At 66.8% G+C, this 56,357-nt stretch carries 53 protein-coding genes (1 of these 53 only partly in view); 16 read left to right on the forward strand and 37 right to left on the reverse strand.

The genetic code is table 11. From position 1 onward, the window contains the following. A partial coding sequence (locus tag LY44_RS17790) for a calcium-binding protein (RefSeq protein WP_282957848.1) occupies positions 1–1,096 on the forward strand: 1,096 nt, incomplete at its 5' end. 192 nt (positions 1,097–1,288) lie between these two features. Then, positions 1,289–1,651 (forward strand): hypothetical protein, encoded by a 363-nt coding sequence (locus LY44_RS01895; RefSeq protein WP_055213309.1) that lies wholly within the window; start codon positions 1,289–1,291, stop codon positions 1,649–1,651. 72 nt (positions 1,652–1,723) lie between these two features. Here the strand turns inward: LY44_RS01895 and LY44_RS01900 are convergent, their stop codons facing one another. The 3 genes from LY44_RS01900 to dgcN all read right to left on the reverse strand — a co-directional run bounded on the left by LY44_RS01900 (position 1,724) and on the right by dgcN (position 4,630). Beyond that, positions 1,724–2,584 (reverse strand): D-amino-acid transaminase, encoded by an 861-nt coding sequence (locus LY44_RS01900; RefSeq protein ID WP_055213307.1) that lies wholly within the window; start codon positions 2,582–2,584, stop codon positions 1,724–1,726. Positions 2,585–2,596: 12 nt separating this feature from the next. Continuing rightward, the gene (gene dgcA, locus LY44_RS01905; protein ID WP_055213346.1) at positions 2,597–3,559 is read right to left on the reverse strand and encodes an N-acetyl-D-Glu racemase DgcA; all 963 of its coding nucleotides are present in this window, start codon (positions 3,557–3,559) and stop codon (positions 2,597–2,599) included. Positions 3,560–3,628: 69 nt separating this feature from the next. Next, on the reverse strand, positions 3,629–4,630 hold the full coding sequence (dgcN, locus tag LY44_RS01910; RefSeq protein ID WP_055213345.1) for an N-acetyltransferase DgcN: 1,002 nt from the start codon (positions 4,628–4,630) through the stop codon (positions 3,629–3,631). Positions 4,631–4,905: 275 nt separating this feature from the next. Here dgcN and LY44_RS01915 point away from each other — a divergent pair, with 275 nt between their 5' ends. Continuing rightward, positions 4,906–5,862: an L-malyl-CoA/beta-methylmalyl-CoA lyase gene (locus LY44_RS01915; protein WP_055213306.1), complete on the forward strand. Its 957-nt coding sequence runs from the start codon at positions 4,906–4,908 to the stop codon at positions 5,860–5,862. Between the two features lie 261 nt (positions 5,863–6,123). Next, positions 6,124–7,086, forward strand: a complete 963-nt coding sequence (locus tag LY44_RS01920) for an acetyl-CoA carboxylase carboxyltransferase subunit alpha (protein ID WP_055213305.1) — start codon at positions 6,124–6,126, stop codon at positions 7,084–7,086. A 69-nt stretch (positions 7,087–7,155) separates the two neighbouring features. Here the strand turns inward: LY44_RS01920 and LY44_RS01925 are convergent, their stop codons facing one another. The 3 genes from LY44_RS01925 to LY44_RS01935 are packed head-to-tail and all read right to left on the reverse strand — an operon-like array spanning position 7,156 to position 9,448. After that, positions 7,156–7,887, reverse strand: coding sequence for a lysophospholipid acyltransferase family protein (locus tag LY44_RS01925; RefSeq protein WP_055213303.1), 732 nt, complete (start codon positions 7,885–7,887; stop codon positions 7,156–7,158). Next, positions 7,887–8,777: a cell division protein FtsX gene (locus LY44_RS01930; RefSeq protein WP_055213302.1), complete on the reverse strand. Its 891-nt coding sequence runs from the start codon at positions 8,775–8,777 to the stop codon at positions 7,887–7,889. The genes LY44_RS01925 and LY44_RS01930 overlap by 1 nt, the downstream gene beginning before the upstream one ends. Further along, a complete protein-coding gene (locus LY44_RS01935) occupies positions 8,777–9,448 on the reverse strand; it encodes a cell division ATP-binding protein FtsE (RefSeq protein ID WP_013068865.1) in 672 nt (223 codons plus the stop codon). The genes LY44_RS01930 and LY44_RS01935 overlap by 1 nt, the downstream gene beginning before the upstream one ends. 140 nt (positions 9,449–9,588) lie before the next feature. On the opposite strand from LY44_RS01935, the gene LY44_RS18405 reads away from it, so the two are divergent. Then, entirely contained in the window at positions 9,589–10,965 is a 1,377-nt protein-coding gene (locus tag LY44_RS18405) for a zinc-ribbon domain-containing protein (RefSeq protein WP_055213300.1), read from the forward strand. Between the two features lie 9 nt (positions 10,966–10,974). On the opposite strand, the gene LY44_RS01945 is transcribed toward LY44_RS18405, so the two are convergent. From LY44_RS01945 to argH, 5 genes are read right to left on the reverse strand one after another with little or no spacing between them, the layout of a single operon-like run. Next, positions 10,975–13,566 carry a DUF4175 domain-containing protein gene (locus LY44_RS01945; protein WP_055213299.1) on the reverse strand — a complete coding sequence of 864 codons (2,592 nt, stop codon included), beginning with the start codon at positions 13,564–13,566 and terminating at the stop codon, positions 10,975–10,977. A 27-nt stretch (positions 13,567–13,593) separates the two neighbouring features. Beyond that, complete coding sequence (gene lysA / locus LY44_RS01950; RefSeq protein WP_055213297.1) at positions 13,594–14,862, reverse strand: diaminopimelate decarboxylase; 1,269 nt, start codon at positions 14,860–14,862, stop codon at positions 13,594–13,596. 58 nt (positions 14,863–14,920) lie between these two features. Beyond that, entirely contained in the window at positions 14,921–15,121 is a 201-nt protein-coding gene (locus tag LY44_RS01955) for a hypothetical protein (protein ID WP_055213296.1), read from the reverse strand. Then, complete coding sequence (locus tag LY44_RS17795) at positions 15,118–15,258, reverse strand: hypothetical protein (RefSeq protein WP_162838703.1); 141 nt, start codon at positions 15,256–15,258, stop codon at positions 15,118–15,120. Before LY44_RS17795 ends, LY44_RS01955 begins: the two co-directional genes overlap by 4 nt. Before the next feature lie 13 nt (positions 15,259–15,271). Then, entirely contained in the window at positions 15,272–16,669 is a 1,398-nt protein-coding gene (gene argH / locus LY44_RS01960; protein ID WP_055213294.1) for an argininosuccinate lyase, read from the reverse strand. Positions 16,670–16,694: 25 nt separating this feature from the next. Here argH and LY44_RS01965 point away from each other — a divergent pair, with 25 nt between their 5' ends. Continuing rightward, on the forward strand, positions 16,695–17,240 hold the full coding sequence (locus LY44_RS01965) for a TlpA family protein disulfide reductase (protein ID WP_055213293.1): 546 nt from the start codon (positions 16,695–16,697) through the stop codon (positions 17,238–17,240). Here LY44_RS01965 and LY44_RS01970 read toward each other — a convergent pair whose 3' ends face one another. Next, on the reverse strand, positions 17,241–18,476 hold the full coding sequence (locus LY44_RS01970; RefSeq protein WP_055213291.1) for a PAS domain-containing protein: 1,236 nt from the start codon (positions 18,474–18,476) through the stop codon (positions 17,241–17,243). A gap of 176 nt (positions 18,477–18,652) precedes the next feature. On the opposite strand from LY44_RS01970, the gene LY44_RS01975 reads away from it, so the two are divergent. The 4 genes from LY44_RS01975 (at position 18,653) to yddG (ending at position 22,582) form a co-directional block, all read left to right on the forward strand. Beyond that, positions 18,653–19,495 (forward strand): EAL domain-containing protein, encoded by an 843-nt coding sequence (locus LY44_RS01975; protein WP_055213343.1) that lies wholly within the window; start codon positions 18,653–18,655, stop codon positions 19,493–19,495. 153 nt (positions 19,496–19,648) lie between these two features. After that, entirely contained in the window at positions 19,649–20,824 is a 1,176-nt protein-coding gene (locus LY44_RS01980; protein ID WP_055213289.1) for an acetyl-CoA C-acetyltransferase, read from the forward strand. Positions 20,825–20,929: 105 nt separating this feature from the next. Further along, complete coding sequence (gene phbB / locus LY44_RS01985; RefSeq protein ID WP_055213287.1) at positions 20,930–21,652, forward strand: acetoacetyl-CoA reductase; 723 nt, start codon at positions 20,930–20,932, stop codon at positions 21,650–21,652. A gap of 66 nt (positions 21,653–21,718) precedes the next feature. Then, the gene (gene yddG / locus LY44_RS01990) at positions 21,719–22,582 is read left to right on the forward strand and encodes an aromatic amino acid exporter YddG (protein WP_055213342.1); all 864 of its coding nucleotides are present in this window, start codon (positions 21,719–21,721) and stop codon (positions 22,580–22,582) included. A gap of 27 nt (positions 22,583–22,609) precedes the next feature. Here the strand turns inward: yddG and LY44_RS01995 are convergent, their stop codons facing one another. The 3 genes from LY44_RS01995 to LY44_RS02005 all read right to left on the reverse strand — a co-directional run bounded on the left by LY44_RS01995 (position 22,610) and on the right by LY44_RS02005 (position 23,898). Further along, positions 22,610–22,783 (reverse strand): YdcH family protein, encoded by a 174-nt coding sequence (locus LY44_RS01995; protein WP_013068878.1) that lies wholly within the window; start codon positions 22,781–22,783, stop codon positions 22,610–22,612. 123 nt (positions 22,784–22,906) lie between these two features. Continuing rightward, on the reverse strand, positions 22,907–23,668 hold the full coding sequence (locus LY44_RS02000) for a tRNA1(Val) (adenine(37)-N6)-methyltransferase (RefSeq protein ID WP_055213286.1): 762 nt from the start codon (positions 23,666–23,668) through the stop codon (positions 22,907–22,909). Between the two features lie 17 nt (positions 23,669–23,685). After that, on the reverse strand, positions 23,686–23,898 hold the full coding sequence (locus tag LY44_RS02005; RefSeq protein WP_055213285.1) for a putative signal transducing protein: 213 nt from the start codon (positions 23,896–23,898) through the stop codon (positions 23,686–23,688). 72 nt (positions 23,899–23,970) lie between these two features. On the opposite strand from LY44_RS02005, the gene LY44_RS02010 reads away from it, so the two are divergent. Next, positions 23,971–24,972 (forward strand): polyprenyl synthetase family protein, encoded by a 1,002-nt coding sequence (locus tag LY44_RS02010; protein WP_055213283.1) that lies wholly within the window; start codon positions 23,971–23,973, stop codon positions 24,970–24,972. 32 nt (positions 24,973–25,004) lie between these two features. Here LY44_RS02010 and LY44_RS02015 read toward each other — a convergent pair whose 3' ends face one another. Then, positions 25,005–26,654 carry a hypothetical protein gene (locus tag LY44_RS02015; RefSeq protein WP_055213282.1) on the reverse strand — a complete coding sequence of 550 codons (1,650 nt, stop codon included), beginning with the start codon at positions 26,652–26,654 and terminating at the stop codon, positions 25,005–25,007. Between the two features lie 104 nt (positions 26,655–26,758). Here LY44_RS02015 and LY44_RS02020 point away from each other — a divergent pair, with 104 nt between their 5' ends. Then, a complete protein-coding gene (locus tag LY44_RS02020; protein WP_055213280.1) occupies positions 26,759–28,069 on the forward strand; it encodes a hypothetical protein in 1,311 nt (436 codons plus the stop codon). A 23-nt stretch (positions 28,070–28,092) separates the two neighbouring features. On the opposite strand, the gene LY44_RS02025 is transcribed toward LY44_RS02020, so the two are convergent. The 4 genes from LY44_RS02025 to LY44_RS02040 form a co-directional block, all read right to left on the reverse strand. Beyond that, entirely contained in the window at positions 28,093–28,992 is a 900-nt protein-coding gene (locus LY44_RS02025) for a LytTR family DNA-binding domain-containing protein (RefSeq protein ID WP_055213279.1), read from the reverse strand. A 131-nt stretch (positions 28,993–29,123) separates the two neighbouring features. Beyond that, positions 29,124–30,014 carry a bifunctional methylenetetrahydrofolate dehydrogenase/methenyltetrahydrofolate cyclohydrolase FolD gene (folD, locus tag LY44_RS02030; RefSeq protein ID WP_055213277.1) on the reverse strand — a complete coding sequence of 297 codons (891 nt, stop codon included), beginning with the start codon at positions 30,012–30,014 and terminating at the stop codon, positions 29,124–29,126. Next, the gene (locus tag LY44_RS02035; protein ID WP_055213276.1) at positions 30,011–30,316 is read right to left on the reverse strand and encodes a chorismate mutase; all 306 of its coding nucleotides are present in this window, start codon (positions 30,314–30,316) and stop codon (positions 30,011–30,013) included. The genes folD and LY44_RS02035 overlap by 4 nt, the downstream gene beginning before the upstream one ends. A 63-nt stretch (positions 30,317–30,379) precedes the next feature. Then, on the reverse strand, positions 30,380–32,053 hold the full coding sequence (locus tag LY44_RS02040; RefSeq protein WP_055213275.1) for a formate--tetrahydrofolate ligase: 1,674 nt from the start codon (positions 32,051–32,053) through the stop codon (positions 30,380–30,382). Between the two features lie 237 nt (positions 32,054–32,290). On the opposite strand from LY44_RS02040, the gene LY44_RS02045 reads away from it, so the two are divergent. Beyond that, entirely contained in the window at positions 32,291–33,634 is a 1,344-nt protein-coding gene (locus LY44_RS02045) for a calcium-binding protein (RefSeq protein WP_055213273.1), read from the forward strand. Between the two features lie 67 nt (positions 33,635–33,701). On the opposite strand, the gene ftsH is transcribed toward LY44_RS02045, so the two are convergent. The 12 genes from ftsH to glpD all read right to left on the reverse strand — a co-directional run bounded on the left by ftsH (position 33,702) and on the right by glpD (position 46,591). Beyond that, entirely contained in the window at positions 33,702–35,597 is a 1,896-nt protein-coding gene (ftsH, locus tag LY44_RS02050) for an ATP-dependent zinc metalloprotease FtsH (RefSeq protein ID WP_055213271.1), read from the reverse strand. A gap of 79 nt (positions 35,598–35,676) precedes the next feature. Next, positions 35,677–36,966 (reverse strand): tRNA lysidine(34) synthetase TilS, encoded by a 1,290-nt coding sequence (gene tilS, locus LY44_RS02055; protein ID WP_055213270.1) that lies wholly within the window; start codon positions 36,964–36,966, stop codon positions 35,677–35,679. Further along, positions 36,963–37,790: a tol-pal system protein YbgF gene (gene ybgF / locus LY44_RS02060; RefSeq protein ID WP_394341875.1), complete on the reverse strand. Its 828-nt coding sequence runs from the start codon at positions 37,788–37,790 to the stop codon at positions 36,963–36,965. Before ybgF ends, tilS begins: the two co-directional genes overlap by 4 nt. A 17-nt stretch (positions 37,791–37,807) precedes the next feature. Then, on the reverse strand, positions 37,808–38,329 hold the full coding sequence (gene pal, locus LY44_RS02065; protein ID WP_055213267.1) for a peptidoglycan-associated lipoprotein Pal: 522 nt from the start codon (positions 38,327–38,329) through the stop codon (positions 37,808–37,810). A 66-nt stretch (positions 38,330–38,395) separates the two neighbouring features. Then, entirely contained in the window at positions 38,396–39,709 is a 1,314-nt protein-coding gene (gene tolB / locus LY44_RS02070) for a Tol-Pal system beta propeller repeat protein TolB (RefSeq protein ID WP_055213266.1), read from the reverse strand. Positions 39,710–39,799: 90 nt separating this feature from the next. Beyond that, complete coding sequence (locus LY44_RS02075; RefSeq protein WP_223230704.1) at positions 39,800–41,107, reverse strand: cell envelope biogenesis protein TolA; 1,308 nt, start codon at positions 41,105–41,107, stop codon at positions 39,800–39,802. Between the two features lie 8 nt (positions 41,108–41,115). Next, on the reverse strand, positions 41,116–41,622 hold the full coding sequence (locus tag LY44_RS02080) for an ExbD/TolR family protein (RefSeq protein WP_055213263.1): 507 nt from the start codon (positions 41,620–41,622) through the stop codon (positions 41,116–41,118). A gap of 3 nt (positions 41,623–41,625) precedes the next feature. Further along, a complete protein-coding gene (gene tolQ, locus LY44_RS02085; protein WP_055213262.1) occupies positions 41,626–42,330 on the reverse strand; it encodes a protein TolQ in 705 nt (234 codons plus the stop codon). A gap of 124 nt (positions 42,331–42,454) precedes the next feature. Further along, positions 42,455–42,856 (reverse strand): tol-pal system-associated acyl-CoA thioesterase, encoded by a 402-nt coding sequence (gene ybgC, locus LY44_RS02090; RefSeq protein ID WP_055213261.1) that lies wholly within the window; start codon positions 42,854–42,856, stop codon positions 42,455–42,457. After that, a complete protein-coding gene (locus LY44_RS02095) occupies positions 42,853–43,500 on the reverse strand; it encodes a hypothetical protein (RefSeq protein WP_394325865.1) in 648 nt (215 codons plus the stop codon). Before LY44_RS02095 ends, ybgC begins: the two co-directional genes overlap by 4 nt. 56 nt (positions 43,501–43,556) lie before the next feature. Beyond that, on the reverse strand, positions 43,557–45,029 hold the full coding sequence (glpK, locus tag LY44_RS02100; protein ID WP_055213259.1) for a glycerol kinase GlpK: 1,473 nt from the start codon (positions 45,027–45,029) through the stop codon (positions 43,557–43,559). After that, on the reverse strand, positions 45,026–46,591 hold the full coding sequence (gene glpD / locus LY44_RS02105; RefSeq protein WP_055213338.1) for a glycerol-3-phosphate dehydrogenase: 1,566 nt from the start codon (positions 46,589–46,591) through the stop codon (positions 45,026–45,028). The genes glpK and glpD overlap by 4 nt, the downstream gene beginning before the upstream one ends. 249 nt (positions 46,592–46,840) lie before the next feature. On the opposite strand from glpD, the gene ileS reads away from it, so the two are divergent. Both ileS and LY44_RS02115 read left to right on the forward strand, forming a co-directional pair. Next, positions 46,841–49,789 (forward strand): isoleucine--tRNA ligase, encoded by a 2,949-nt coding sequence (gene ileS / locus LY44_RS02110; protein ID WP_055213336.1) that lies wholly within the window; start codon positions 46,841–46,843, stop codon positions 49,787–49,789. Between the two features lie 204 nt (positions 49,790–49,993). Then, positions 49,994–50,833, forward strand: a complete 840-nt coding sequence (locus LY44_RS02115) for a DMT family transporter (RefSeq protein ID WP_055213257.1) — start codon at positions 49,994–49,996, stop codon at positions 50,831–50,833. Here the strand turns inward: LY44_RS02115 and LY44_RS02120 are convergent. The 5 genes from LY44_RS02120 to fsa all read right to left on the reverse strand — a co-directional run bounded on the left by LY44_RS02120 (position 50,830) and on the right by fsa (position 54,778). Then, the gene (locus LY44_RS02120) at positions 50,830–51,528 is read right to left on the reverse strand and encodes a CDP-alcohol phosphatidyltransferase family protein (protein WP_055213255.1); all 699 of its coding nucleotides are present in this window, start codon (positions 51,526–51,528) and stop codon (positions 50,830–50,832) included. The two genes, LY44_RS02115 and LY44_RS02120, sit on opposite strands and share 4 nt — an antisense overlap. A gap of 82 nt (positions 51,529–51,610) precedes the next feature. Continuing rightward, complete coding sequence (locus tag LY44_RS02125) at positions 51,611–52,234, reverse strand: EF-hand domain-containing protein (RefSeq protein WP_146707191.1); 624 nt, start codon at positions 52,232–52,234, stop codon at positions 51,611–51,613. A gap of 137 nt (positions 52,235–52,371) precedes the next feature. Beyond that, positions 52,372–53,295 (reverse strand): tyrosine recombinase XerC, encoded by a 924-nt coding sequence (locus tag LY44_RS02130; protein ID WP_055213249.1) that lies wholly within the window; start codon positions 53,293–53,295, stop codon positions 52,372–52,374. Beyond that, entirely contained in the window at positions 53,295–53,999 is a 705-nt protein-coding gene (locus LY44_RS02135; RefSeq protein WP_055213247.1) for a DUF484 family protein, read from the reverse strand. Before LY44_RS02135 ends, LY44_RS02130 begins: the two co-directional genes overlap by 1 nt. 125 nt (positions 54,000–54,124) lie before the next feature. Further along, on the reverse strand, positions 54,125–54,778 hold the full coding sequence (fsa, locus tag LY44_RS02140) for a fructose-6-phosphate aldolase (RefSeq protein ID WP_055213245.1): 654 nt from the start codon (positions 54,776–54,778) through the stop codon (positions 54,125–54,127). Positions 54,779–54,984: 206 nt separating this feature from the next. On the opposite strand from fsa, the gene LY44_RS02145 reads away from it, so the two are divergent. Next, positions 54,985–56,357: the 5' portion of a primosomal protein N' gene (locus LY44_RS02145; RefSeq protein ID WP_055213243.1), read on the forward strand. The gene runs 811 nt beyond the window's last position; 1,373 of the gene's 2,184 nt are visible here — the first part of the coding sequence; the start codon lies at positions 54,985–54,987; the stop codon falls past the right edge of the window.

Genomic DNA, 56,357 nt, shown 5'->3' on the forward strand with positions numbered 1-56,357 from the left:
TGACGGGACCGACAGCCTTGCGGGCGGCGCGGGCGATGACACGCTCGACGGCGGCGCCGGGGAAGACAGCCTGGACGGCGGCGCGGGCGACGACGCGCTCGTGGCGGGGTCCGGCGACGTGATGACCGGCGGCGCGGGGCGCGATTCCTACGACATCACCTGGAGCCCGGGCGACGCGCCGCTGACACTCACCGATTACGGCGACCTCACCGGCGCGGCGGCGGGAAGCTTCGAGACGGTGCTGATCCGCGACGACGCTTTCACCGCCGACATGGAATTCCGGCTCGACACCGTCGAGGGCGGCGTGGTGGCGATCGTCGATGGCGAGACCGTAGCCCTGTTCCGGGGCGCCGATCTCGAGACCCTGTCCGAACACCTGACGCTGCAGGATGCCGCCGACAACAGCTACACGCCGGATGTGCCCACGCCCATGATCCACGGCACCGATGGCGCCGACAGCCTGACCGGCACCGCGGCCGACGAGGCGATCTACGCCCATCTTGGCGCCGATACGGTGCTGGCGGGCGCGGGCAATGACACTGTCTCGGGCGGCTATGGCGCCGACGACCTGCGCGGTCAGGACGGCAACGACAGCCTGCTGGGCGGGGCGCAGGACGACAGCCTCGACGGCGGCGCGGGCAATGATTCCCTGCTGGGCGAAAACGGCAACGACCGGCTGAGCGACCGGAGCGGCGCGGATCTGCTGGATGGCGGCGCGGGCAATGATCTGCTGATCGCCACCGACGATCCCGCCTCGACGGCCGCCGACACGCTGCTGGGCGGCGCGGGCGATGACACGCTGATCGGCGACCTGCTGGACACGATGACCGGCGGCGAGGGCGCGGATGCCTTCACCACTGGCTACACTTCGGCCGGGGACAGCGCGCCCGAGGTCGTCGTGGTGACCGATTTCACCGTCGGCACCGACCGGCTGGTGCTGGAGGACGTGCCCGCCGATGCGGTGATCAGCATCATCGATCGCGACCTGGGGGCGGTGGTGCGGGTCAATGGCGCGGATGCGTTCCGGCTGCACGGCGTCGCCGCCAGCGACATCACGCTCGACATGATCACCGTCACCCCCGCCACGGCGGCCTGAGCGGCCGCCGGACCCGACCGCAGGGCCCCGTTTCGGCGGGGCCTTTTGCTGTCGTGACGCAAGCCGCCGCAATCCTCCCCGATGCGCGGGATGGTTATCAAAGCGTTGACAATCGGGCCGCGACCGGGCGGCAACGCCCTTGCGGTGCGGGCGCCAAGGCCTCATTCTGCCGGAAAGACGAGGGGTTTTCCGATGCTTGGCTTGTTCATCGCGGTTTCTTTCGCGCTGGCTCTGGTGGTCTGGGCCGAACGGCACCCGCCATCCGGCACCGCAAGTCCCGTCGCAGACCTTGCGGCCGCACGCCGTTCCCCGGCTGCGGCTGCGGCTGCGGCTGCGGTCGAAGACCTGCCCCGGATCCGCGGCTTCCGCCCGGGCGACGTGATCGAGCTGGAGATCATCGGCCCCCTGCCCCGTCCCGAAGACCTGCGCTTCGACCAGGTCGGGCACGATGCGCGGATGCTGCTGGACGACCTGCCCGCGCTGATCTTCGAGGGCGTTCCGGTCCGCCATCTGCGCCCCGCGCAGATCCGTTTCCGCAGTCCGCAGGCGGCCTGACCGGCCGCAGCGGACGAAAAAGCCCCGGGCAGGGCTGGCCCGGGGCTTTTTATTTTCCGGCGTGCAGGCGGATCAGATCGCCGCCTTGCGGCCTTCTTCCAGATAGATCTCGCGCAGCCGCATCGCCACCGGACCGACCTTGCCGCCGTTCAGCGCCACGCCGTCCACTTCGACGACCGGCATCACGAAAGCCGAGGCCGAGGTGAAAAACGCCTCGTCGGCGGCCTGCGCCTCGCTGATGGTGAAGGGGCGTTCCTCGATCTCCATCTGCGCCTCGGCGGCGTATTTCAGAAGCGAGGCCCGGGTGATCCCGTGCAGGATGTCGTTCGACAGCTCGCGGGTGATGATCTTGCCGCCCTTGACGATATAGGTGTTGTTCGACGAGCCCTCGGTCACGAAACCGTCCTCGACGAACCAGGCGTCATGCTTGCCCGCGGCTTCGGCGGCCATCTTCGCCATCGACGGGTACAGCAGCTGCACCGTCTTGATGTCGCGGCGATGCCAGCGCAGATCCGGGATCGAGATCACCTTGATGCCGGTCTTCGCCTTCGGATCGTCCGCCAGACCCGGCTTCGACTGGGTGTAAAGCACGATCGTCGGCGGCGTGCCCGCGGGCGGGAAGTGGAAATCGCGGTCGCCCGCATTGCCGCGGCTGACCTGCAGATAGATCATGCCATCAACCAGATTGTTGCGCGCGATCAGCTGGCGGTGGATCTCCAGCCAGTCCTCGCGGCTCAGGTTGCCGGTCATCTGCAGCTCCGCCATCGAGCGGGAAAGCCGGGCCAGATGGCCTTCGAATTCCAGGATCTTGCCCTCAAGAACCGAGGTCACTTCGTAAACGGCATCGCCCATCACGAAGCCACGGTCAAAGATCGAGACCTTGGCCTCTTCCTCGGGCAGATAGTCGCCATTCAGGTAAACGGTGCGGCTCATGCGCGTTCCTCCTCAGCCCCAGAGCCCCGGCTCGGGGGGATAAACCATTCCGTCCGCATAGCGCAGCGGGCTTTCGCGGTCTTGGGCCAGAAGCAGGGGCCCGTCAAGATCGACATAGGCCGCAGCCTGCGCCACAAGGGTCGCAGGCGCCATCGCCAGCGAAGATCCGACCATGCAGCCGACCATCACGCCATAGCCTTCGGCCAGCGCAGCTTGCCGCAAGGCCAGCGCCTCGGTCAGCCCGCCGGTCTTGTCGAGCTTGATGTTCACAAGATCGTATTTGCCCTGCAGATGCGAAAGCGACTTGCGGTCATGGCAGCTTTCATCGGCACAGACCGGCACCGGACGGGCAAGGCCGATCAGCGCCTCGTCATCGATCGCGGGCAGGGGCTGCTCGACCATCGCCACGCCCAGCCGGACCAGATGCGGCGCCAGATCGGCGTAAACCTCGGCCGACCAGCCCTCGTTCGCATCGACGACGATCACCGATTTCGGCGCCCCCGCCCGCACGGCCTCCAGCCGCGGCATGTCATCGGGCGTGCCGAGCTTGATCTTCAGGATCGGCCGATGCGCGTTCTTCGCGGCCGCGGCCCGCATCTGTTCCGGCTCGGCGAGCGACAGGGTGTAACAGGTGACTTCCGGACCGGGGGCGGAAAGCCCCGCCAGCTCCCAGACCCGCTTGCCCGCGGTTTTCGCCTCCAGATCCCACAGCGCACAATCCACCGCATTGCGCGCCGCGCCCGGCGGCAGGGCATCGTAAAGCCCGGCCCGGGTGATGCCCGCGGGCAGCCCCTCGATCTGCGCCGTCACGCTTTCCAGGCTTTCGCCATAGCGCGCGTAAGGAACGCATTCACCCCAGCCGGTCACGCCCCCGCGCGTGATCCGCACCGTCAGCACTTTCGCCTCGGTCCGCGAGCCGCGCGAGATGGTGAACACCTCGGCCAGCCGGAACGTGTCGGCCGTTACGGAAATCATCTTCCGCCCTTTCATCTTGCCCCAAATCCCTCCGCCGGAGGCTCCTGCCCCCGGCACAGGCGCACGGTCTCAGATCGCGGCGAGCGCGTCCACCAGCTTCGTCGCGCCAAAGCGGAAGGGATCGGTGGCGGGCAGACCCATCTCGGCCTCGACCTTGGCAAGATAGGCGCGGGCTTCGGCCTCGGGCATGTTCTGCGTGTTGATCGAGATGCCGACAACCTTGCACGCCGGGTTCGCGACCTTCGCCACCTGCAGCGCCAGATCGCGCAGCGCGTCAAGGCCCGGCAGCTGATAGCCCGGCAGGCCGCGCATATGGGCACGGGTCGGTTCGTGGCACAACACCAGCGCATCGGGCTGACCGCCATGCACCAGCGCCATCGTCACGCCGGAATAGCTGACGTGGAACAGGCTGCCCTGCCCCTCGATCAGATCCCAGTGATCGGCGTCATTGTCGGGCGTCAGCCATTCGACGGCCCCCGCCATGAAATCGGCAATCACCGCATCAAGCGGCACGCCGTCGCCGGTGATCAGGATCCCGGTCTGCCCGGTGGCGCGGAACGTGGCCTTCATGCCGCGCGCGCGCATCTCCTTTTCCATGCAGAGCGCCGTATACATCTTGCCGACCGAGCAATCGGTGCCCACCGCCAGCATCCGCTTGCCGCTCCGCTTCACGCCGTTGGCGATCGGATAGTCCACCGTCGGCACCCGCACATCATGCAGCTGCCGCCCGCAGGCCTTCGCCACAGCGACAAGGTCTTCCTCGTCGCGAAGCAGGTTGTGCAGGCCCGAAGCCAGATCGAAGCCCTCTTCCAGCGCCATGATCAGCACCTTTTTCCAGGCCTGCGAGATCACGCCGCCGCGGTTCGCGACACCGATCACCAGCGTCTTGCAGCCCGCAGCCTTGGCGGTGGCGAGGTTCATCTCGGGCAGGCCCAGATCGGCCTTGCAGCCCTCCATCCGGTATTGGCCGACGGCATATTCCGGCCGCCAGTCCTTGATGCCCTGCGCCACTTTCGCGGCCAGCTGGTCGGGCGCATCGCCAAGGAACAACAGATAGGGGGTTTCGATCAGCGACATGGGAACCTCGGCGGGTTGGAAAGGGTTTCGCAAGGTATGACGCGACAGCGCCCGGATTTTCTTGGAAAGATGCGGCGGAACCGCGAAAACTCTACAACTTTCTTGCGCAATATTGCGATTTCACCGCAGCTTCTTCCAAGTTTTCCGCACGCCGCAAAATTCATCACCCTTTGGCGCCGATGCTGCAGCCGCAGAAATTCCTTGCGCGCCGCGGCGCAACAATATATCGCAAACGCAACGCATCCCGTAACTTCATTGCCGAGAGACAGATGAGCTTCCGCACCCAGCCCCCTGCCCCCGCCCGCCTCAACCGCTGCCAGCTGTTCGGGCCGGGTTCGCGTCCGGCGATCTTTGAAAAGATGGCGCAATCGGCGGCCGATGTGATCAACCTCGACCTGGAAGACTCGGTCGCGCCCGATGACAAGCCGCAGGCGCGGCGCAACATCATCGAGGCGTCGCACAACATCGACTGGGGCAACAAATACCTCTCGGTTCGGATCAACGGCCTCGACACGCCGTTCTGGTATCGCGACGTGGTCGAGCTGCTGGAAGAGGGGTCCGAGCGCATCGACCAGATCATGATCCCGAAAGTGGGCTGCGCCGCCGACGTTTATGCGGTCGATGCGCTGGTCACCGCGATCGAGGCCGCCAAGGGGCGGAAGAAACGCATTTCGCTGGAAGTCATCATCGAATCGGCCGCGGGCATCGCCCATGTCGAGGAGATCGCGGCCTCCTCTCCGCGGCTGCAGGCGATGAGCCTTGGCGCGGCGGATTTCGCGGCCTCGATGGGCATGGCCACCACCGGCATCGGCGGCACGCAGGAAAACTACTACATGTTGCATGCGGGCGTGAAACACTGGTCGGACCCCTGGCACTGGGCGCAGGCCGCCATCGTCGCCGCCTGCCGCACCCATGGCATCCTGCCGGTCGACGGCCCGTTCGGCGATTTCTCGGATGACGAGGGCTTCCGCGCGCAGGCTTTGCGGTCGGCCACTTTGGGCATGGTCGGCAAATGGGCGATCCACCCGAAACAGGTCGCCTTGGCGAACGAGGTCTTCACGCCCTCCGACGCCGCCGTGGCCGAAGCGCGCGAGATTCTGGCGGCGATGGAAAAGGCCAAGGCCGAGGGCGCCGGCGCCACCGTCTACAAGGGGCGGCTGGTCGATATCGCCTCGATCCGGCAGGCGGAAGTGATTGTCAGACAGGCGGAAATGGCTAAGGTCTGAGCACCGTGTAAACGATTCGTGACCGAATCGATTCGGATCCCGGAGTGGCAGGGAGGGGAGGCCCGGCTGCATGAGGGAACAGGAACGCCCCGGACCCGCGCCGGGGCGTTTCCCCATTGGCCCACCCCCGACCGGCTGACCACGACGGGTTGCCCCGACTGGCTGGCCGCGCCCGCGGCACTCTGCCCGGTTTTCCCTGCGTCAGTTGCAAATCCCGGCCCGCGCGGTCATATAGGCCACGACTGCGTTACGGAGGCTTCGATGACGACCTATCTCGAGTTCGAAAAGCCGCTCGCCGAGATCGAGGGCAAGGCCGAGGAACTGCGGGCGCTGGCCCGGGCGAATTCGGGGATGGATGTCGAAAAGGAAGCGGCCGCGCTGGACAAGAAGGCGGCGCAACTGCTGACCGACCTTTACAAGGATCTGACGCCCTGGCGGAAATGCCAGGTGGCGCGGCATCCCGACCGGCCGCATTGCCGCGACTACATCTACGAGCTTTTCACCGAATACACGCCGCTGGCGGGCGATCGCAACTTTGCCGATGATCACGCGGTGATGGGCGGTCTGGCGCGCTTCGACGATCAGCCGGTCGTCGTGATCGGCCATGAAAAGGGCCACGACACCGCATCCCGCATCGTGCACAATTTCGGCATGGCCCGCCCCGAGGGCTATCGCAAGGCGATCCGGCTGATGGACATGGCCGACCGCTTCGGGCTGCCGGTGATCACGCTCGTCGACACGCCCGGCGCCTATCCGGGCAAGGGCGCCGAGGAACGCGGCCAGGCCGAGGCCATCGCGCGCTCGACCGAAAAATGCCTCTGCCTTGGCGTGCCGGTGATTTCGGTGATCATCGGCGAGGGCGGCTCGGGCGGGGCCGTGGCCTTTGCCACCGCCGACCGCATCGCGATGCTGGAACATTCGGTCTATTCGGTGATCTCGCCCGAGGGCTGCGCCTCGATCCTGTGGAAGGATGCCGAGAAGATGCGCGAAGCCGCCGAGGCCTTGCGGCTGACGGCGCAGGATCTGAAGAAGCTCGGCGTGATCGACCGGATCATCGCCGAACCGCTCGGCGGAGCGCAGCGCGACCGCAAGAAGACGATTGCCTCTGTCGGGGTCGAGATCGGCAAGATGCTGGCGGATCTGAAGGGCAAGAAACGCGCCGAGATCCTGGCGGCGCGGCGCAAGAAATTCATCGACATGGGCTCGAAGGGTCTGGCGGCGTAAGTCGCGGACCCTGCGACATGAAAAAGGGCGGCCTCGGCCGCCCTTTTTCATTCACGAAATGCCCAAAGCTCAGCCGATCTTCAGCCCGGCCTCGGCCATCAGGCTGTCCGAGGCGGTTTCGATCTGCGCCTCGATCACCTTCATGTAATCCCCCATCGGCATGCCGGGCGCGATCGTGGGCAGGAATTCCACCACCGCCAGCCCGGGTTTGCGCAGGACGGCCTTGCGCGGCCAGAACACGCCGACATTCGTCGCCACCGGCACGCAGGGCAGGCCCAGTTCGGCATAAAGCGCCCCGGCACCGATCTTGTAGGGCTTTTTCACCCCCGCCGCGACGCGGGTGCCCTGCGCGAAGATCACCAGCTGCCCGCCCGCGAAACGCGCGTTCTTCGCCTGTTGCAGCATCCCCTTGATCGCCGCGCCGCGCTTGCCGCGATCGACCGGGACGCAGCCGATCAGGTAGGCATACCAGCCGACGAAGGGGGTCCAGACCAGCTCCTGCTTCATGATGAACTTGCCGCGCGGGATCGCCGCATAGATCATCAGAATGTCGAAGAAGCTCTGGTGCTTGGCGGCGATCAGCACGTCGCCTGTCGGGATCTCGCCGCGGTATTCGGTCTTGATGCCGACCATCCAGCCCGCGGTCCAGCACACCCATTTGCAATAGCCCCGGCAGACATGAATGGCGGCAGACCGCCCGCCGATCAGCGCATAGGGCAGCCCGAAGACGGCATAGACCGCCAGCATCAGATACATCTGCGCGATGAACAGAACCGAGCGGATATATTGCAAAACGATCATCAGCGAATTCCCCTGAGCATGCGCAGCGCCGCGGCGCGGGTGGCGCCAAAGGCCACTAGCGCAGCCAGCACCGGCAATGCAAGCGGCCAAAGCCAGCCCCAGCCGGTGAAACCAAGCCCGGTCAGGAAGCCGCCCGCCGCATCGGCCGCGGGCAGGGCCGCCACCGCCGCCATGCCCAAAGCCGTGCCCAGCGCCGCCCCCGCGCCCGCGCGCTTCGTGAAGCGGCGCACGAAGGCCCCGGCGATGAAGGCATCCTGCGCGCCCACCAGCCGCAACGTGCGGATCACCTGCCCGTTCGCCGCAAGGGCCGCCTGCGCCGCCAGCGTGATCATCCCCGCCATCGCACCGCCGATCAGCACCAGCGACAGCCAGCCCAGAAGCCGCAACCGGCTGGCCGCGGCGATCAGCGGCTTGCGCCAGCGGGTGTGGTCATCGAGCACCGCCCCGGGCGCCTCGGCCGCCAGCCGCAGCCGCAGCCCCTCGGCGTCGATGCCCTGCCCGGTCTCGGTCAGCTCGACCAGCTTCGGCAAGGGCAAGGTGTCCACCGGCAGATCCGGCCCGAACCAGGGGTCGAGCAGCTTGCGCATCTCGCCCTCGTCCATGGCGCGGTAGCTGGCCACACCGGGCGTCGTTTCCAGCGCCTCAAGCACCGCGCGCAGCTGCGTTTCCATCTGGTCGGGCGGCGCCGAAATCCGGATCGTGGCCGAGCGCGCCAGCGCCTCGGACCAGCGATCGGCCAGCCGCCCCGAGGCCAGCGACAGCGCCAGCGCAAAGACCGCCAGAAAGGCCATCGCCGCCGAGGTGAGCACGGTCAGATTGGCGGTGAAGCCGGTGGGCGGCACCACCCGGTCGGCGGTCGACAATTCAGAGCCGAAAGGATTGAACCGCATCACAGATCCGCCCCCGCCAGTTGCAGCCGCCGGTTCGCGATCCGCAGCACCCGCGCCGAGACCTGCGCCTTCGCCTGCCGGATCAGGTTCAGATCATGCGTCGCGATCAGCACGGTCTTGCCCAGCTTGTTCAGCTCCATCAACAGCGACAACAGCCGCAGCGACATTTCCCAATCGAGGTTGCCGGTGGGCTCGTCGGCCAGAATCACCTCGGGCGAGGTGATGATCGCCCGCGCTAAGGCCGCCCTTTGCCGCTCGCCGCCCGAAAGCTGCGGCGGCAGCGCGTTCATCTGCGCCTTCAGCCCGACCCAGGCCAAGAGCTCGGCCAGCTCCATGCCGTCGATCGGCCGCCCCGACACCGTCAGCGGCAGCGCCACATTTTCCGCCACCGAGAGGTGATCGAGAAACTGGCAGTCCTGATGCACGACGCCGATGCGCTGGCGCATCCGGGCGATGTCATCGCGGCCCATCGTGCGGGCGTCCTGACCGTAAAGCCCCATGAACCCCGAAGAGGGCAGCAGTTCGGCATAGCACAGTTTCAGGAACGTCGTCTTGCCCGCACCCGAAGGCCCGGTCAGGAAGTGAAACGACCCCGGCACCAGCTTCAGCGTCATCTCCGCCAGCAGCTCGCTTCCGCCATAGCCGACGGCAACATCCTGCAATTCGATCACTGCGCGGCCCCTCCCCTGTTGCCCCCTTTGCGGGCGGCACCTGCGACACACTCAAACTATTGGAGTTTGTTTCTTTGCTTGCTACAACAAGCTGGTAGAAAAGGCCAGAATGGCAAGCGAGGGGCGAGGCTGGGAACCGGATGCGGCTGATCTGCCCGAGATGCGGTGCGCAATACGAGGTGGATGACGTGGTCATTCCCGCCGCGGGGCGCGATGTGCAATGTTCCGGCTGCGGCCAGACCTGGTTTCAGCCCAGCCGGGCGATGCTGGATGCCGCCGCCGATCCGGCGCAAGCCGCCGGTGACGCCAGCGCGCCCGGGGCGCCGCAAGACCCGTCTGCCGCGCCCCAGATCACCGCAGACCCGGAGCCCGAGGCTTGGCCCGAACCGCGTCCCGAAGACTGGCCCGATGTCGACCCCGTGCCGGAACCGGCGCCGCCCACCGTCCCCGAGGTCACCGTCGCCGAAGTCACCGTCCCCGAGGTCGCCGGGGCAGAGATCGCCTTGTCCGAAACCGGGGCCCCGGCGCTCGAAGGGCTGGACTGGGCCGTGCCGCCGCAGGCCGACACGGAACCCGAACCGGCCGATCTTGATCCGGCCGAGGTCGAGGCCGATGTGACCCAGGCCATTGCCGAGCTGATGCGGGCCCATCCACTGGCCGCGCCCGTCGCCCCCGAGGCCCCCCCGGCCCCGGCGTTCGCGACGCCCGCCCCCGTATCATCGCATGGCCCCGTATCGCCCGCCCCCGTATCGGTAGGGCCGCATCCCGTGCCGCCCGCCCCGCAGCCGTCTCCGCCACCGTCCGGCGATCTGGGCCCGGCGCCACGGGCGGGGGCGATTCCGCGCCGCCCGCTCGACGAAAACCTGATGGCGATCCTGCGCGAAGAGGCCGAGCGCGAAGCCGCCGCGCGCCGCGCAGAGGGCGCGGGGCTCGAGACGCAGGACGAAATGAACCTTGATCCGGTGCTGCCGCCGGTAGCGCCGCCTGCTCCGGTGCCGCCTGCTCCGGTGCCGCCTGTCGCCGTGCCACCTGCTGCGGTGCAGCCGCAGCGCGTGGCCCCGCCGCCGCGCGCCGAGCCGCGCCGGGTGCCCGATTTCAGCGATCTGACTTCCGTCGACGCGGACGACCCTCTCGCCGATCCGACCGGGGCACCCGATGCCTCCCCCCCGGACAGCCCCGGGCGCGCGCCGCGGCGTCAGCGTCTGCCCGACATCGACGAGATCAATTCCAGTCTGCGGGCCAGTGCCGACCGCGCGGGCGACATTGCCGCCCAGGGCACGCTGCAGGGGCGGCAAGACACGCGCGCGGGCTTCCGGCTCGGCTTTTCGACGGTGCTGCTGCTCGCGGCGCTGGCGCTTCTGGTCTATGCCTATGCGCCGCAGCTGGCCGGGCGGGTGCCCGCGCTGACGCCGCTGCTGGACAGCTATGTCGCTGCGGTGGATGCGGCGCGGATCTGGCTCGACGGGCAATTGCGCGCGGTGATCGCCGCGATGCAGGCGGAGGCGCCGCAGGGCTGATCGGATCGCTCAGGGCGTCGCGAAGCGATCCAGCAGGCGCCGCAAATAGTCGCGTTCGGGCTCGGGGCGGCTCCGCTCGGCGGTGCGGCGGCGGATTTCATCCAGAAGATCGCGGGCGCGCCGATAGATGTCGTCGCCCTTCAAAAGATCCGAGTCGGTGCCGATCCGGCTGCCCTCGCCCGTCGCCCGGCCCAAGGGATCGCGCGGCAATTCGCGTTCGCCATGCCCGCCCATCGCATCGCCGCGCCGCTCCATCCCCTGCGCGCCCTGCCCGGTCTGGCCCTGCCCGCCCTCCTCGGCCAAGGCCTCGCCCAGATGGCGCATGCCCTCGCGCAGCGCCGCGATCGCATCGGCCTGCCGGTCCAGCGCGCCGCCCAGATCGCCGTCCTTCAACGCCTGTTCGGCGCCGTCCATCGCTTCCCCGGCCCCTTCCAGAGCCTGTTCGGCCTGTCGCGCCGCCTCGCCGTCTAGCCGCGGCATCAACCCGCGCTGGCGTTCCAGATCCCGGCGCAGCGCATGCTGCCGGTCTGCCAGATCCTGCCCCGTCAGGCCCTGCCCCGGATCATCGCCCCCCGCTTGCGGCGGCTCCCCGGGTTGCGGTTGCATCTGCGGGCCGCCCGGTCCCGGCTGTTCCAGCCCCGGATCGATGCCCTCGGGCTGCGGGCTGCGTTGCATCTGCCGGAAGGCATCGTCGGACAGCTTCTGCTGCTCGCGCAGCGTCTGGCCAAGGTCTTTCATCGCCTTGCCCCCGGGGCCGTCGCCCTCGCCGCCCTCGCCCTGGGTGACCTTCATGTTTTCCATCAGCCGCGCCAGCTGATCGAGCAGCTCCTGCGCCTCGGCCATCTTGCCTTCCTCCATCAGACGCTGGATTTCTTCCATCATCTGCTGGATCTGATCGCCGGTGATGCGCTGGCTGTCCTGCTTCTGGCCGAATTGCGGCCCCTCTTCCTGATCGGTGGCGCGCTCGGCCAGCATCTGCAGATAGCGGTCGGTGGCCTCTTTCAGCTCGGCCATCAGCTTGGCGATCTCGTCCTTCGAGGCGCCGTTGCGGATCGCCTCGCTCAGCCGTTCTTGCGCCTGCTGCATCGCCGAAAGCGCATCGGCCAGACCGCCATCTTCCAGCAATTTCGCCAGATCCCACAACACCTTGGCCACTTCGTCCCGGGCTTCGGGGGTCAGGGGCGCGCCTTCCAGACGTTCGATCTGCGCATGCAGCGCCTCGGCCATCTGCGGCAGCGGGAACAGCTTCTCGGGCCGGTTCAGGATCGCCCGCAGAAGCGCGGCCGTGCGGGGGGCGTTTTCGCGCGACCACAGAAGATCGCGGCGCAGCTCGATCAGCGCCGCCGCGCGCGGGTCAAAGAACCGCCGCCCGGGCAGCTCGAAGCCCTGATCGCCACTCGTGCCGGTCTGGCCCAGCCCGTCCTCGACCGAGAGCGACAGCTTCACCGGCAGGTTCGCCCAAGGGTGTTCGGACATGTCCTCGGTCAGAATTTCGGTGAAATCGGCGCGCGAGCCGGTGATGGGAAGCGGCAGATCGAAGCTCAGATCGGGGTGCGGCTCGGGGGCAATGGCCAGCCCGTAGCGGCGGTCGATCGCGGCCAGATCAAGGCGGATCTGCGCCTGCCCCCGGATCACGCCGTAATCATCGGTGGCGTGGAAGGGCTGCGCCAGCTTGCCATCGGCGCGCCGTTCGGCCAGCCGCGGCAGCTCGACCGCGGGGGCGGCATCGGAGAGCAGCGTGACGCGGAAGCTGCGCCCCATCCGCCCGCCGATCTCGATCCCGCCGGAGCGACGGGCCGTCAGATCAAGGCTTTGCACCTCGGCGTCGTCGGTCTTTTCGGGCGTCGCGGCGGGGCTCGAGACGGTTTCGGTGAAGGGCACCGACCCGGGCGAGCCGTAAAAACGGAAGCTGAGTTTGGTGCCCTCGGGCAGGACCAGATCTTCGCCCTCGACGCCGTTCAGATAAAGCCCGGGCTTGCCGGTGTAGCGCGGCGGTTCGGCCCAGCCTTCCCAGGCGGGGCCCATCGCGGCCTCGGCGGCGCCGGGGGGGCGGGGATGTTCAGGCGGAGTGAAGATCGCCAAAGGCGCGCCGAAGATCAGCGCCACGGTGACACCGGTCAGCGCGGTTATCCGCAGGCCGTAAGGGTCGCGCGGCGCCAGATCGGGCACGGGCAGGGGGGCGCGGGCGCTGGCGGCGCGTTCGGCCATGCGACCGCGGTGCAAAGCCCAAAGCGCGCGCGTTGCCGGATCGGTCTCGCCCAGCGCAAGACTGTCGGTCAGCGCGGCGAGCGGTCGGCCGGGCAGCGTCGCATCCAGCCGGGCTATCGCCTCGGCCCGGGTGGGGATGCGAAACCGGCGCAGCCCGGGCGCGGCCAGCACGACGGCCAGAAAGCCCAGACAACCGGCCAAAACGGGCCATTGCCGCCCGCTCAGGTAATCGGGCAGGCGAAAGGCCAAGAGCGTGAAGGTGATCGCCGCCAGCGTCAGCAGCGGCCAGAAGGCGCGCAGCAGCCGTTCGGCCAGCATCGCCGCCCGCGTCAGCGCGATCGGTCGGGCCAGCGGGGCGAGCGGGTCGCCCGGAAGGGGCGGCGGCGGCGGCATCGGTCCTTTCCGGCCCCGACTACGGGATCAGAGCCATTCCGGGATGCTATCGCGGGCCAGCATTTCCTCAAAGCTCGGTCTTTGCCGGATGACGGCGAAGTGATCCCCGCTGACCAGCACCTCGGGGATCAGCGGCCGGGAATTGTATTCGGACGCCATCACCGCGCCGTAAGCCCCCGCCGAGCGGAAGGCGACCAGATCACCCTCGGCCATCGGCGGCAGCTCGCGGCCCTTGGTGAAAGTGTCGCCGGTTTCACAGACCGGGCCGACGACGTCGAAGGGCTGCGCTTCGGTGCCCGGCGCGGGCTCGATCACCGGAACGATGTCGTGATGCGCGCCATACATCGAGGGCCGCACCAGATCGTTCATCGCCGCATCGACGATGAGGAAATTGCGCCCCTCGCCTTCCTTGAGCCAGATCACCGAGGTCACCATCAGCCCGGCATTGCCGGAAATCAGCCGCCCCGGCTCGATCTCGATCTCGCAGCCCAGATCGCCCAGAACGCGCGCGATCATCGCGCCGTAATCGGTGGGCAGGGGCGGCGCCTCGTTCGAGCGCTGGTGATAGGGGATGCCAAGGCCGCCGCCCAGATCCAGGCGGCGGATCTTGTGGCCATCCTCGCGCAGCGCCAGCGTCAGCTCGCGGACCTTGGTGAAGGCGGCTTCAAACGGCGCCAGATCGGTCAGCTGGCTGCCGATATGCACATCGACGCCGATCACCTCGATCCCGGGCAGTTTTGCGGCCTCGGCATAAACCGCGCGGGCCTTGGCAATCGGGATGCCGAACTTGTTCTCCGACTTGCCGGTGGCGATCTTTTCATGGGTCTTCGCGTCGACATCGGGGTTCACCCGCAGCGCGATCGGCGCGGTGACGCCCAGCGCCGTGGCAATTTCCGAAATCGCCCGCAGCTCGGGTTCGCTTTCGACGTTGAATTGCCGGATGCCGCCGGTCAGCGCCAAGGTGATTTCCGCGCGCGTCTTGCCGACGCCGGAAAAGACGATGCGGTCCCCCGGCACGCCCGCGGCTTTCGCGCGGCGGTATTCGCCGCCCGAGACGACATCCATCCCCGCGCCCAGATCGCCGAGCAATTTCAGCACGGCCAGGTTCGAATTCGACTTGATCGCGAAACAGACCAGATGATCGGTGCCCGCCAGCGCCGCATCGAAAAGCTGGAAATGCCGGGTCAGGGTCGCGGCGGAATAGACGTAAAACGGCGTGCCGACAGCCGCGGCGATCTCGGGCAGGGCCACGTCCTCGGCATGCAGCACGCCATTGCGGTAGAGAAAATGATCCATCGCGCCCTCCGACTGTTCGGGCGTTCTTAGCCGGTCGGGCCGGTCAAGAAAAGCGGTCTCAGAGCCCCATGCCCAGATGCAGCCAGCCCAGCCGCGTGCCAACCGTGCCGCGGCCGTTGCTGTTCACCCCAAGCCGCATCGGGCCGACGCCGGTCGACACTCCGGTCGTCACCTGACCGGCCGGATTGGCATGGACATTAGTCCGCGGCCCGGCACAGGCCGCAAGCAGAATGAGCAGCAGCGGCAGCGCGATCCTCACAGCCGGCCCGCGACGCCCATCCGCGCCTCGCCCGAGACCGAAAGTCCGGGGGCCGTCGACTGGGGCGACTTCGGCGGGCCGTCGACGCCGCAGGCCGCGGCGAAACTCAGAAGCGACAGGGCCAAAAGGATACGCATGAAACCTCCGATGTCAGGCCAGAAGCCCCTGCCAGCGCGCCACCTGGGCGCGGACCTGATCGGGGGCGGTGCCGCCGTAAGACTGCCGCGAGGCGACCGAATTGTGAACCCCAAGCACGGAATAGACCGCCTCGGTCAGCGCCGGATGGGCGGCTTTCAGCTCTTCAAGGCTCAGATCGGGCAGATCGCAGCCCTTCTTTTCCGCCAGCGCCACCAGCGCGCCGGTGACATGATGGGCGTCGCGGAAGGGCAGACCGGCCTCGCGCACCAGCCAGTCGGCCAGGTCCGTCGCGGTGGAAAAGCCCGAGGAGGCCGCCGCTTCCAGTTTCGCGGTGTTCACCGTCAGATCCGACATCATCCCGGTCATCGCCGCAAGCGCCAGCATCAGCGTGTCGGCAGCGTCGAAAACCTGTTCCTTGTCTTCCTGCATGTCCTTGGAATAGGCGAGCGGCAGGCCCTTCATCACGGTGAAAAGCGCGACAGCCGCGCCCAGCACCCGGCCGATCTTGGCGCGGATCAGTTCCGCCGCATCGGGGTTGCGCTTTTGCGGCATGATCGAGGAGCCCGTCGACCATTTGTCCGACATCGCGACAAAGCGGAACTGCGCCGAGGACCAGATCACCAGTTCCTCTGCCAGACGGCTGAGGTGGACCGCGCAGATCGCCGCCGAAGACAGGAATTCGAGCGCGAAATCACGATCCGACACGCCATCCAGGCTGTTCGCCATCGGCCGGTCAAAGCCCAAGGCTTGCGCCGTCATGTGCCGGTCGATCGGAAAGCCCGTGCCCGCCAGCGCCGCAGAGCCGAGCGGGCATTCGTTCATCCGCGTGCGCGCGTCTTCAAAGCGGCTCCGGTCGCGGGCGAACATCTCGACATAGGCCATCATGTGATGGCCCCAGGTGACGGGCTGCGCCGTCTGCAGATGGGTGAAGCCCGGCATCACCCAATCGGCGCCCTTCTCGGCCTGCGCCACCAGCACCTTCATCAGCGCGGTCAGCGAGGTGATCGCAGCATCGGCCTGATCGCGGACCCAGAGCCGGAAATCGGTCGCCACCTGATCGTTGCGCGAGCGCGCCGTGTGCAGCCGCCCCGCCGGTTCGCCGATCAGCACCTTCAGCCGCGCTTCCACATTCATGTGAATGTCCTCGAGCGCGGTCGAAAACGGAAAATCCCCCGCCTCGATCTCTGACAAGACCGTGAGCAACCCTTCCCCGATCGCCTCGGCATCGCTATTCGTAAGGATACCCGTCGCGGCCAGCATCGCCGCATGGGCCCGGCTGCCGCGGACATCCTGCGCGTAAAGCCGCTTGTCGAACGAGATCGAGGCGTTGATCGCCTCCATGATCGCGTCCGGACCGGCGGCGAAGCGCCCGCCCCACATGGCGTTCGAGGTTTTCGTGTCGTCGGTCATCGTCAGGCCCTTCGTCGGAGGCATCATGCTGCGGTTGTTCGTCCTTTATACGGCCCTTGCCCTTTGCGCAAATGCCGCGCCCGCCGCCGATCTCTCGGCCCTGAAACAGGGCGAGATGAAGAAACTCGCCGTTTTCACCGAGCCGCTGCCCCTGCCCGAGATCCCTTTCGTCGATGAAACCGGCACCAGCCACCGGCTTGCCGATTATCGCGGCAAGGTGGTGCTGTTGAACCTCTGGGCGACCTGGTGTGCGCCCTGCCGCAAGGAAATGCCCGATATCGCGGCGCTTCAGGCCGAGATCGGCGGGGATGATTTCACCGTGCTGACGGTGGCCTCCAGCAATCGCGACACCCAGGCGAAGGTGGGCGCGTTCTTTGAAAAGCAGGGGATCACCCAGCTGCCGCGGATGATCGACGAGACCGAACGGCTGCCGCGGGCGTTGGGGGTTCCCGGACTGCCCGCCTCGTTTCTGATCGATCGTCGGGGACAGATCGTGGCGCAGCTCTTTGGCCCGGCCGATTGGTCAAGCCCGGAAGCGAAAGCCGTGATCGCGGCGTTGCGCGCCGAGTGATCAGCGCGATTCGGCGCGCATGAACTGGCTCATCGAGGAGCCGATCTCCTCCGACAAGCGCATGATCGACTCGAGCCGGTTCTTGATGTCGGCGTGGAAGATGTCGAGCTGATCGATCGTCGCCGAAAGCCCGCCGCTGCTGTCGCGCATCCGCCCGCATTCGACGCGGCCCAGCACCCGGATCGTGTCAAGCCCCAGCATCAGGCGGCGAATCTCGGCGCTGGCGCGAAACAGTTCCTCGGCATGGCCGACGGCGCGCATCATCGCATCGCGCGTGTCGGTATAGGACCGCGCCTCAAGCTCGCGCAACAGCGCGCGTTCGACGTTCCAGTCGATTCCCTCGACCTGGGCGACATCGCGGAACCCGGCGTTCATTTCCTTCAGCACCCGGTTGGAGCCGAGCAGGAACAGCGCCCGGGCCGCCTGCCGCGACACCCGGTCACACAGGTTGTCGCGTCCGGCGACGAAACTGCGCAGCCGCTCGGAGATCACCAGCGACGAGGCCTTGTAATTCTCCGAGATCGCCGAGACCGGACCGCCCGAAGGTTCCAGCCGCGAGGCGACGATGCGCATGTTGTTCGGGATCGACTGCAACGCCTCGAAGCTGCGCAGAAGCTTGGTCTGTTCCTGCGTCACCCGCTCGAGCGACTTGTTCATGTCGATCAGCCGCTGCGTGCGCGGATCGGCCGGACGGCCAAGCCGCGCATCCCGCGCCGCAAGTTCCTGCCCGAGCGCGAAGGCCATGTAGCTTGTATAGCTGGAAAATCCCTCGGCCAGGGCAAGGGCGCGCAACTCTCCGGCGCTGACCTCGGGGTCGAGCCGTTCGGCCCGTTCGCGCGCGCTGAGTTTGGTGTAGACATCGCGGAACCGCTCGAAAAGCGGCGTCGACGGCTTCAGCCGCACCGACAGATAGCCGCCATCGACCGGCATCAACACGGCGAAGACCCAGTAGATATCGCCGTTGCGGACGCGGTTCTTGACATAGGCCCCCATCGGATGGCCGGCGCCAAGCGCACTCCACAGGATGCGGAACACGCCGCGCGGCGTGTCGGGATGCCGGACAATCTTGTGCGGAGATCCGAGGAGTTCGGACCATTCGAAGCCCGAAACGCGGTGGAACACCTCGTTTCCGGCAATGATCACCCCGCGCTTGTCGGTGCGGGAGTAAAAGAGCTCGTCAAAGCCGAAAGGGGCTTCGTTCTCCTGCGATTTGGAAAGGTCGGTCGGCGCGGTCATGATTACCCTGAAGCTGGACACTGCAGCAACCATAGCGCGTCACGGTAAGCGAAACGTATACAACCGAAGGTTTATCTGGAAAGGTTCTCATTAACCACGCAATGCGGAAAGTGTGGCGCTTTACCAGTTGTTAGCCGAAATCGCGGAATCTGGCACGGAACCTGATGGAGGGGCCGATGTCGAAAATTCCGCTGTCGCTGCGCGAGTCGCTCGATCCGGCCGAATCCAGTCCGCTGACGTTCGCCGTCGCCCAACGTGACCGGGAAACCCTCTCGATGGTCACCCGCGCCGTGGAACGCCGCGACGTGGTGCTGGCCTTTCAACCCGTCGTGCAGACCCTTCGCCCCGACCGCCCCGCCTTTTACGAGGGGTTGATCCGGGTGCTTGACGACACCGGCCGGGTGATTCCGGCGCAAGATTTCATCGGCGCCGCCGAAACCACCGAGATCGGCCGCAAGCTTGACTGCCTGGCGCTGGAAATGGGACTTCTGTCGCTCGCCGAGGATCGCAGCCTGCGACTGTCGGTGAACATGTCCGCCCGCTCGATCGGCTATCCGGAGTGGATGCGCATTCTCAACCGCGGCCTGGCGATGGACGACCGCATCGGCGAAAGGTTGATTCTGGAAATCACCGAATCCTCGGCGATGATGATGCCGGAGCTGGTCTCGGTCTTCATGCAGGACATGCAGACGAAAGGCATCTGCTTCGCGCTGGATGATTTCGGCGCGGGCTATACCTCGTTCCGCTATCTGCGCGAATTCTACTTCGACATCCTGAAGATCGACGGCCAGTTCATCACCGGCATCGCCCGCAATCCCGACAACCAGATCCTGACCCAGGCGCTGATGTCGATTTCCCGGCATTTCGAGATGTTCACCGTTGCCGAAGCCGTCGAAACCGCCGAGGATGCGGCCTGGCTGACACGTGCGGGCATCGACTGCATGCAGGGCTATTATTTCGGCGCGCCGACGATCATGCCGCCGTGGAAAGCGGCCACGACCCACAAGGCCGGGATCTGAGACCCGGTCCGATGCCTCGATTTCTCCGCGCAACAAAATTGCGCGAACCGGCGTCAATATTGCCAAATCTGCTTGACCTCCTGCGGCCTTTCGGCATGCTGCACAGCGGCAATGGGCGCCTTTGCGCCCGAAATCCTGTGAGGAGGGAACTTCATGACCAATGTCGTCATCGTCTCGGCGGCCCGGACCGCCGTGGGCAGCTTCAACGGCGCTTTCGCCAACACGCCCGCGCATGAGCTGGGCGCCGCGGTGATCGAGGCCGTGGTGGCGCGGGCGGGCATCGACAAGGCGGAGGTCTCGGAAACCATCCTCGGTCAGGTGCTGACCGCCGGTCAGGGCCAGAACCCGGCGCGTCAGGCGCATATCATGGCCGGTCTGCCGATCGAATCGGCTGCCTGGAGCATCAACCAGGTCTGCGGCTCGGGCCTGCGCACGGTGGCGCTGGGCGCGCAACACATCCAGCTGGGCGATGCGGCGATCGTCGTGGCCGGCGGTCAGGAAAGCATGTCGCTGTCGCCCCATGTCGCGCATCTGCGCGCGGGCACCAAGATGGGCGACATGAAGATGATCGATTCGATGATCAAGGACGGGCTTTGGGACGCCTTCAACGGCTATCACATGGGCCAGACCGCCGAGAACGTCGCGAGCCAATGGCAGATCAGCCGCGAGATGCAGGACGACTTCGCGCTCGCCAGCCAGAACAAGGCCGAAGCGGCGCAAAAGGCGGGCAAGTTCGCCGATGAAATCGCCCCCTTCACCGTCAAGACCCGCAAGGGCGACATCATCGTCGACGCCGATGAATATATCCGCCACGGCGCGACGCTCGAATCGATGCAGAAGCTGAAACCGGCCTTCACCAAGGACGGCACGGTGACCGCGGGCAACGCTTCGGGGATCAACGACGGCGCCGCGGTCGTGCTCTTGATGACCGAGGAAGAGGCGGCGAAACGCGGTCTGACGCCGCTGGCCCGCATCGCCTCTTATGCCACTGCGGGGCTTGACCCGTCGATCATGGGCTGCGGCCCGATCCCGGCCTCGCGCAAGGCGCTGGAAAAGGCGGGCTGGAACGCCGCCGATCTGGACCGGATCGAGGCGAACGAGGCTTTCGCGGCGCAGGCCTGCGCGGTGAACAAGGACATGGGCTGGGACGTGTCGAAGGTGAACGTGAACGGCGGCGCCATCGCCATCGGCCACCCGATCGGCGCCTCGGGCTGCCGGATCCTGAACACGCTTGTCTTCGAAATGAAACGCTCGGGGGCGAAAAAGGGTCTGGCGACGCTCTGCATCGGCGGCGGCATGGGCGTGGCCATGTGCCTCGAAGGGCTCTGAGACCCACTTTTTTCTGCAAATGCGAAAAACGGGCGCGCAACAATATTGCGCGTCCTGCTTATTTTAGGTAACAGCATTTCAACAAGGATGATCTGAGGAGGAATCATGTCCAGAGTTGCACTCGTCACCGGGGGATCGCGCGGCATTGGCGCCGCGATCTCGATGGCGCTGAAAGAAGCCGGTTACACCGTCGCCGCGAACTATGCCGGCAATGACGAAGCCGCCGCGAAATTCACCGCCGAGACCGGGATCAAGACCTACAAATGGTCGGTCGCCGATTACGACGCCTGCGCCGCGGGCATCGCCCAGGTCGAGGCCGATCTGGGCCCGGTCGACGTGCTGGTGAACAATGCGGGCATCACCCGGGACGCGCCGTTCCACAAGATGACCCGCGAGCAATGGGATCAGGTGATCGGCACCAACCTGAACGGCATCTTCAACATGACGCATCCGCTCTGGACCGGCATGCGCGAGCGCAAATTCGGCCGGATCATCAACATCTCCTCGATCAACGGCCAAAAGGGCCAGTTCGCCCAGGCGAACTATTCGGCGGCGAAAGCGGGCGACATCGGCTTCACCAAGGCGCTGGCGCAGGAAGGGGCGCGGGCGGGGATCACCGTCAACGCGATCTGCCCGGGCTATATCGCGACCGAGATGGTGATGGCGGTGCCGGAAAAGGTGCGCGAGCAGATCATCGCGACGATCCCGGTCGGCCGTCTGGGCGAAACCGGCGACATCGCGCGCTGCGTGGTCTTCCTCGCCTCGGATGATGCGGGCTTCATCACCGGCGCGACGCTGACCGCGAACGGCGGCCAGTACATGACCTGATTTGCTCTTGGCAAAACGGTTCGGGGCCCGCATCTTGCGGGCCTCTTGCATTTCGGGGGCCGGATGATGTCACGCAACCAAGCCACGTTGATCGGTTTTTCCGCCGTCGCGCTCTGGTCGCTTCTGGCGCTGTTCACCGTGGCCTCGGCGCCGGTGCCGCCCTTGCAGCTCAATGCGCTGTGCTTTGCCATCGGCGGCGGCATCGGCCTGATCTGGGTCGCCGCGACGGAAGGATTCGCCGTGCTGCGGCAGGTGTCGTGGAAGGTCTATGCCTTCGGCACCGCGGCGCTGTTCGGCTATCACCTGATCTATTTCTCGGCGCTGCGTCTGGCCCCGCCGGCCGAGGCGAGCCTGATCGCCTATCTCTGGCCGCTGCTGATCGTGGTCTTTTCCGGCCTGCTGCCGGGCGAGCGGCTGAACCGGCTGCACATTTTCGGGGCAGTGATCGCCTTTGCCGGGGCGGCGCTGATCGTCGCCCGCGGCGGCATCTCGGCCAATGCCGAATCGCTGCCGGGCTACGGGCTGGCGTTCCTTTGTGCGCTGACCTGGTCGGGCTATTCGCTGCTCTCGCGCCGGATGGGCAAGGTGCCCACGGCCGCTGTCGCGGTCTATTGTCTGGCCACGGCCGTGCTGTCGGCGCTGGCGCATCTGGCGCTGGAAGAGACGCTCTGGCCCAGCGGCGCCATGGGCTGGGGGGCCGTCATCGCGCTGGGGCTGGGCCCGGTGGGGCTGGCCTTTTACACATGGGATGTGGGGGTGAAGCGGGGCGACATCCAGATGTTGGGGACGGCTTCCTATGCGGCGCCGCTTCTGTCAACGCTGGCGCTGATCGGAGCGGGGATCGCGGCAGCGTCACCCGTTCTGGTGCTGGCCGCCGCGATGATTGCTGCAGGTGCCTTTCTGGCCGCTTGGGGCAGTCGGCAAGGCTAGGGATCGGCCCCGGGGCCGATCCGGAAATCAGACCGCCACGCCTTCCAGCCGGGCGATTTCTTCCTTGAGCCGCAGTTTCTGTTTCTTCATCTCCGCGATTTGCAGGTCATCGAAGCTGGGCGTGCGAAGCGCCACTTCGACTTCCGCGGACAGAGCCTGATGTTTCTTGCGAAGTTCAGCGATATGCGAACTCACGGACATGGCAGTCTCCTCTTTCCTTGTTCGGTAGGTCGATTGCAGCACGTTTTCGAACGCTTGTCACGCGCTTGTCGTATTGCCGCGCGAAAATATGAGCCGGTTTCACCGAACAATATTGCCACGGAATTAAGGCGTTAGCGGCAGCGCTTCGCCGCAGCGCAGCACTGCTTGCGCAGCATCGGTGAGGTCTTCGGCATCGCCCTGATGCGCAGGCAGCGCATGCAGCACGAAGGGCGCCAGAAGCCGCAAGGGCGCCTTGCCCCCCTTGCGCGCGGTCACGATCACCCGCCCCGCCGCGCGTCCCTGCCGCGCCGCGATCGGCAGCACCGAGACCGAGCCCCCCTGCCCCGCCAGCGCCGTCAGAATATCACCCAGCCGGTCGGCATTCTGGATCAGCGTCAGCCAGCCACCCGGCTGCAGCCGCCGCATCCCCGCCCGCACCCAATCGGCAAGCGGCGTCACCTCGCGCTGGGCCCGTTCGCGGCCCGCATCCGCCGCCGCCGTGCCGCCCGAGGCCGCAAAGTAAGGCGGATTGGCGATCACATGATCGTAATTGCGCGCCCGCAGCGCCGCGGGCATCCGCGCCAGATCGCCCTCGAACACCTCGAGCGCGATGCCGTTCGCCGCCGCATTGCGCCGCGCCAGATCGGCGTAGTCCGGCTGCAGCTCCAGCCCCGCCTGCACCAGCCCCGGCACCCGCCAGCCCAGACACAGGCTCGCCACCCCCGCCCCGCACCCCAGTTCCAGCACCGATTGCCCCGGTTTTGCGCCGCAAGCCGCCGCCAGAAGCACCGGATCCATCGCCGCGCGATAGCCCCGGCGCGGCTGCGCCACGGTCAGACGACCGTCCAGAAACCGGTCGAAGCTGCAGTCCTCGGGCGGAAACATCACTCTTCCCACAGCCCTCAGTCTTCCCACAGCCCGTTGTCGCGCAGAATTGCCTGCGCCAGCAACCACTCCGCATCGGCCACGGCCAATCTGCGCGGCAAAATGCCGAGGCTGCCGTCCAGAATGCTCATGTGGACGTCCCACTCAAAGGCCGTTATACCCTCGCCCTCAAGAAGGGCCATCGCCATGGCGATCCGAACCGGGTCGGTGGTGCGCAGAAGCTCTTTCATCGCTCGACTTAAGGGCAGCTTTGTCCCCCTGTCGAGACGGAAATTGGGCCGGGAAACTGGGAAGGAAGACCGATGAGCCTCGACGACAAGGCGACGAAACCGCACGACCGTCTGGCGCAGGCGCTGGCCGAGGACATGGCGGCGGTGAATGCGCTGATCCGCGAGCGGATGAGTTCGGAACATGCCCCCCGCATCCCCGAGGTCACGGCGCATCTGATCGAGGCCGGCGGCAAGCGGCTGCGGCCGATGCTGACCCTCGCCGCGGCGCGGCTGGTGGGCTATGGCGGCCCCTATCATGTGCATCTGGCGGCGACGGTCGAATTCATCCACACCGCGACGCTTTTGCACGATGACGTCGTCGACGAAAGCCGCCAGCGTCGCGGCCGTCCGACGGCGAACCTGCTTTGGGACAACAAATCCTCGGTTCTGGTCGGCGATTATCTGTTCGCACGCTCGTTCCAGCTGATGACCGACACCGGCAACATGCGGGTGATGGAGATCCTGGCGAATGCCTCGGCGGTGATCGCCGAGGGCGAGGTGCTGCAGCTGACGGCGGCGCAGAACCTGGCAACGACCGAGGACATCTATCTGCGGGTGATCCGCGGCAAGACGGCGGCCCTCTTCTCGGCCGCGACCGAGGTCGGCGGCATCATCGGCGGCGCCCCCGAGGAGCAGGTGAAGGCGCTTTACGATTACGGCGATGCGCTCGGCATCGCCTTCCAGATCGTCGATGACCTGCTGGATTACGGCGGCAAATCGGCCGAGATCGGCAAGAACACCGGCGACGACTTCCGCGAGCGCAAGCTGACGCTGCCGGTGATCAAGGCCGTCGCGCTGGCCGATGACGAAGAACGCGCCTTCTGGAAGCGGGTGATCGAAAAGGGCGACCAGCAAGAGGGCGACCTTGAGCACGCGATGGCGCTGATGACGAAACACGGCACGCTGGAAGCCACCCGGCTGGCGGCGATCGGCTGGACCGACACCGCCCGCAAGGCGCTGGCGAAGCTGCCCGATCATCCGCTGCGGCAGATGCTGGACGATCTGGCCGATTACGTCGTCGAACGGGTGCGCTGAGCGCCCGGCCCGAAGCCCCCGCCCGCGCGCCCCTACGGGCGCTCGGGCCGCAACAGGATATGGGTCGCGGTGCGGCGTTCCTCGACCAGCCGCCAGCCCGCATCGGCAAGCGCGGTCACGATCTCGTCGCGCCGCGTTTGCCCGGTGGGGCACAGCGGCACCAGCACATGATCGGCGGCCGCGATCCCCGGCGTGCCGCCGTAATACCAGGGCGCGGCGCCCTTGACCGGCTCGAACGGCCCGTAAAGCCACAGCGCCGAGAACAGATCCGCCACCAGCACCCGCGACCGGGCATAGCCCGCCTGCGTCAGATCGGCGGCCACGGTCTCGAACCAGGCGTCATAGCCCATCAGGATCTCGCATTGCGGCAGGGTCTCGCCGTTCAGCACCGCGGCCCGCCGCGGCGAGGCGCCACTGTCGCCCCGGCGCGCATAGGCGGCAAAGGGCTGCCCCGGCGCATCCGCCGCCTGTTTCTGCTCCACCCGATAGACGCGCGCGGCGATCACCCGCAGGTCGGCCTCCTGCGGCCGGGCGGACAGCAGCGGCACGCTTTCTGACGGTTCGACAAAGGCATGGCGCAGCGGGCTGGTGAGCAGATTGACCATCGGCCCCGTCGCCAGCGCCAGCGCCGCAACCCCGGTGGCCAGCAAGGCCTCGCGCAGCGGCCAGCCAAAGCCGTTCGAGATCCTCCCCTCGGGCCGCAGGGCCAGCGCGATCAGCCCCACCAGCACCAGCCATTGCGGATCGTTGCCGTAATTCTGATAGGTCACATAGGCGAAGGCGGGCACCAGCCAGAGCAGAGCCAGCCCCTCGGCCCGCCGCCCGGACTGGCGCAGAAAGATCACCGTGGCCAGAGCCACCAGCGTCGCCGCGATGTGCTTCGGCGCCGCCAGCACCCCGCCCAGACTGTCGCCCGGCGCGGCCCGGGTGGTCGAGCCCGCCACCGTCAGCAGATCCCGCAGATAAGCGGCCCAGAAGCCCGGACCAAGCAGCGCCGTCACCACGGCCAGCACCAAAAGCCCCGACAGCACCGCCACGCCCAGCGTGCGCAGATCCCGCCGCGCCAGCAGCGCCACCACCAGCGCCGGGGCCAGCGCCGCGACATAGGTCACCTTGACCAGCCCCAGCCCCGCCATCAAGACCCCGATCAAGGCGCCATCCAGCCGCGCGCGGCGCGGCCCGAGCGGCTCCAGCACCGCCAGCGCCACCGCCACATAAGCCATCGCCCAAGCCCAGCGGTTATAATGCATCGAGACCGAAAACATCGGCTTCGTCTCGCCATGCACCAGCGCCAGCACCATGCCCAGCACATAGGCCCCGAAGATCCAGGCCAGCCCGCCCGGCAGCCGCGATTGCGCCGCGCGCAGGATCGGCAGGAACAGCACCGCCGCCACCGCCGCCTGCGCCGCCAGAAACGCATGACCAAGCCCCAGCCCCGCCTGCACGAAAGCCACGATCGGCCAAAGCCCGGCAATGCCGAGCGGCGTCATGAAATCGCGATGCGGCATCTGCCCCATTTCGGCCATGCGCAGCACCAGATCGGCCAGATGCAGCGTGTCGCCCTCATGCTGGGTCACGAGCAGACCGCCTGCCAGAAACGGCGCCGCCGCCAGAACGGCCCCGCAAAGCGCCAGCCCCAGCGTCAGGGGCAGCACAGCCGCCGCGTTTGACCTGCCCGTCATCCCGGCCTCTCCGCATCTTTTCCCATTTTTGGCCACAATAGCCCGGCAGGATGCGGCTGTGAATCCCGAAGCAAAGCCGAAGACGACGAGCCGGAGCAGGACAGATGAACATGATCGCCCAGAACGTGATCGCGCCGATCCCGCCCCGGACCCTTGCCGATACCGGCCTGAACACGGTGCTGATGCGGGACATCCTGCTCAAGACCATGTTCCGCACCAACATGGACACGGTCAGCGGCCTGGCCCGGCTGATCTGCCTGCCGATCGCGCTGACCCAGGAGCTGGTCGACATGGGCCGCAGCCAGCGCCTGATCGAGGCGATGGGCACGCTGCACGCCAATTCCGGCGGCGAGATGGGCTATCAGCTGACCGAGGGCGGCAAGGCCCGCGCGCTGGATGCGCTGACGCAGTCGGAATATTACGGCGCGATGCCGGTGCCGCTGGCCGACTACGCGGTACAGATGCGGAAACAGTCGATTCGCAACATCCAGCTGACCCGGCCGCAGCTGATGGCGGCGATGGGGCATCTGGTGCTGCCGCCGACGCTGATCGACCAGCTTGGACCGGCAGTGTCCTCGGGGCGGTCGATCCTGATGTATGGCCCGCCCGGCAACGGCAAATCCTCGATCTCGAACGGCATCCGCGACGCGATCGGCGACCGGATCTATGTTCCGCGCGCGGTCGAATATGCCGGTCAGGTGATCGTCGTCTATGACCCGATCGTGCACACCGCCGCCAGCGAGGATGTCGAAGACCCGACCAGCCTGCGCAAATCCGGCAACCGCTTCGACAGCCGCTATGTCTGGTGCGACCGGCCCACGGTGATCACCGGCGGGGAGCTGTCGCTTGACATGCTCGACCTCACCTACAACCCGACGGCGCGCACCTATACCGCGCCCTTGCAGATGAAGGCCTCGGGCGGGGTCTTCATCGTCGACGACCTTGGCCGTCAGGCCGAGCCGCCGCAGAAACTGGTCAACCGCTGGATCGTGCCGCTGGAAGAAAGCCGCGACATCCTCGCGCTGCAATCGGGCGAGAAGTTCGAGGTGCCCTTTGACACGCTCGTCATCTTTTCCACCAACTTCCACCCGAACCAGATCTTCGACAAGGCGGCGCTGCGGCGGATCTTCTTCAAGATCAAGATCGACGGGCCCAGCCAGTCGGATTACCTGAAGATCTTCTCGCTTGTGGCGAAAAAGCGCGGCATGCCGCTGGGCGAAGCCGCGCTCGTGCATCTGCTGAAGGTGAAATACCCGACGATCAACAATGTCTATGCGAATTATCAGCCGGTCTTCCTGATCGACCAGATGATCGCGATCTGCGACTTCGAGGGCATCCCCTATCAGATGTCCCCCGAGCTGATCGACCGCGCCTGGTCGAACATGTTCGTGCGCGAGGAAGCGATCCTGCACTGATCCGCGACAAGGCCGAACCGGGCCTAGCGCGCGACCATGGCCTGCGGCGCCTGCGCGCCGGTCTCGGCCTGCGGCGGCATCTCTTGCAGGCCAAGCGCCAGAACCGCGGGCGCATTGCCCCGCGACACCGGAACCTGCGTGCCGTCCTGCAGCGCCAGGCTGACCTTGCCCTGCGCCCGCATCACCCCCCGGATCGCCTGCCGCGCCACCCAATGCGAGCGGTGCACCTGCAGCCCCGCGACCCCTTCGGCAGCGCAGATCGCATCCGCCATCCGCAGCAGCACGGTTTCCGATCCGGCCTCGGTGAAGACCTCGACATAATGGTCGCGCATCTGCAGCCGGATCAACGGCGCGCGCAGCTCCGGCGACAGCCGCGCCATCAGCCGCGCCGCGGCGTCACGCGCGGGCGGGGCCGCGGCGGCGAGAGCCGGGGCGGACAGCGCGGGGTCTGGCTGCGCGGGGTCTGGCGGGGGCGCCACCGCCGCGGCGGTCCCGGGCCAGGTCGCCGCCACCGCATGCCGCAGCGTCGAGGTGATGATCGACATGATGAAGATGTACCCCGTCATCGCCGGGGTCGAGGGCACATGCTGCTCGGGCCCCGCCACGGCCCGGGCCAGCGCCAGAAACAGCGGCGTCAGCCCCAGCGTGGCCAGAACGGCGATCAGCGGCGCCTCGGGCCAGAAGCTGCGCAGCCCCCAGCAGTCGCGCACGACCACCCGCAAAAGACCGCCCGCCAGCACGCCAAGGCCGATGGTGATCGGCCAAAAGGCGACGCGTCCGGTCAGCGGAAAGTGCTCGGTGCCGAAGGGGCTGGCGACGATGCCGAAGATCGAGGTCACCAGCCAGACCACCGGAATGACGGGCTGCGCCATCGCCCGACCATAGGCGCACAGGAACTTGCGCGTGCTCGCAAAAGAGGGCATGGCCCCTCGCCCCATTCAAAAACCTAACCATGTCAATATGCTAGCGGCACAACCGCGCACAGGCAACCGGGATTGTGGTCACGGCTGACAGGCGCGGAAAACATGGCCCGATCTCTGATCCGCAGGCGGGGTCAGGCGGTCAGGCCCTCGGGCTCGGCCAGACCCTGCGCCCGGCAGCAGGCGGTCAGCGTATTGGCCAGCAGGCAGGCGATGGTCATCGGCCCGACGCCGCCCGGAACCGGGGTGATCGCGCCCGCCACCGCGGCGGCGCTTTCAAAGTGGACATCGCCCACCAGCTTGCCCTTGCCGTCGCGCTCGATGCGGTTGATGCCGACGTCGATCACCGTCGCGCCCGGTTTCACCCAATCGCCCGGGATCATCTCGGGGCGGCCCACGGCGGCGACCAGAATATCGGCGCGCCGGCAGACCTCGGCCAGATCCCTGGTGCGCGAATGCGCGATGGTGACGGTGCAGCTGTCGCCCAGCAGCAGTTGCGCCATCGGCTTGCCGACGATGTTCGAGCGCCCGACAACGACCGCAGTCAGCCCCGCAAGCGATCCGTGATGGTCGCGCAGCATCATCAGGCAACCCAAGGGCGTGCAGGGCACCATCGCCTTCTGCCCGGTGCCCAGAAGCCCGACGTTCGAGATGTGAAACCCGTCCACGTCCTTGGCCGGATCGATCGCATTGATCACCAGATCGCTGTCCAGATGCCCGGGCAGCGGCAGCTGCACCAGAATCCCATGCACCGCGGGATCGGCATTCAGCCGCGCGATCAGGGCCAGAAGATCGGCTTCCGAGGTCTCGGCGGGCAGCTTGTGCTCATAGGAATTCATCCCGACTTCGCGGGTCTGGATGCCCTTGTTCTTGACGTAGACCTGGCTGGCCGGGTCTTCGCCCACCAGCACCACGGCCAGACCCGGGGTCAGACCGGTCTCCGCCCGCAGCCGCGCCACATGGGCCGCGACCTGCGCCCGCACCTTGGCCGCGAAAGCCTTGCCGTCGATGATCTTCGCGCTCAAATCCCGTCTCCCTTGCCCAGAACCCGCTCTTCGCGGGCGATCGACCATTCCACCATCATCCGCCACATCGCCTCGATCAGCTCGGGGTCCATCCCCCGCGCCTCGGCGGCGGTGCGCGCATTGCCCACCACTTCCTCGACCCGCGCCTTGATCCGCGCGGGCATGCCCTCGGCGGGCTTGAGTTCGGCGGCACGGTCAATGAACCGCGCCCGATCGGCCAGCAGCGCGACGAGGCGCAGATCCAGCGCATCGATCTCGGCCCGCAGTTCGGCCATCGAGGTGATTTCGGAGGGCTCTTTCATCGGCAAGTTCCGCTTTTATGCCCTGCTCCTATCGCACCTTGTCGCCCGCTTCTCAACCCCGCCTCAGAACAACCCCTCGATCTCGCCTGCGGCATCAAGGCGGATCGTTTCCGCCGCCGGATGCCGGGGCAGGCCCGGCATCGTCATGATCTCGCCGCAGATCGCCACCACGAAGCCCGCGCCCGCCGCAAGCCGCACCTCGCGCAGCGGGATCGTATGCCCCGTGGGGGCGCCGCGCAGCTCGGGATCGGCGGAAAAGGAATATTGCGTCTTCGCCATGCAGATCGGCAGGGAACCATGGCCCGCCGCCTCCCAGGCCGCCAGCTGCGCCCGAACCGCCTTGTCCGCCGTCACCGCCTCGGCGTGATAGATGCGCCGCGCGATCGTCTCGATCTTGTCGAAAAGGCCCATGTCGTCGGGGTAAAGCGGCGCAAAACGGGCCCCGGTCTCGCACAACTCCACAACCTTGCGCGCCAGATCGGCGGCGCCCGGCCCGCCCTCGGCCCAGTGCCGACAGGAAATCGCCGCAACGCCAAGGGCCGCGGCGGCTTCGACAATCGCCGCGACCTCGGCCGGGGTGTCGGCGTCAAAGGCATTGATCGCCACCACGACGGGCACGCCGAAGCCGCGGGTGTTGGCGATGTGGCGGGCCAGATTGGCGCAACCGCGCCGCACCGCACCCACATCCTCGCGGCCCAGATCCTCGCGCAGGGCGCCGCCATGCATCTTCATCGCCCGCACGGTGGCCACGATCACCGCCGCGGCGGGCTGCAACCCGGCCTTGCGGCATTTGATGTCGAAGAACTTTTCCGCCCCCAGATCGGCGCCAAAGCCCGCTTCGGTCACCACGTAATCGGCCAGCCGCAGCGCGGTCTTCGTGGCGATGACCGAATTGCAGCCATGCGCGATATTGGCAAAGGGCCCGCCATGCACGAAGGCGGGCGTGTGGGCGATCGTCTGCACAAGATTCGGCTGCAACGCCTCTTTCAGCAGCACCACCATCGCCCCCGCGGCGCCCAGATCGCGGCAGGTCACCGCGGTCTTGTCGCGCCGATAGGCAACGACGATCCGGCCCAGCCGGTCCTCGAGATCGGCCAGATCCTCGGCCAGACACAGACAGGCCATGACCTCGGAGGCCACGGTGATGTCGAAGCCGGTCTGGCGCGGATAGCCGTTCGCGGCCCCGCCCAGACCCACCACCACCTCGCGCAGGGCACGGTCATTCATGTCCATGACCCGCCGCCAGACGATGCGACGCTCGTCGATCTGCAGCGCATTGCCCCAATGGATGTGGTTGTCGATCATCGCCGACAACAGGTTGTGGGCCGCGGTGATGGCGTGGAAATCGCCGGTGAAATGCAGGTTGATGTCTTCCATCGGCAGCACCTGCGACAGCCCGCCCCCCGCCGCGCCGCCCTTCATGCCGAAATTGGGCCCAAGCGAGGCCTCGCGCAGGCAGATCGCCGTCCGGTGGCCCAGATGCGCCAGCGCATCGCCCAGACCGACCGTGGTCGTCGTCTTGCCCTCGCCCGCGGGTGTCGGGTTGACGGCGGTGACCAGGATCAGCCGCCCCATCGGCCGCTCCGCAAGCCCGGCGACGAAAGCGGCCTCGAGCTTGGCCTTGTCGCGGCCATAGGGGATCAGCGCCGCCTCGGGAATGTCCAGCTTGGCGCCGATCCGGGGAATGGGCCATTTCTCGGCCGCCCGGGCGATCTCGATATCGGTTCTGACGGCCATGCGATCCTCTCCTTCGTGGCTTCGCACGCGGCGCCCGCCCCCGATCGACAAGCTAGCCGCTCGTTCCCCGGGGGCAGTCCGCAATTGCGACGCCGCAATGCCCGAAACCGCCCCGCCTGCGCAAGATGGCACCGTTTTCCCGTGGCACCAAAGTGCTGCGGAAATTAAGCTTGTCCGGCAACCGCAGATTGACAAGGTTGCGTCTCATTTTCCGATGAACAACAGGCAGGGGCCGGAATGACGGACAACATTTATTACGTCGAAGATCTTGTCAGGGGCGGGACGACCGTCACCCTGAGCGATGACGGCACGGGGATCGACTGGCTGATGCTGCGCAATTCCCATGATGGCGCTGCGATCAGCCTGTCGTGGTGGTCGGTGCGTGGCCTCAGCACCGAGGCCGAATCGATCTATGTCGACAATGACATCACCGCAGAGCTGATCGTGCTCGGGCGGATCGAGAACGCCCGCGGCGCCGCGGGCGACGACTGGATCCGCGGCAACGAGCTTGGCAACCAGCTCTTCGGCGACGAAAACGCCGCGGGCGTCGGCGGCGCGGACACGCTCGACGGGGCCGAGGGCAACGACTCCATCTACGGCGGCAGCGGCAACGACGAGATCCTTGGCGGCACCGGCAACGACCTGCTGTTCGGCAATGCGGACAATGACACGATCCTTGGCGGCAGCGGCCGGGACACGATCACCGGCGGCACCGGCGCCGACTGGCTGGACGGGGGCGCGAATGCGGGCGACCTGCTCAGCTACGCCCAATCCTCCGCCGGGGTTCGGGTGGTCCTGAGCTACGGCGCAACGACACGCGGCACCGGGGGCGATGCCGAGGGCGATCGCATCACCGGCTTCTTCGACATCGTCGGCAGCGCCCATGACGACAGGCTGTTCGACACTGTGATCACCGATCTTGCGCAGGGGTTCAATGCCAATTTCTTCGACGGCGGGCTGGGCAACGACCTGCTGTCGATGGGCGGCGGCAACGACACCGCGCTGGGGGGCCGGGGGGATGATACGCTGCAGGGCGGCAGCGGCAACGACCTTCTTGATGGCGGCATCGGCCGCGATGTGATCCAGGCGGGCAGCGGCAATGACACCGTGACCGGCGGTCTTGGCACCGACCGGATCAACGGCAACAGCGGCAATGACCGGATCGACGGTGGCGACGGCAACGACACGTTGGCGGGGGATGCAGGCGATGACGTGCTGATCTCGGGCCGCGGCTCCGATCTGCTGACCGGCGGCTTCGGCGCCGATCGGTTCGTCTTCGCCAATGTCTTCGACAGCGGCGCCGGCGCGGGCTTCGACACGATCACCGATTTCAAGGGCGCCGAGGGCGACCGGATCGATCTTTCCGGCATCGACGCGAACCGCAATGCGCCGGGGGATGCCGCCTTCACCTTCCTCGGCACCAAGGCCTTCACCGGCGCCGGGGCCGAATTGCGCATCGTCGGCGGGGCAAACGGGTGGCGGGCGCTGGCCGATCTCGATGGCGACCGGGTGGCCGATTTCGCCGTGACGCTGTCGGGCAGCGATCTGCCGATGCCGGTGGCGGACAACTTCCTGCTTTGATCGCGCAAGAAAAAACCTGCGCCGGTTCCCCGGCGCAGGTCTGATTGACGGAGCTGTCGCGATCGCCTCAGGCGTTCGGCTCGGGCGCGATGCCGGGCTTGGCCACGGGCTTCGTGCGCGGCAGCGAGGTCACCGTGGGCAGGCTGCCCGAGGGCCGGTCGTCATCGCCGCCCAGGGCCTCGCCCGCCATCACCTTGCGGATCTCGTCGCCGGTCAGGGTCTCGTATTCGAGAAGCCCCTGCGCCAGCCGTTCCCATTCCTCGATATTCTCCTCAAGGATGCGACGCGCCTCGATATAGCCGTTCTCGATCAGCAGGCGGACCTCTTCCTCGATCAGTTCCTTGGTCTTGGTCGAAACCGAGAAGCCCGCGGTATTGCCCTGATAGCCCTCATGCGCCTCGGAATAGTCGATATTGCCGACCTTGTCCGACATGCCCCAGCGCATCACCATCGCCCGGGCAATCGCCGAAGCCTGCATGATGTCGCCCGCGGGACCGTTCGAGACCGCTTCCTCGCCCCATTTCAGGATCTCGGCCGCCTTGCCCGCCATGGTCATGGCGATCTTCTGCTTGGCCTCGTCCTTGTGGTAGTTCAGCCGGTCCATTTCGGGCAGGCTGACCACCATGCCCAGCGCCTGACCGCGCGGAATGATCGTCGCCTTGTAGACCGGATCGCATTTCGGCAGCTTCATGCCGACGACGGCGTGACCGGCCTCGTGATAGGCGGTCATTTCCTTCTGTTCGGGGGTCAGCACCATCGAGCGCCGCTCGACCCCCATCATCACCTTGTCCTTGGCGTTTTCGAAATCTTCCATCGTCACGAAGCGACGGCCGACCCGCGCCGCCATCAGCGCGGCCTCGTTCACCAGGTTCGCCAGATCAGCGCCCGAAAAGCCCGGCGTGCCGCGCGCGATGGTGCGCAGATCGACATCCGGCCCGCGCGGAACCTTGTTGGCATGCACCGAAAGGATCTTTTCGCGCCCCTTGATATCGGGGTTCGGCACATGGATCTGCCGGTCGAAGCGGCCCGGGCGCAACAGCGCCGGATCGAGCACGTCCTTGCGGTTGGTTGCCGCGACGATGATGATGCCTTCGTTCGCCTCGAACCCGTCCATCTCGACCAGAAGCTGGTTCAGCGTCTGTTCGCGTTCGTCATTGCCGCCGCCGATGCCGACGCCCCGGGCCCGGCCCACCGCGTCGATCTCGTCGATGAAGACGATGCAGGGCGCGTTCTTCTTCGCCTGGTCGAACATGTCGCGCACGCGCGAAGCGCCGACGCCGACGAACATCTCGACGAAATCCGAGCCCGAGATGGTGAAGAAGGGCACCCCGGCTTCGCCCGCAATCGCGCGGGCCAGCAGGGTTTTCCCGGTGCCGGGCGGGCCGACCAGCAGCGCGCCTTTCGGGATCTTGCCGCCCAGACGGCTGAATTTCTGCGGGTTGCGCAGGAACTCGACGATTTCCTCAAGCTCTTCCTTGGCCTCGTCGATGCCCGCGACATCGTCAAAGGTCACCCGGCCGTGCTTTTCGGTCAGAAGCTTGGCCTTGGATTTGCCAAAGCCCATCGCGCCGCCTTTGCCGCCGCCCTGCATCCGGTTCATGAAGAAGATCCAAAGCCCGATCATCACCAGGAAGGGCAGCCAGACGCCCAGGATCGACATCAGACCCGATTGCTGCTGCTTGACCACGTTGACGGTGATGCCCTTGGCCACCAGCTTGTCGGCGATGGCGTCGGTGCCTTCCTTTGTGGTCGCATAATTGTCGCCCTTGCCGTCCTGATAGCGCACGTCCTCGCCATCAAGCTGCACCTGCTTCACGTCGCCCTTGTCCACGGCGGCGATGAAGTCGGAATAGGACACTTGCCGGGCATTGAGCGGACCCTGCCCGCTGCCGAGCAGGTTGAACAGCACCAGGATGAGCACGAACAGCAGGGCCCAGAAGGCGATGTTGCGCAGATTGCCCAAGAGAAACCTCCGAAGAATGAGAGGGCACCGCATTGGGTGCGGTGCCTTTGATGTGAAAATAGGGATTAAGTGCGCAGGTTCAACGTCTGATTAGCGAGACTGTGAAGCTTGGCCGCATCAAACGCGCCTCATAGCCGTTTTTCCAGCCCGCAACCGGCGCGGCGATCAGCGTTTCCCCCTGCCAGAGCGCGGGCGAGGCCAGCAGGCTGGCGCGCGGAACCGCACGGCGGCGGCCCTCGCCCAGCTGGCGCAGCCCCTCTGGCCCCAGCGCCGCCAGCGTCAGCCCCGGCTGCTCCGGCCCCTCGATCCGCCAGCCGTCCCAGGTCTCGCCGAAGCCGACACGCAGAGCGGCCACCGCCCGCAGCTCCCGGGTGATGCGGATCGCGTCATCGGTCACCAGAATGCGACAGCCGTGCAGGGTGCGGTCGCGCCGGGTGCGCCAGGTCGTCAGCACGTCGATCACCTTGGCGGCGCGCGGCGGATACACCGCCCCCGACACCCAGAGCAGCGCCGCATTCAGCAACCGCCGCCCGGTCTCGGGGTCGAAAGCGTCGCGAAAACCATGCGCGTCGATCACCACATCGCCCGCGTCGACATGCACATGCGCCTTGACCAGATGCTCGAGCGAGCACAGCACCGATTGCTCGGCCATCGCCAGATGCCCCACCACCGTCGAGAGCGTGCCCGCCGTGATCCCCAAAGGCGCCAGCGCCGCCAGCGCCTTGCGCGCCTTGACCCGGTCGAAGCGCTCGTTCGCATTCGACGGATCCTCGATCCAGCCGATCCCCTGCCGCTGCAGATGGTCGCGCAATTCAGCGCGGGTCTGGCTCAGGAACGGCCGGAACCAGAGCACGCCCGCGCTTTCGAAGCTTTCGCGCATCCCCGACAGGCCTTCCAGCCCGGCCTCGCGCGCAAGACGCATCAGGAAGGTCTCGGCCTGATCGTCGCCGGTGTGACCCAATGCCACGGCCCCGATGCCGCGCGCCTGCGCCCAGGCACCGATCAGCCGAAACCGCGCCCGCCGCGCCGCATCCATCAGATTGCCCCTGGCGCCGCGGCCATCCCAGCGCAGGGTGCTGTGGGCAATGCCGCGCCCGGCACAGAAGCGGGCGACAAAGGCCGCCTCCTCGGCGGCTTCGGGGCGCAGGCCGTGATCGACCGTCACCGCCTCAAGCGGATGCAGCGCCGACAACAGCACAAGCGTCGCCAGTGAATCCGATCCGCCCGAAACCGCCACCGCCAGCCGCGGCGCGGTCATCACGGGGCGGACGGTCTCGAAAGCGGCATCGGCAGCCCAAAGCAGCAGGCCGTCTTCGGGCGGAACATCCCCGCGCAGCAGCGCCGCGCGCAGGCCCTCGGGATCGGTCACCGGCAGCCAAGCGAGGCTTGCGCCGCAGCCACCTTGCCCGCCGCCTCGGAGGAGGGGAACCGCGCCGGCACCTCGGCCAGCGTCGCACAGGCTTCGGTCTGCTGCCCAAGCGTGCCCAGCGCCTTGCCCAATTCCAGCAGGTCGTCGGCGGCCCGCTTGCCCTCGGGCTCGGCCGAGAAGCCGTCCAGCCAGGCCCGGGCCGCGCCCGGAACATCGCCCGCCTTCATCAGCGCCTCGCCGCGCAGATAGCCCGCGTCACCGGTCAGGGGGCCGCCCGGGTAGGTTTCGGCAAAGGTCTTAAAGAGGTCGGCAGCGGCGCGAAAGTCACCTTGATCGAGCACCCCCTTGGCCCGATCGAAGTCCGCTTGTTCGTTCATCGCCATGGTGCCGCCCGAAGGGGCCGCCCCGCCCGAAGCCGCCGGTGCCGCAGCCGCCGCAGCATCCGCCGCCGGAGCCGCGCCCCCCAGCGGTTGCGCCTGCCCGACGCTGGAGGGGTCGCAGCCCTCTTCCAGTTCGCAGACCCGGAATTCCAGATCGCCCACCCGGTTGGTGCCGTCCTTGACGACCTTGTCCACCCGGTCCTTGAGCTGTTCGGTCATCGCGGTGAGGCGGGTCAGCTCCGCCTCCATCGTGTCCATGCGCTGCAGCGCCGAGGCACCGCCCGCCGCCTGCAGGCCGCTCGCCCCCGAGGCGACGAGTTCGCCGCGCAGCTCCTGCAGCTGCGCCGACACCTGCGCGAGTTCCGCGCGGATGTCGGCCAGCGTCTGTTTGTCGGCAGCAAAGGCGGGCGCGGCCAGCGCCAGCACCAGTGCCGTCCCCAGCATCACCCGCCGCATCTGCCTCAGCTCCCGGCGCCGACCGAGATCACGGTGACCGCGCGCCGGTTCTGCTCGAAGCAGCTTTCCGCGGCGCAGGTGGCGATCGGCCGTTCCTTGCCGTAGGACACGGTGCGCAGCCGGGTCGCGGGCACGCCCTGCGAGATCAGATATTGCTGCACCGAGCTGGCGCGACGGGCGCCGAGCGCGAGGTTGTATTCGCGCGTGCCCTGTTCGTCGGCATGGCCTTCGATGATCGCGGCATAATTGCCGTGGCTGTTGAGCCATTGCGCCTGCCCCGAGAGCGTCGCGCGGGCCTCGTCGGTCAGGGTCGACTGGTTGATGACGAAGCGCACGGTGTCGCCCACCTTGCCCGCGAAATAAGCGGGCGAATTCGGGTCGTTGATCGAGCCCTGCGAGACGCCGCCCGCCTCGCCATAGGCGCCGCCCGGATCGACAACGCCATTCGCGCCGTTCTTCGAGGGGTTGTTGCAGGCCGCGAGCGCGATCATCGCCAGGCCGAACGCCGCTTTGGTTGCAAGATGCATGTTGTACCGCCTTTTGTTGCTTATGCCGTTTCGGCACACAGTATCAGGTTTGGCTGCGCTTGGGAATCAGGGCAGAAGCGGGCCCCAGGTCGGGTCGGAGGCGCCCCCCACCCCCGCAACCGCCTTCAGGTTGCGCCCAGTGATATCGACCGTGTACATCTTCGCCGCCCCGGCCGCGCCGGGGCTTTCGCGGGTGAACATCAGCACACGGCCGTTCGGCGCCCAGGTCGGGCCCTCGTCAAGATAGGAGGCCGTCAGGTCGCGTTCCTCCGAGCCGTCGGTGCGCATCACGCCGATGAAGAAACGTCCGCCCGACTGCTTGGTGAAGGCGATGAGATCGCCGCGCGGCGACCAGACCGGCGTGCCGTAGCGGCCGTCGCCGTTCGAGATCCGCACCGGCTCGCCGCCGCTGGCCGACATCACATAGATCTGCTGCGTGCCGGACCGGTCGCTTTCAAACACGATCTGGCTGCCGTCCGGGCTGTAGGAGGGCGCGGTTTCGATCGCGGGCGAATTCGTCAGCCGCTCGACACTGCCGCCCGAGACCGACATGCGATACAGGTCGGTGTTGCCGTTCTGCTCCAGCGAATAGACGATCGAGCCGCCATCGGGCGAAAACCGCGGCGAGAAGGTCATCGTGCCCGGCACTTCGGGCAGAAGCTTGCCAGCGGCATTGCCGACCGACATCATCTTGATGCGCGGGAAGCCGGTCTCGAAGGTGGTATAAAGGATACGATCGCCCTGCGGCGAGAACCGCGGCGCCAGCACAATGGTCGAGCTGTCGGTCAGATAGTTCACGTTCTCGCCATCGTAATCCATGATCGCAAGACGTTTCTGCCGCTGCCCCTTGGGCCCGGATTCCGAGACATAGACGACGCGGCTGTCGAAATAGCCGCTTTCGCCGGTGATCCGCGCATAGATCACGTCGGCGACCTTGTGCGCCAGCCGCCGCCAGCTTTGGGGCGACGCCGCCAGCTGCTGGCCGTCGCCCAGCTGGGTGTTGCCGTAAACGTCATGAAGGCGGAATTTCACCACCACCTTGCCGCCCGACATGCCGACCGAGCCGTTGATCAGCGCCTGCGCATTGATCGCCTGCCAGTCGGCATAGCTGACCGGGGTGTCGAAGCTGCCGAAGCGCTGGATATGCGCGCCCTCGGGGATTTCGCGGAACAGGCCGGTGCCCGAGAGGTCGTCGGCGATCACCCGGGTGATCTGGCTCGCCAGACTGCCCGCGCCCTCGTCCACGAAAGAGGGCAAAGCATAGGGAAGGGGCTCGATCACGCCCTCGTCCAGTTCGATGCGCAGCGGTCCCTGTTGGGCCGCCGCCAGTCCCGTTGTCAGCATCAGCGCCGCCGCCGCGGCCAAAATCCAACGCACCATGTTCCGTCCTCGTCCGGGCCTTGCGCCCTGTTCTATCCGTATTTTCCAGCCGCCCGTCATCACAAGCGCCTGACCGCCCGCGGTTGCCCGCTATTTCATTCGCATCTTCGTCGGGTTGAAGACGATCTCGATCTGCTGCCACCAGCCGAATTTCTCGCTCGGCAGCGGGAAGCCATCCGAGCCGCAGCGCACGATCGCCCGCCGCGCGGCTTCAAACGCCTGCCGCGCCGCCGCATCAGACCCGCCCGTGGCATCGATCATCTTGATCGAGCTGACCACCGGCTTGCCGTTTTCCTGCATGTCGACCCGCACCGTGACCGTGGTCCGCAGCGCCTCCGACGAGAGCGCGCCAACGTTCCAGCAGGCCTTCACGTCAACGATCAGCGCCTCTTTCTCGCCCGCCGTCACCGGGGGACCGTTCTTCGCGATGCCAAGCCCGCCGGTGCCGGTGTCGGCGCCGCTGTCGCTTTCCGCGCCCATCGCCTCGGCCAAAGCATCGGCCACCGCATCCGCACCGGCAGGCTTCGACGACGCGGGCTTGGCCGGTTTCGCGAGCTTGTCGGACTTCGGCTTCGCCGGCTTGTCGGCAGCCTTCTCGGCGGGCTTGTCCGCCGGTTTCTCGGCAGGCGTGTCTTCCGCCGCGGCGGTCTCGGTCTTTTCAGGCGGTTTCACCGCGGGCTTGGCCGGTTTCTTCGGCGGCCGCGGCGAGGATTTCGGCGCCGAGGTCGTCTCCTGCTCGACCGGCTTCGCCTCCTCGGGCACGATCTCGGTCGCGGCCTCGGGCGGCGCGGCCTGTTCCTTCGGCTTTTCGGCCGGTTTCTCGGGCTCCGGCTGTTCCTCGGGCCTGGTTTCCGGCTCGGCCGTTTCCGAGACTTTCACCTCGGGCGCAGGCGCCTCGGCGGGTTTCGGGGCCACGCGCTGCGCCGGTTTCGGCTGCGGCCGCGGCGAGAAGTCGGGCGCTTCGGTGTCTTGCGGTTCCTCGACCGGCGGCATCATCGAGGGCGGCACCTCGGTCACCTCGGCGGGCGGCGTCGGCGGCACGATTTCGGACAGATCCGGCGGCGGCTCGGGCTTGGGTTCGGGCGGCACCGGCTGATCGGGCACGGCCTCGGGGGTCGGCGCCTCTTCGGCCGGGGGCTCCTCGGGGGCGGGCTCGGCCGCCGGTTCCTCAGGCTGCGTGGGGGCGGGCTGCGCGGCGGCAGCCCCGCCCGCCTTCGGCGCGGCCGCCTGCATCGCGGCGAATTCGGCTTCGGAGATCATCCCGGCCGGTTTGATTTCCACAGGCTCGTTCGGCTCGGGCTTGAACCATGCCGTGCCGATGATCGCCCAGAGGATCACCGCGATATGCAGTGCCGCCGAGACGCCCGTGCCGATCCGTTCCGCCCGATCCATGCGCATGGCGCGCCTCAGTTCCCTGTGTTGGCCGCCGGGCCCGGCTGTGCCGTGGCGCCGGTCAGCGTCGGCCCGCCCGGGTCGGTCACGAGGATGATGTTGGCAAAGCCCCCGGCGTTCAGCGCGCCCATGACTTCAACCACACGCGAATAGGGAATGCCGCCATCGGCGCGCAGGAAGACCTTGTCGCTTTCGCGCTCGGCCGAGACCGCGCGCAGCCGGTTCACCAGATCTTCCTCGGGGACGGGTTCGTTCATCAGCGAGATCGTGCCGTCCAGCTGCAGCGAGATCGCCAGCGGCTCTTCCTGTTCCGTCGGCACCGCCTTGGCGGCGGTTTTCGGCAACTCAAGCGGCACCCCAACGGTCATCATCGGCGCCGCGACCATGAAGATGATCAGCAGCACGAGCATCACGTCGACCATCGGCGTGACGTTGATTTCGGCCATGACGGCATGTTTGCCCTTGCCGCCGCGGCGGCGTCGGCTGCCGCCTCCGCCCTTTTTCATCACCCCCGCGCCCATCGCTTACGCGTCCAGCTGGCGCGAAAGGATGGTCGAGAATTCGTCGGCGAAGGCCTCGTAGCCCGAGGTGATCTTGTCGGCGTCGGAGGAAAGCTTGTTGTAGGCGATGACCGCCGGGATCGCCGCGACAAGGCCGATCGCCGTGGCGACAAGCGCCTCGGAGATCCCGGGCGCGACGACGGCGAGCGAAGTGTTTTGCGAAATCGCGATTTCCTCGAAGGCGACCTTGATCCCCCAGACCGTGCCGAAAAGCCCGACAAAGGGCGCGGTCGAGCCGACGGTCGCAAGGAAAGACAGGCCCGAGTTCAGCGCCTCGCCCTCCTTGGCGATCGCCACATCCATCGAGCGCTCGATGCGCGCCTGCGCCCCGGTGATCAGCTCGCCGTCATGGCGGTGGCTGCGGCGCCATTCCAGCATGCCCGCGGCAAAGATGCGCTGGGAGGCGCCATCCGGGGCCGGTCCGATCTGGTCGAAAAGTTCGTCAAGCGGCTCGCCCGACCAGAAGGCGCGGTCGAAGGCATCGGCCTCGGCGCGGGCGGCGCGGAACGAGATATACTTGCGGATCATGATCGACCACGACCAGAAACTGGCCAGAGTAAGCATGATCATCACGAGTTTCACGGTCAACGAGGCGCGCACGAAAAGCGCAAGCAAGGAGAAATCCATCTCCGGCGCCGCTGCCGCCATGGCAAGGGTTTGCTGGTCCATTGGTCACTGCTCTCATACGGGGCCTGTTTCTCGGGCCTCTTAGCAGTGATTCTACCGGATATTGAGGGGTAAAGCCATAACAACTGCGTCATTGTTGTGGCCTGATTGCTGCCTTGCAGCGAAATCAGTGCAGTTTTGGCGCGATCTTCGCCCGGATTTCGGCCGGAAGCCGCGCCGCGGCGCCGGTTTCGGTCAGACAGGCCAGGGTGACCGTCGCGGTAAAAAGCTTGTCATTGCCCCGCCAGACCGCCTGATCCAGCACGATCCGCGCCCCGGTTTCGGCAATCAGATCGGTCGTCACCCGCAATGCGTCATCGTATTTCGCCGGTTTCAGATAATCCGCCTCGACCCGGCGCACGGCAAAGACCAGCCCGTGATCGCGTTTCAGCGCCAGCTGATCGACGCCCAGCGCCCGCACCCATTCGCTGCGGCCGCGCTCGATGAATTTCAGATAATTCGCGTAATAGACGATGCCCGCCAGATCGGTGTCTTCGTAATAGACGCGCAGGATGAAGTCGTGGCTCATGCCGCCCCCCCGAGGCCGATCCGCGCCGCCAGCCGCAGCGCATGGCTTTTGTCCGTCGCGCAGGCGGGCAGCACCGGATCATAGGCCGCCCGGATCACCGCGGCGATCTCGGGGCGGATCACCGCCACGCCCCGCGCCTCGGCCAGCGGCGGATGGGTGGCAAAGGCACGCTCGCCCCAGGTCAGGATCATCTGCACCGCCTGATTGAGCGCGATCGTCTCGGCCGGAACCTCATCGAGCGCCGCATCCATGCGGATGAAGGAAAAACAGGCGCGGATGGCACCGGCATCGTCAAAGCGGAAGGTGCGGAACTGGTTCGCCCCGGCATCATCCAGCCGCGCGACGATATCGGAGAGCCCGTCGATCATCTGGTCAAGGTTCGGCACTTCCAGCAATTCCTGCCAGTCGCGAAAGAAGAAGATCATCAGATTGGCGCCGATCTCGGCATCGGTTTCGGCCATCTTCGCCTTGGCAAGCACCACCACCGCCTCGGTCGCGCCCTTGACGACGGCAAGGGTCGCCGCATCGACGCCAAAGACCACCGGCACGATCGGCCGCCCCCAGCGCGCAAAGCGGTAGCCCGCGGCCCCGGTGAACAGCGCCGCGATCTCCTCGGCGCCTGGCATCGTGCTTGTGTCACTCATCTCCACCCCCATTCGCTGCGCGGCAGCGTAACCGCCGCGACGGGGCTTGCCAAGGCTCAGACCGCGAGCGTCGCCGCCACCGCCCGCTGCCAGCGGGCCAGTTTCCGCGCCCGGTCCGTCTCGGCCATCGCTGGGGTGAAGCGGCGGTCGAGTGCCCACTGCGCCGCGAACTCCGCAGGCGGCGGGCAGATCCCGGCACCAAGCCCGGCCAGATAGGCGGCGCCCAGCGCAGTGGTTTCGGTGATGACGGGGCGGTCGACCGGGGCGCCCAGAATGTCGGCGAGATATTGCATCGTCCAGTCGCTGGCCGCCATGCCGCCATCGACGCGCAGCACGTTTTGCCCCGCCGCGCCCCAATCGGCCCGCATCGCCGCGAGCAGGTCGCGCGTCTGCAGCCCGACACTTTCAAGCGCCGCACGGGCAAATTCGGCGGGCCCGGTGTTGCGGGTCAGCCCATAGATGGCGCCGCGACAGTCGGGGTTCCAGTAAGGCGCCCCCAGCCCGGTAAAGGCGGGCACGATCACCAGATCCTGCGCCGGATCGGCGGTCTCGGCCAGATTTTGCGTCTCGGCCGCCCGCGCGATCAGACCCAGCCCGTCGCGCAGCCATTGCACCACCGCCCCGGCGATGAAGATCGAGCTTTCCAGCGCATAGGTCGTCTCTCCGTTCAGCCGATAGGCGATGGTGGTCAGAAGCCGGTTTTGCGACACGACGCGCGTCGCCCCGGTGTTCAACAGCGCAAAGCAGCCGGTGCCATAGGTCGATTTCAGCATGCCGGGGGCGAAACAGGCCTGCCCCACCGTCGCCGCCTGCTGATCGCCCGCCACCCCGGTGATCGGGATCGCGGCGCCAAAGAGCGCCGGATCGGTGGTGCCGAAATCATCGGCGCAATCCTTGACCTCGGGCAAAAGCGCCATCGGCACGCCCAGAAGATCGCAGATTTCCGCGTCCCATTCATTGCGGCCGATGTCGTAAAGCAGCGTCCGCGCGGCATTCGTCGCATCGGTCGCATGCACCCGGCCGCCGGTCAGCCGCCAGATCAGGAAACTGTCGATGGTGCCAAAGGCCAGCTCCCCGCGCGCGGCCCGTTCCCGCGCGCCGGGGATCGTGTCGAGCAGCCATTTCACCTTGGTTCCCGAGAAATACGGGTCGAGCAGCAGGCCGGTTTTCGCCGTCATCCTCGCCTCGTGGCCCGCCGTCCGAAGATCGGCGCAAATCTCCGCGGTGCGGCGATCCTGCCAGACGATGGCATTATGGATCGGCACGCCCGTTGCCCGGTCCCAGATCACCGTCGTTTCACGCTGGTTGGTCAGGCCCAGCGCCGCCACCGGACCGGCCTGCGCCAAAGCCTCGCGGATCGTCGAGAGGACGGTGGCCCAGATCGCCTCGGGGTCATGTTCGACCCAGCCGGGCGCCGGGAATATCTGCGGAAATTCGCGGCTTGCCGTGGCCACGGGGCGCAGGGCCGCGTCAAAGACAATCGCCCGGGTCGAGGTCGTGCCCTGATCGAGCGCCAGAATCCGCGTCATCGCGCCCCCCGTTCCCGCATGAACCGGTCCAGCACCGCGATCTGATCGGCACTCAGCCGCAGCCCCAGTTTCGTGCGCCGCCAGACCACATCCTCGGCCCGGCGCGCCCATTCGCGGTCCATCAGCCAGATCACCTCGGCCTCGGAGAGGCCTGCGCCGAAGTCGCGGCCCAGATCGGCGCGGCTTTTCGCTTCGCCCAGAATCGCGAAAGCCTCGGTGCCATAGGCCCGCGCCATCCGCCCCGCCCCCGCCTGGCCCAGAAAGCCATAGCGCACCCGCAGCCGCTCGATCAGCGCCTTGATGCCGGTCTGGAAGAAATCCCCCCCGGGCAGCGGCACGCGGGCGGTCCAATCGGGCCCAAGGCCGGGGAAATGCGGCGCAAGCTTCGCCAAAGCCGCCTCGGCCAGACGGCGATAGGTGGTGATCTTGCCGCCGAAGACATTCAGCAAAACCGGCCCCTCGGCCTGCAGATCCAGCACATAATCGCGCGAGGCCGCGGTGGCGGAACTGGCGCCATCGTCGTAAAGCGGCCGCACCCCGGCATAGGACCAGACCACATCCCGGGCGGTGACGGGCTTGGCCAGATATTGCGAGACGAAGGCCAGCAGGTAATCGCGCTCGGCTTCGGAACAGGTCGCGGCCTCGGGGGCGGCGTCATGCGCGGCCTCGGTGGTGCCGATCAGCGAAAAATCCTGCTCGTAAGGAATGATGAAGACGATCCGCCCGTCCGCACCCTGCAGGAACAGCGCCCGCGGATCGTCATGCAGCCTGCGGGTGACGATATGGCTGCCGCGCACCAGCCGCACCTGCGCCGTGGGTTTCGGCCCTTCGATCAGCCCCAGCACCTGCCCGACCCAGGGCCCGGCGGCATTGACCAGCCCGCGCGCCAGATGCACGGCCTTGCCCGCGGGCCCCTCGGTCTCGATGCGCCACAGATCGCCCTGCCGCGCCGCCGCCGTAACCCGGGTGCCGACCAGCACCTTGGCCCCCCGCGCAGCGGCATCGCGGGCATTCAGCACGACAAGCCGCGCATCCTCGACCCAGGCATCGGAATATTCCCAGGCCAGCGCCATCCCCGGCTTCAAGGCCCGGCCGATCTTGTCGCGCGTCAGATCCAGCCTGCGCGTGCCCGGCAGGATCTTGCGCCCGCCCATGTTGTCGTAAAGGAAAAGCCCCAGCCGCAGAAGCCAGGCCGGACGCCGCCCCTTCATCCAGGGAAAGACCAGGTTCAACAGCCGGCTGGTCGGCGTCGTCGTGTCGAACCTTATCCCCGCATGGACCGGCAGCACGAAGCGCAGGGGCCAGGAAATATGCGGCATGGCGACCAGCAGCGTCTCGCGTTCCTCCAGCGCCTCGCGCACCAGCCGGAATTCGAAGAATTCGAGATAGCGCAGCCCGCCGTGAAAGAGCTTGGTCGAGGCCGAGGAGGTCCCCTGCGCCAGATCCCCCTGTTCGGCCAAGGTCACCGAGAGCCCCCGCCCCGCCGCGTCGCGGGCGATGCCGCAGCCGTTCACCCCCCCGCCGATGATGAATAGATCGACGACCCCGGGTTGATCGCTCACGGCTGCCTCCTGCGCTTTTGATCCGATGATGGGCTTTTCCCGCGGTTTGGCAAGCTGTGACGCAGCCGCCCGGGGGCCTTCGCGCTTGCCCGCCCCCAACGCCGCGCCTATAACGCCGCCATGACCGGGCTTTGCTTCATACATCGAATTACCGGCCCGGCGCTCTGACGCGTCAGGGTTGCCGGGAGACGTTGCAAAGCCCCGGGCGCATTGCGCCCCTATGTCCGATCCAGCCTGAATGGACCCATGATGAGCGCCGACACGCCCGAAACTGCCGTCGATTACCGCGACACCGTCTTTCTGCCCGAAACTGACTTTCCGATGCGCGCCAACCTTCCGGGCCGCGAACCCGACTGGCTGGCCCGCTGGGAAAAGATCGGCATCTATGACCGCCTGCGCGAAAAGACCGGCCGGGCGCCGTTTGTCCTGCATGACGGCCCGCCCTATGCGAACGGCCATCTGCACATCGGCCATGCGCTGAACAAGATCCTGAAAGACTTCATCGTGCGGTCGCAACAGATGATGGGCCGCGACGCGCGTTACGTTCCGGGCTGGGACTGCCACGGCCTGCCCATTGAGTGGAAGATCGAGGAACAATACCGCGCGAAGGGGCTGAACAAGGATGACGTGGACACCGTCTCCTTCCGTCAGGAATGCCGCCGCTTCGCCGAGGGCTGGATCGACATCCAGCGCGAGGAATTCAAGCGTCTGGGCGTCACCGGCAAATGGGAACGCCCCTATCTGACGATGGATTACCACGCCGAGGCGGTGATCGCCGAGGAGTTCATGAAGCTTCTGATGAACGGCAGCCTCTATCAGGGCTCGAAGCCGGTGATGTGGTCGCCCGTTGAAAAGACGGCCCTCGCGGAAGCCGAGGTCGAATATCACGACCACACCAGCCACACGATCTGGGTGAAGTTCCCCATCGTTTCGGTTTCCATGAGCCCGACACTAACGTCACTCTCTGGTCTCAACCCGTTCGATGCTTTGGTGGGCGCAAAAGTCGTAATCTGGACCACCACACCTTGGACAATTCCTCAGAACCGTGCGGTAGCCTATAATCCCACGATAAAATATGGCCTCTTTCAAGTAGATGCAGTCAGCGAGGGAGCACTGGCAGTAGCAGGCGAGCGGCTTCTTATCGCTGATAATTTGGCGGAACAGACGTTTAGGCAGTCAAAAGTTGAGTCATATACTCGGCTCGCAACCGTTTCTTTCTCCGGCATTGAAAGAATCAAACTCGCCCACCCCTACCGTGGCATCGAGGACGGCAACGGCGAATGGGATTTCGACGTGCCGATGCTGCCGGGCGACCACGTCACCGACGACGCCGGGACGGGCTTTGTCCACACCGCGCCCAGCCACGGCGATGACGACTATCAGCTGGGCCTGAAATTCGGCCTGCCGATGACCTACAACGTCGAGCCGGACGGCAGCTACCGGGCCTCGCTGCCGGTCTTTGGCGGTCAGCCGATCATCCTGCCCGATGGCAAGGAAGGCCCGGCGAATGTCTCCAACATCAAGGCACTGCACGCGCAGGGCGCGCTTCTGGCCAAGGGCAAGCTGAAGCACTCCTACCCGCATTCCTGGCGCTCGAAGGCGCCGCTCATCTACCGCAACACGCCGCAATGGTTCGCCGCCATCGACGTGAAGCTGGAAGACGGCATGGGCACCTATGGCGACACGATCCGGCAACGCGCGCTGACCTCGATCGACCAGCTCGTGCAATGGACCCCGCCCACCGGCCGCAACCGGCTTTATTCGATGATCGAGGCCCGGCCCGACTGGGTGCTGTCGCGCCAACGCGCCTGGGGCGTGCCGCTGACCTGCTTCACCAAGAAGGGCGCGCAGCCGACCGACCCCGATTTCCTGCTGCGCAACCCCGAGGTGAACGCCCGCATCTCTGCGGCCTTCGAGGCCGAGGGCGCCGATGTCTGGTATACCGACGGCTTCAAGGAGCGGATGCTGGGCAATGTCGTCAACCCCGACGATTACAACCAGGTCTTCGACGTGCTGGATGTGTGGTTTGACTCTGGCTCGACCCATGCCTTCGTGCTGCGCGACCGCGAGGATGGCACGGCGGACGGCATCGCGGACCTTTACCTCGAGGGCACCGACCAGCACCGCGGCTGGTTCCACTCCTCGATGCTGCAGGCCTGCGCCACCAAGGGCCGCGCCCCCTATCGCGGCGTGCTAACCCATGGCTTCACGCTCGATGAAAAGGGCATGAAGATGTCGAAATCGCTGGGCAATACCGTCGCGCCCGCGGATGTGATCAAGGATTACGGCGCCGACATCCTGCGGCTTTGGGTGGCGCAATCGGATTACACCGTCGATCTGCGCATCGGCAAAGAGATCCTGAAAGGCACCGCCGACAGCTACCGCCGCCTGCGCAACACGTTGCGCTTCATGCTCGGCGCGCTCTCGGGCTTTGCCGAGGAAGAACGCGTCGCCCCGTCCGAGATGCCGGAACTGGAACGGTGGGTGCTGCACCGTCTGGCCGAACTCGATACGGTGGTGCGCGATGGCTATGCGGCTTACGACTTCCAGGGCGTGTTCCAGACCCTCTTCACCTTCTGCACTGTCGATCTTTCGGCCTTCTGGTTCGACATCCGCAAGGACGCGCTTTACTGCGACGCGGCCTCCAGCCTGCGCCGCCGCGCCGCTCGCACGGTGATGGACGAGCTCTTCCAGCGGCTGACGAAATGGCTGGCGCCGATGCTGCCCTTCACCATGGAAGACGTCTGGCTGTCGCGCTTCCCGGGTGAAGCGAATTCGGTCCATCTGGAGGATTTCGCCGCCACACCCGCCGACTGGTTGAACCCGGATCTGGCGGCGAAATGGGACGGCATCCGCCGCGCCCGGCGCGTGGTGACGGCGGCGCTCGAGGTGCAACGCACCGCCAAGGTGATCGGCGCCAGCCTTGAAGCCGCCCCGGTGGTGCATGTCGAGGACCAGGCGCTGGAAGCCGCGCTGAAATCGGTCGACTTCGCCGATATCTGCATCACCTCGGACCTGAGCCTGAGCACCGACCCGGCCCCCGCCGAGGCGTTCCGCCTGCCCGAAGTGCCCGGCATCGCGGTGATCTTCGAGGCCGCCGAAGGTGCCAAATGCGAGCGCTGCTGGAAGATCCTGCCCGATGTGGGCAGCCACAAGCATCCCTGCACCTGCGCGCGCTGCAATTCGGTGCTGGGCTGAAAACAACCGGCGCCGGGGGCTTCGCGCCCCCGGACCCCCGCGAGGTATTTGTCGCAAGATGAAAGGCAGACAGGCTTTGCTTTCATCTTGCGACAAATACCTCGGGGGGAGTCCGCTTGCGGACGGGGGGCAGCGCCCCCCTTGCCCCGCCTGCCATCCCTCGTTACCGATGTGACGATTGCATGACAGCCGGAGGCCGCGGCGATGAGCCTTTCCATTCTTCTCGCGGTTCTGGCCGCCGCTTTCCTGCATGCGCTCTGGAATGCGCTGTTGCGCTTTGGCGGATCAAAGATCCGCGCCATGGTGATGCTGAGCTACATGGAAGCGGCAGTGGGCCTGGCGATTGCACTCACCCGCCCCTGGCCCGAGGTCGCGGCCTGGAAATGGGTCATCGCCGCAAGCTGCGTGCATTTTTTCTACAAGTATTTCCTCGCCCATGCTTATGAACAGGGCGATCTGAGCCGGGTTTACCCGATTGCGCGCGGCACGGCGCCGATGATGGTCGCCATCGTCTCGGCGCTTTTCGCGCTCGATACGATCGAACCGCTTGGCTATGTCGGCATCGGCGTTCTGGGGCTGGGCATCCTTTTCATGGCGCGCGGCGTTTTCACCGATGGCGAGAGCCGCAAGCTTCTGCCCTTTGCCTTCGGCTCCGCCTGCGCCACCGCCACCTATACGCTGACCGACGGGCTGGGCGCCCGCGTCGCCGGGGATGCGGCGGGCTATGTCGGCTGGCTGATGGTGGGCGGCGGGCTGCTGTTCGGGCTGGTGATGACCTTCAGTCGGCCGAAGGGCTTCCTGACCGTCGCGCCGCTGAAGGATTGGGGCATGGCGGCGGCGGGGGCGGCGGCCTCTTATGGCGCCTATGCGATCTCGATCTGGGCGATGACCAAGGCGCCGATCGCGCTGGTGGCGGCAACCCGGGAAACCGCGATCCTGTTTGCCGTGCTGATCGGCTGGTTGGTCTTTGGCGAAAAGATGACCCGGTCGAAGGCGACCGCCGCCGTGCTGATCGTGGCGGGGGTGGTGCTGACCCGGCTTTAATCGTGGTGGCGCGCGGGGAGGATCTGCTGCGCGATGCCCGCGAACATCAGGTAGACCGAGGTCACCACCAGACCCCAATGCGCCCAGGAGCCTTCCTCGAAATTCACCCAGGCGGCGCGGGCGGCAAAGGCGGTCCACAACAGCGCCATCGTCAGCGACAGCGGCCGCCAGCGCAGGGTGCGGGTCGGGTGGATGAATTTCAGCGGAAAGAACATCGCCACCGCCAGCGCCAGCACCACGCCGAGCGTGATCCAGTACGACGGCCAGATCGCGAAAAGCACCAGAACCACCATGTTCCAGCAGGCCGGAAAGCCGGAGAAAGAGCAATCCTTCGTCTTCATCCGGGTATCGGCGAAATAGATCACCGAGGCATAGGTGATCGCAATGATGGCCAGCCACCCGGTCCAGCCCGGCAGCAGCCCCGATTTGAACAGCGCATAGGCCGGGATGAAGACATAGGTCAGATAGTCGACGATCAGATCCATCAGCACGCCGTCATGCGTCGGCCAGTTGTGCTTGGTGTCGAACCGCCGCGCGAGCGGCCCGTCGACGCCATCGACGATCAGCGCCACCACCAGCCACAGGAACATCAGCGACCATTTCTCCTCGACCGCCGCCAGCATCGCCAGCATCGAGAGCACCGCGCCGGTGGCGGTCAACAAGTGAACGGAGAGAGCCTTGAAACGAATGTCCATGCCCCCTTCCTGCCCGAAACCGCTCAGGCGTGCAAGACGGGCCGAGGGCAGAGCCCGGCCCGTCCCGGGGTCACGATGTCGCTTACGCAACCGCCTTGAGCAGCGACAGGAACTGGTTTGCCGTGTCACGGGCGGTCGTCACCTGTTCCGAAGACCCGCTTTCCGAGGTCATCGCGGTGAAAAGCGACTCGTAAAGCGATTGCGCGGAGGTGGCGCTGCTCGAGGTGGTGGTGTCGTCCTCGTTCTCGGCCTCGTTTTCCGCGCCCGGCGGCGGGCCCGAGGGCGGCGGGCCGGGGGGCGGACCCGACATGCCCTGCATGCCGCCCGCCCCGCCCGATTTCATCGCGTCTTCTGCCGCGGTGAATTCGGTTTCGGTCAGAAGGCCGTCGCTGTCGGTGTCGATCGTGCCGAACTGCGAGGACAGCAGATCGGCCACCGGGCTGGCGTCGATTTCCGCTTGCGACAGCGCGCCGTCGCCATCGGCATCGTCATTGGCCGCCAGCGCCTCGAACAGCGACTGGCTGTCGGCCCCGCCCGACGCCGAAGTCGGCGGCGGAGGGGGCGGGGGCGGCGCACCGCCGGTGGCAAAGCTCGCCGCGCTGGACGAGGAGGTCTTGGACGAGGAACTGCCCGAGGTTTGCTGCAACAACGCCAGCGCGCTGCTGCTCGAGTACCCGGACAGCGAAGTCAGGGAAGTCACGCTCATCATACGATCCTTTCTGGATGACAACGTGCCCCGACGCTGGCCCCAGATGATGAACGAAACCTTTTTTTCGGCCTAAACCTTGGTTTGAAACCGCTTGGATTGTAGCGGGTTAGCTGGGTTTATGGCGCGATTTCGGTTCAGGCGCGCGGATGGGCCGCCTGATAGACCTGCATGAGTCGCGCCTGATCGACGGCGGTATAGACCTGGGTCGTCGCCAGGCTGGCATGGCCCAGCAATTCCTGAATCGCGCGCAGATCGCCGCCTTCGGCCAGCAGATGCGTGGCGAAACTGTGCCGCAGCGCATGCGGGGTCGCCGTCGCGGGCAGACCGAGACCGAGCCGCGCCCGTTCCATCGACTTCGCCACCAGCCGCGGATTGAGCGGACCGCCGCGGGCGCCACGGAACAGCGGCTCATAGCGCGACATCGGGAAGGGGCAGAGCCGCAGGTAATCGGCCACCGCTTTGCGCGCCGCCGGAAGCACCGGCACCAGCCGTTCCTTGTCGCCCTTGCCGCGGACCCGCAGCACCTCGGGCAGCGGCGCATCCGAGCCTTTCAGCGCCAAAGCCTCGGAGACCCGCAGCCCGCAGCCATACATCAGCGTCATCACCGCCGAATCGCGCGCCGCTATCCAGGGCTCCTGCGCCTGCACCTCGACCTGTTCCAGCACCTCGGCCGCGGCCTCGACGCTCAGCGGCCGGGGCAGCTTGCGCTGATATTTCGGCGCCTTGGCAGACAGAACATGGGTGGCGTCAAAGCCTTCGCGCGCCGCCAGCCAGCGGATGAAATTCTTCACCGCCGAAAGCGCCCGCGCCAGCGAGCGGCCCGACAGGCCGCGGTTGCGTTCATGCGCCATCCAGGCCCGCATGTCGGATTGGCCAAGCCCGGCCAGTTGCGCCAGACCGAGGCTTTCGCCCCGGTGCCGGTGCAGGAAGGCCAGAAATCCGGCCACGTCGGAACTATAGGCCGTCAGCGTGTGACTGGCCGCCCCGTCGATCGCCCGCAAGTGACTGATCCACAGGGCCATCGCCGTCCGTGCGGCGGGCGAGACCCCCACCGACATCAGTTCAGCCAGCGCCGCATGCCGCGCTCGAACACGCCTGCGAAGAAGGCCAGCAGGTCGGTGCCTTGCGAGGGCTTGAATTGATGCGGGTCTTCGGCGCCCATCACCAGCATGCCGGGCAGACGCCCCTCGCCCAGATCCAGACGCATCAGCGCCTCGGAGCGGATCCAGCTCGCGGCCTCGCCATAGATCGCTTCGGAATGCGGCAGGGTCTGGCGCAGCACCACCGGGCGGACCTGCCCGCCACGACCGGCGCGCATGTATTCCTGGATGAAGCCGGGCTCGGCCACGCACAGAACATCGCCCAGACGACGCAGCGCCGGATCGCTGTCATCTTGCAGCGTTTCCAGCACCAGCTTGACGCTGTCCACCCGCAGGATCTCGGCGACTTCGGTGCCGAGGCTCTTCAGGAAGCTCTCGAAATCCACCGGATCGAGCATGCGCAGCACGGCACGGTGGATCTGGTTCGTCCCCGAGAGATTCTCGTAGGCCGCGGCGATCACCGAACGGTGCGTGTCCTCGAGCCGGTCCAGGCGGCGTTCCAGCCGCTCCATCGCCACACCGCGCAGGTCGACGATATTGGCGCCCATGGCGCGTTCGTTCGCGGTGATCAGCGCCCGCATCAGATCGCGATCCTCAAGGATCACGTCGGGATCGGAGATGATCTTGTCGCGCAGTTCAGGTGCAAAAGCCGTGTCGGTCATGCCAGCCTCTCGTAAGCGGGTTACAGGTAAATTGACACAGATTCTGGTTAAATGCAGGTTAAATTTGTTAACAATAATAAGAGGCCCGCCGAATTCGGCGGGCCCGGGCTTTCGGATCACGGAATTCAGACGATCGACTGGCCGGTTTTCGCCCAATCTTTCAGGAACTGCTCCAGCCCCTTGTCGGTCAGCGGGTGGTTCGCCATCGCCTTGATCACCGAGGGCGGCGCGGTGATGACATCGGCGCCGATCCGGGCGACGTCGGTGATATGGTTGACCGAGCGGATCGAGGCGGCGAGGATCTCGGTCTTGAAACCGTAATTGTCATAGATGGTGCGGATGTCCTCGATCAGCTGCACGCCATCAAGGTTGATGTCATCCAGACGGCCGATGAAGGGGCTGATGAAGGTCGCGCCCGCCTTGGCGGCCAGGATCGCCTGCGCCGCCGAGAAGCACAGAGTGACGTTGACCATGTGGCCTTCGGATGCGAAAGCCTTGCAAGCCGTCAGGCCCGCCCAGGTCAGCGGCACCTTGATGGCGATGTTGGAGGCGATCTTGGCCAGTTTCAGCCCTTCGGCGATCATCTCGGGCGCCTCGGTCGCCACCACCTCGGCCGAGACCGGGCCCGAAACCATGTCGCAGATTTCCTTCGTCACCTCGAGGATGTCGCGGCCCGATTTCAGGATCAGCGACGGGTTGGTGGTGACACCATCGACCATGCCGAGATCGTTCAGCTCCTTGATGGCTGCCACATCGGCGGTATCGACGAAGAATTTCATGAAGGGCCTCCTGCGCTCTGTCTGGCCGCGATTTAGCGCAAACAGCCGGAAATGGCGAGAGCGGAATCGGCCGCAAGGGGGGGCTTGCCGCCCCCCTCGGCCTGACGGCCTCTCCCCCCGCGCGTATTTCGGCCAAGAAAAAGCCCGTCCGTTTTTTCTTGGTGCAAATACGCCCGCCGGAGGCGTTGCGGGGCGCGGGGCCGGGCATGTCTGAGCCGGGCTTCTTTCCCGAAGGCGCCCGCGTCTCGGTCTTGACCGCCGAGCCGATCGGCAAGCCTCTGGATTACCTTGCCCCCGAGGGCGGTTGTTTTCCCGGCGCCTTCGTCGAGGTGCCGCTCGGGCCGCGCCGGGTCGTCGGCGTCGTCTGGGGCGCGGGCGACGGCCGGTTCGAGGCGGGCAAGCTGCGGGCGGTGTCGCGGGTGCTGGACGTGCCGCCGATGCGGGCGGAATTGCAGGACTTCCTGATCCGCATGGGGACTTACACGATGACCTCCCTGCCCGCGGTGCTGCGGCTCGCCACGCGCACGCCGGGGCTTTTCGATCCGCCCGGCGCGCGGCGGATCTATCGGCTGGGGACGGTGGCGCCGGGCAAGCTGACCGAGGCGCGCCAAAAGGTTCTGGCGGTGCTCGGCGATCACGGCGGCGCGGGGTTCTACCTGACCGAGCTGGCACAGCTTGCGGGCGTCACGCCGCAGGTGGTGAAGGGGCTCGTCAAGCTCGGCGCGCTCGAAGAGACCGAGCAGCCCCGCGACCTGCCGCTGCCGAAGCTCGATTTCACCCTGCCGGGCAAGGTTCTGTCCGAGGATCAGGCGGCGGCGGCCGCGGCGCTGAAGGGCGAGGGCTTCGGGGTGACGCTTTTGAAGGGCGTCACCGGCTCGGGCAAGACCGAGGTCTATCTGGAAGCCGTGGCCGACTGTCTGCGGCGTGGGCGGCAGGCGCTGGTGCTGCTGCCGGAAATCGCCCTGACCTCGGAGTTTCTCTCGCGCGTCGAGGCGCGGTTCGGCGCAAGGCCCGGCGAGTGGCATTCGGGCGTCACCCAATCCGAACGGCGCAGGCTGTGGCGGATGGTGGCGAGTGGCGGCGCGCAGATGGTGGTGGGGGCGCGCTCGGCGCTGTTCCTGCCGTTTCAGGACCTTGGGCTGATCGTCGTCGACGAGGAACACGACAACTCCTACAAGCAGGAGGAGGGCGCGCTTTACAACGCCCGCGACATGGCGGTGCTGCGCGCCTCGCTGGTGGGGGCGCAGGTGGTGCTGGCCTCGGCCACGCCCAGCCTTGAAAGCTGGGTCAACGCGGCTTCGGGGAAATACCGCCGCATCGATCTGGCGGCCCGTTTCGGCGCTTCGGAGCTGCCCGAGATGCGCGCCATCGACATGCGCGAGGAACGCATTGAACCCGTGCACTGGATCTCGCCCAGCCTTGTCGGCGCGGTGCTGGCGACACTCTCGCGCGGGGAACAGGCGATGCTGTTCCTCAACCGTCGCGGCTATGCCCCGGTCACGCTCTGCCGCGCCTGCGGGCAGCAGATCGGCTGCGATCATTGCGACGCGCGGATGGTGGAACACCGCTTCCTCAAGCG

It is taken from the genome of Rhodobacter capsulatus, from assembly GCF_003254295.1.
GTDB lineage: Bacteria > Pseudomonadota > Alphaproteobacteria > Rhodobacterales > Rhodobacteraceae > Rhodobacter > Rhodobacter capsulatus.

What these genes read in the sequence shown, in the direction of transcription:
- LY44_RS02045 (WP_055213273.1), top strand. Translation starts at nt 32,291, where the DNA reads ATGACGGACAACATTTATTACGTCGAAGATCTTGTCAGGGGCGGGACG.
- LY44_RS02000 (WP_055213286.1), bottom strand. Translation starts at nt 23,668, where the DNA reads ATGTTTCCGCCCGAGGACTGCAGCTTCGACCGGTTTCTGGACGGTCGT.
- LY44_RS01945 (WP_055213299.1), bottom strand. Translation starts at nt 13,566, where the DNA reads ATGCCGCCGCCGCCGCCCCTTCCGGGCGACCCGCTCGCCCCGCTGGCC.
- LY44_RS01900 (WP_055213307.1), bottom strand. Translation starts at nt 2,584, where the DNA reads ATGAGCCGCACCGTTTACCTGAATGGCGACTATCTGCCCGAGGAAGAG.
- LY44_RS02095 (WP_394325865.1), bottom strand. Translation starts at nt 43,500, where the DNA reads ATGAGTGACACAAGCACGATGCCAGGCGCCGAGGAGATCGCGGCGCTG.
- glpK (WP_055213259.1), bottom strand. Translation starts at nt 45,029, where the DNA reads ATGACGCGGATTCTGGCGCTCGATCAGGGCACGACCTCGACCCGGGCG.
- pal (WP_055213267.1), bottom strand. Translation starts at nt 38,329, where the DNA reads ATGCATCTTGCAACCAAAGCGGCGTTCGGCCTGGCGATGATCGCGCTC.
- LY44_RS02080 (WP_055213263.1), bottom strand. Translation starts at nt 41,622, where the DNA reads ATGGGCGCGGGGGTGATGAAAAAGGGCGGAGGCGGCAGCCGACGCCGC.
- LY44_RS17795 (WP_162838703.1), bottom strand. Translation starts at nt 15,258, where the DNA reads ATGCGTATCCTTTTGGCCCTGTCGCTTCTGAGTTTCGCCGCGGCCTGC.
- LY44_RS01915 (WP_055213306.1), top strand. Translation starts at nt 4,906, where the DNA reads ATGAGCTTCCGCACCCAGCCCCCTGCCCCCGCCCGCCTCAACCGCTGC.
- ileS (WP_055213336.1), top strand. Translation starts at nt 46,841, where the DNA reads ATGAGCGCCGACACGCCCGAAACTGCCGTCGATTACCGCGACACCGTC.
- LY44_RS02115 (WP_055213257.1), top strand. Translation starts at nt 49,994, where the DNA reads ATGAGCCTTTCCATTCTTCTCGCGGTTCTGGCCGCCGCTTTCCTGCAT.
- LY44_RS02035 (WP_055213276.1), bottom strand. Translation starts at nt 30,316, where the DNA reads ATGAAAGAGCCCTCCGAAATCACCTCGATGGCCGAACTGCGGGCCGAG.
- LY44_RS02075 (WP_223230704.1), bottom strand. Translation starts at nt 41,107, where the DNA reads ATGCGCATGGATCGGGCGGAACGGATCGGCACGGGCGTCTCGGCGGCA.
- LY44_RS02025 (WP_055213279.1), bottom strand. Translation starts at nt 28,992, where the DNA reads ATGCCCTCTTTTGCGAGCACGCGCAAGTTCCTGTGCGCCTATGGTCGG.
- ybgC (WP_055213261.1), bottom strand. Translation starts at nt 42,856, where the DNA reads ATGAGCCACGACTTCATCCTGCGCGTCTATTACGAAGACACCGATCTG.
- LY44_RS01965 (WP_055213293.1), top strand. Translation starts at nt 16,695, where the DNA reads ATGCTGCGGTTGTTCGTCCTTTATACGGCCCTTGCCCTTTGCGCAAAT.
- LY44_RS02125 (WP_146707191.1), bottom strand. Translation starts at nt 52,234, where the DNA reads ATGAGCGTGACTTCCCTGACTTCGCTGTCCGGGTACTCGAGCAGCAGC.
- LY44_RS01970 (WP_055213291.1), bottom strand. Translation starts at nt 18,476, where the DNA reads ATGACCGCGCCGACCGACCTTTCCAAATCGCAGGAGAACGAAGCCCCT.
- LY44_RS02010 (WP_055213283.1), top strand. Translation starts at nt 23,971, where the DNA reads ATGAGCCTCGACGACAAGGCGACGAAACCGCACGACCGTCTGGCGCAG.
- LY44_RS02005 (WP_055213285.1), bottom strand. Translation starts at nt 23,898, where the DNA reads ATGAAAGAGCTTCTGCGCACCACCGACCCGGTTCGGATCGCCATGGCG.
- fsa (WP_055213245.1), bottom strand. Translation starts at nt 54,778, where the DNA reads ATGAAATTCTTCGTCGATACCGCCGATGTGGCAGCCATCAAGGAGCTG.
- LY44_RS02040 (WP_055213275.1), bottom strand. Translation starts at nt 32,053, where the DNA reads ATGGCCGTCAGAACCGATATCGAGATCGCCCGGGCGGCCGAGAAATGG.
- dgcA (WP_055213346.1), bottom strand. Translation starts at nt 3,559, where the DNA reads ATGATTTCCGTAACGGCCGACACGTTCCGGCTGGCCGAGGTGTTCACC.
- LY44_RS02020 (WP_055213280.1), top strand. Translation starts at nt 26,759, where the DNA reads ATGAACATGATCGCCCAGAACGTGATCGCGCCGATCCCGCCCCGGACC.
- tolB (WP_055213266.1), bottom strand. Translation starts at nt 39,709, where the DNA reads ATGGTGCGTTGGATTTTGGCCGCGGCGGCGGCGCTGATGCTGACAACG.
- LY44_RS01980 (WP_055213289.1), top strand. Translation starts at nt 19,649, where the DNA reads ATGACCAATGTCGTCATCGTCTCGGCGGCCCGGACCGCCGTGGGCAGC.
- LY44_RS01925 (WP_055213303.1), bottom strand. Translation starts at nt 7,887, where the DNA reads ATGATCGTTTTGCAATATATCCGCTCGGTTCTGTTCATCGCGCAGATG.
- LY44_RS02130 (WP_055213249.1), bottom strand. Translation starts at nt 53,295, where the DNA reads ATGTCGGTGGGGGTCTCGCCCGCCGCACGGACGGCGATGGCCCTGTGG.
- LY44_RS02120 (WP_055213255.1), bottom strand. Translation starts at nt 51,528, where the DNA reads ATGGACATTCGTTTCAAGGCTCTCTCCGTTCACTTGTTGACCGCCACC.
- LY44_RS01895 (WP_055213309.1), top strand. Translation starts at nt 1,289, where the DNA reads ATGCTTGGCTTGTTCATCGCGGTTTCTTTCGCGCTGGCTCTGGTGGTC.
- yddG (WP_055213342.1), top strand. Translation starts at nt 21,719, where the DNA reads ATGTCACGCAACCAAGCCACGTTGATCGGTTTTTCCGCCGTCGCGCTC.
- LY44_RS18405 (WP_055213300.1), top strand. Translation starts at nt 9,589, where the DNA reads ATGCGGCTGATCTGCCCGAGATGCGGTGCGCAATACGAGGTGGATGAC.
- tolQ (WP_055213262.1), bottom strand. Translation starts at nt 42,330, where the DNA reads ATGGACCAGCAAACCCTTGCCATGGCGGCAGCGGCGCCGGAGATGGAT.
- phbB (WP_055213287.1), top strand. Translation starts at nt 20,930, where the DNA reads ATGTCCAGAGTTGCACTCGTCACCGGGGGATCGCGCGGCATTGGCGCC.
- LY44_RS02015 (WP_055213282.1), bottom strand. Translation starts at nt 26,654, where the DNA reads ATGACGGGCAGGTCAAACGCGGCGGCTGTGCTGCCCCTGACGCTGGGG.
- LY44_RS02135 (WP_055213247.1), bottom strand. Translation starts at nt 53,999, where the DNA reads ATGACCGACACGGCTTTTGCACCTGAACTGCGCGACAAGATCATCTCC.
- argH (WP_055213294.1), bottom strand. Translation starts at nt 16,669, where the DNA reads ATGACCGACGACACGAAAACCTCGAACGCCATGTGGGGCGGGCGCTTC.
- LY44_RS01995 (WP_013068878.1), bottom strand. Translation starts at nt 22,783, where the DNA reads ATGTCCGTGAGTTCGCATATCGCTGAACTTCGCAAGAAACATCAGGCT.
- LY44_RS01975 (WP_055213343.1), top strand. Translation starts at nt 18,653, where the DNA reads ATGTCGAAAATTCCGCTGTCGCTGCGCGAGTCGCTCGATCCGGCCGAA.
- ybgF (WP_394341875.1), bottom strand. Translation starts at nt 37,790, where the DNA reads ATGCTGGGGACGGCACTGGTGCTGGCGCTGGCCGCGCCCGCCTTTGCT.
- lysA (WP_055213297.1), bottom strand. Translation starts at nt 14,862, where the DNA reads ATGGATCATTTTCTCTACCGCAATGGCGTGCTGCATGCCGAGGACGTG.
- LY44_RS01930 (WP_055213302.1), bottom strand. Translation starts at nt 8,777, where the DNA reads ATGCGGTTCAATCCTTTCGGCTCTGAATTGTCGACCGCCGACCGGGTG.
- LY44_RS01920 (WP_055213305.1), top strand. Translation starts at nt 6,124, where the DNA reads ATGACGACCTATCTCGAGTTCGAAAAGCCGCTCGCCGAGATCGAGGGC.